This is a genomic window from Polaribacter septentrionalilitoris (assembly GCF_009832745.1).
Taxonomy (GTDB): domain Bacteria; phylum Bacteroidota; class Bacteroidia; order Flavobacteriales; family Flavobacteriaceae; genus Polaribacter; species Polaribacter septentrionalilitoris.
Window position 1 is genome coordinate 1 of the sequence record NZ_VRMJ01000033.1, and the last position, 57,671, is coordinate 57,671.

Annotated in this window: 47 protein-coding genes (1 of these 47 running past the window's edge); 7 read left to right on the forward strand and 40 right to left on the reverse strand. The window is 29.6% G+C overall.

What is annotated here, in order from left to right:
* Nucleotides 1-303: 303 nt before the first annotated feature.
* The 18 genes from FP421_RS07345 to FP421_RS07430 form a co-directional block, all read right to left on the reverse strand.
* On the reverse strand, nt 304-2,268 hold the full coding sequence (locus FP421_RS07345; protein WP_236548070.1) for a DUF3857 domain-containing protein: 1,965 nt from the start codon (nt 2,266-2,268) through the stop codon (nt 304-306).
* A gap of 6 nt (nt 2,269-2,274) precedes the next feature.
* Nucleotides 2,275-4,221 (reverse strand): DUF3857 domain-containing protein, encoded by a 1,947-nt coding sequence (locus tag FP421_RS07350; RefSeq protein WP_159949149.1) that lies wholly within the window; start codon nt 4,219-4,221, stop codon nt 2,275-2,277.
* Entirely contained in the window at nt 4,190-7,471 is a 3,282-nt protein-coding gene (locus FP421_RS07355; protein ID WP_159949151.1) for a tetratricopeptide repeat protein, read from the reverse strand. Before FP421_RS07355 ends, FP421_RS07350 begins: the two co-directional genes overlap by 32 nt.
* Before the next feature lie 51 nt (nt 7,472-7,522).
* The gene (locus FP421_RS07360; RefSeq protein WP_236548071.1) at nt 7,523-7,792 is read right to left on the reverse strand and encodes a heavy-metal-associated domain-containing protein; all 270 of its coding nucleotides are present in this window, start codon (nt 7,790-7,792) and stop codon (nt 7,523-7,525) included.
* Nucleotides 7,793-7,794: 2 nt separating this feature from the next.
* Nucleotides 7,795-8,160 (reverse strand): rhodanese-like domain-containing protein, encoded by a 366-nt coding sequence (locus tag FP421_RS07365; RefSeq protein ID WP_159949153.1) that lies wholly within the window; start codon nt 8,158-8,160, stop codon nt 7,795-7,797.
* Between the two features lie 4 nt (nt 8,161-8,164).
* Nucleotides 8,165-9,571: an MBL fold metallo-hydrolase gene (locus FP421_RS07370; protein ID WP_159949155.1), complete on the reverse strand. Its 1,407-nt coding sequence runs from the start codon at nt 9,569-9,571 to the stop codon at nt 8,165-8,167.
* 68 nt (nt 9,572-9,639) lie between these two features.
* The gene (locus FP421_RS07375; RefSeq protein ID WP_159949157.1) at nt 9,640-11,367 is read right to left on the reverse strand and encodes a SulP family inorganic anion transporter; all 1,728 of its coding nucleotides are present in this window, start codon (nt 11,365-11,367) and stop codon (nt 9,640-9,642) included.
* Between the two features lie 44 nt (nt 11,368-11,411).
* Complete coding sequence (gene ruvB, locus FP421_RS07380) at nt 11,412-12,434, reverse strand: Holliday junction branch migration DNA helicase RuvB (RefSeq protein WP_159949159.1); 1,023 nt, start codon at nt 12,432-12,434, stop codon at nt 11,412-11,414.
* 65 nt (nt 12,435-12,499) lie between these two features.
* Nucleotides 12,500-13,366, reverse strand: coding sequence for a mechanosensitive ion channel family protein (locus FP421_RS07385; protein ID WP_159949161.1), 867 nt, complete (start codon nt 13,364-13,366; stop codon nt 12,500-12,502).
* A gap of 1 nt (nt 13,367) precedes the next feature.
* Nucleotides 13,368-14,552 carry a hypothetical protein gene (locus tag FP421_RS07390; RefSeq protein ID WP_159949163.1) on the reverse strand — a complete coding sequence of 395 codons (1,185 nt, stop codon included), beginning with the start codon at nt 14,550-14,552 and terminating at the stop codon, nt 13,368-13,370.
* Between the two features lie 102 nt (nt 14,553-14,654).
* On the reverse strand, nt 14,655-16,436 hold the full coding sequence (locus FP421_RS07395; RefSeq protein WP_159949165.1) for a cytochrome c oxidase subunit I: 1,782 nt from the start codon (nt 16,434-16,436) through the stop codon (nt 14,655-14,657).
* A gap of 36 nt (nt 16,437-16,472) precedes the next feature.
* Nucleotides 16,473-17,477: a cytochrome c oxidase subunit II gene (locus FP421_RS07400; protein ID WP_159949167.1), complete on the reverse strand. Its 1,005-nt coding sequence runs from the start codon at nt 17,475-17,477 to the stop codon at nt 16,473-16,475.
* Nucleotides 17,478-17,513: 36 nt separating this feature from the next.
* Entirely contained in the window at nt 17,514-18,971 is a 1,458-nt protein-coding gene (locus tag FP421_RS07405; protein WP_159949169.1) for a quinol:cytochrome C oxidoreductase, read from the reverse strand.
* 26 nt (nt 18,972-18,997) lie between these two features.
* Entirely contained in the window at nt 18,998-19,549 is a 552-nt protein-coding gene (locus tag FP421_RS07410; protein WP_201288811.1) for a c-type cytochrome, read from the reverse strand.
* A gap of 10 nt (nt 19,550-19,559) precedes the next feature.
* Nucleotides 19,560-20,087 (reverse strand): DUF3341 domain-containing protein, encoded by a 528-nt coding sequence (locus FP421_RS07415; protein WP_159949171.1) that lies wholly within the window; start codon nt 20,085-20,087, stop codon nt 19,560-19,562.
* Between the two features lie 2 nt (nt 20,088-20,089).
* On the reverse strand, nt 20,090-21,544 hold the full coding sequence (gene nrfD / locus FP421_RS07420; RefSeq protein WP_159949173.1) for an NrfD/PsrC family molybdoenzyme membrane anchor subunit: 1,455 nt from the start codon (nt 21,542-21,544) through the stop codon (nt 20,090-20,092).
* Between the two features lie 21 nt (nt 21,545-21,565).
* The gene (locus FP421_RS07425; protein WP_159949183.1) at nt 21,566-24,631 is read right to left on the reverse strand and encodes a TAT-variant-translocated molybdopterin oxidoreductase; all 3,066 of its coding nucleotides are present in this window, start codon (nt 24,629-24,631) and stop codon (nt 21,566-21,568) included.
* A gap of 63 nt (nt 24,632-24,694) precedes the next feature.
* Nucleotides 24,695-26,002 (reverse strand): cytochrome c3 family protein, encoded by a 1,308-nt coding sequence (locus FP421_RS07430; protein ID WP_159949185.1) that lies wholly within the window; start codon nt 26,000-26,002, stop codon nt 24,695-24,697.
* A gap of 192 nt (nt 26,003-26,194) precedes the next feature.
* On the opposite strand from FP421_RS07430, the gene FP421_RS07435 reads away from it, so the two are divergent.
* The gene (locus FP421_RS07435) at nt 26,195-26,563 is read left to right on the forward strand and encodes an SPOR domain-containing protein (RefSeq protein ID WP_159949187.1); all 369 of its coding nucleotides are present in this window, start codon (nt 26,195-26,197) and stop codon (nt 26,561-26,563) included.
* Here the strand turns inward: FP421_RS07435 and FP421_RS07440 are convergent, their stop codons facing one another.
* The 4 genes from FP421_RS07440 to FP421_RS07455 all read right to left on the reverse strand — a co-directional run bounded on the left by FP421_RS07440 (nt 26,564) and on the right by FP421_RS07455 (nt 30,442).
* Nucleotides 26,564-27,130 carry a DUF2911 domain-containing protein gene (locus FP421_RS07440; RefSeq protein ID WP_159949189.1) on the reverse strand — a complete coding sequence of 189 codons (567 nt, stop codon included), beginning with the start codon at nt 27,128-27,130 and terminating at the stop codon, nt 26,564-26,566.
* 238 nt (nt 27,131-27,368) lie between these two features.
* A complete protein-coding gene (gene feoB / locus FP421_RS07445) occupies nt 27,369-29,480 on the reverse strand; it encodes a ferrous iron transport protein B (protein ID WP_159949191.1) in 2,112 nt (703 codons plus the stop codon).
* Complete coding sequence (locus tag FP421_RS07450; RefSeq protein ID WP_159949193.1) at nt 29,480-29,710, reverse strand: FeoA family protein; 231 nt, start codon at nt 29,708-29,710, stop codon at nt 29,480-29,482. The genes feoB and FP421_RS07450 overlap by 1 nt, the downstream gene beginning before the upstream one ends.
* Before the next feature lie 51 nt (nt 29,711-29,761).
* A complete protein-coding gene (locus FP421_RS07455) occupies nt 29,762-30,442 on the reverse strand; it encodes an SCO family protein (protein ID WP_159949195.1) in 681 nt (226 codons plus the stop codon).
* Nucleotides 30,443-30,613: 171 nt separating this feature from the next.
* Here FP421_RS07455 and rseP point away from each other — a divergent pair, with 171 nt between their 5' ends.
* The gene (rseP, locus tag FP421_RS07460) at nt 30,614-31,960 is read left to right on the forward strand and encodes an RIP metalloprotease RseP (protein WP_159949197.1); all 1,347 of its coding nucleotides are present in this window, start codon (nt 30,614-30,616) and stop codon (nt 31,958-31,960) included.
* A 72-nt stretch (nt 31,961-32,032) separates the two neighbouring features.
* Here rseP and FP421_RS07465 read toward each other — a convergent pair whose 3' ends face one another.
* Complete coding sequence (locus tag FP421_RS07465) at nt 32,033-34,039, reverse strand: lamin tail domain-containing protein (RefSeq protein WP_159949199.1); 2,007 nt, start codon at nt 34,037-34,039, stop codon at nt 32,033-32,035.
* Between the two features lie 224 nt (nt 34,040-34,263).
* Here FP421_RS07465 and FP421_RS07470 point away from each other — a divergent pair, with 224 nt between their 5' ends.
* Entirely contained in the window at nt 34,264-34,962 is a 699-nt protein-coding gene (locus FP421_RS07470; RefSeq protein ID WP_159949201.1) for a response regulator transcription factor, read from the forward strand.
* A gap of 10 nt (nt 34,963-34,972) precedes the next feature.
* Nucleotides 34,973-36,013, forward strand: a complete 1,041-nt coding sequence (locus FP421_RS07475) for a sensor histidine kinase (protein WP_159949203.1) — start codon at nt 34,973-34,975, stop codon at nt 36,011-36,013.
* Here FP421_RS07475 and FP421_RS07480 read toward each other — a convergent pair.
* From FP421_RS07480 to FP421_RS07500, 5 genes are all read right to left on the reverse strand, one after another.
* A complete protein-coding gene (locus FP421_RS07480; RefSeq protein ID WP_159949205.1) occupies nt 35,978-37,036 on the reverse strand; it encodes a glycosyltransferase in 1,059 nt (352 codons plus the stop codon). The two genes, FP421_RS07475 and FP421_RS07480, sit on opposite strands and share 36 nt — an antisense overlap.
* A gap of 66 nt (nt 37,037-37,102) precedes the next feature.
* Nucleotides 37,103-38,377: a phosphoribosylamine--glycine ligase gene (gene purD / locus FP421_RS07485; RefSeq protein WP_159949207.1), complete on the reverse strand. Its 1,275-nt coding sequence runs from the start codon at nt 38,375-38,377 to the stop codon at nt 37,103-37,105.
* Nucleotides 38,378-38,441: 64 nt separating this feature from the next.
* On the reverse strand, nt 38,442-39,179 hold the full coding sequence (locus tag FP421_RS07490; protein ID WP_236548073.1) for a glycosyltransferase family 2 protein: 738 nt from the start codon (nt 39,177-39,179) through the stop codon (nt 38,442-38,444).
* Nucleotide 39,180: 1 nt separating this feature from the next.
* The gene (locus tag FP421_RS07495) at nt 39,181-40,536 is read right to left on the reverse strand and encodes an undecaprenyl-phosphate glucose phosphotransferase (RefSeq protein WP_159949211.1); all 1,356 of its coding nucleotides are present in this window, start codon (nt 40,534-40,536) and stop codon (nt 39,181-39,183) included.
* On the reverse strand, nt 40,533-41,657 hold the full coding sequence (locus tag FP421_RS07500; protein ID WP_159949213.1) for a glycosyltransferase: 1,125 nt from the start codon (nt 41,655-41,657) through the stop codon (nt 40,533-40,535). The genes FP421_RS07495 and FP421_RS07500 overlap by 4 nt, the downstream gene beginning before the upstream one ends.
* Nucleotides 41,658-41,766: 109 nt before the next feature.
* On the opposite strand from FP421_RS07500, the gene FP421_RS07505 reads away from it, so the two are divergent.
* Nucleotides 41,767-42,810: a glycosyltransferase family 4 protein gene (locus FP421_RS07505; protein ID WP_159949215.1), complete on the forward strand. Its 1,044-nt coding sequence runs from the start codon at nt 41,767-41,769 to the stop codon at nt 42,808-42,810.
* Here the strand turns inward: FP421_RS07505 and FP421_RS07510 are convergent.
* The 12 genes from FP421_RS07510 to rnpA are packed head-to-tail and all read right to left on the reverse strand — an operon-like array spanning nt 42,803 to nt 55,907.
* Nucleotides 42,803-44,098: an O-antigen ligase family protein gene (locus FP421_RS07510; RefSeq protein ID WP_159949217.1), complete on the reverse strand. Its 1,296-nt coding sequence runs from the start codon at nt 44,096-44,098 to the stop codon at nt 42,803-42,805. The genes FP421_RS07505 and FP421_RS07510 overlap by 8 nt on opposite strands.
* Nucleotides 44,095-45,267, reverse strand: a complete 1,173-nt coding sequence (locus FP421_RS07515) for a hypothetical protein (protein WP_159949219.1) — start codon at nt 45,265-45,267, stop codon at nt 44,095-44,097. Before FP421_RS07515 ends, FP421_RS07510 begins: the two co-directional genes overlap by 4 nt.
* The gene (locus FP421_RS07520) at nt 45,264-46,436 is read right to left on the reverse strand and encodes a glycosyltransferase family 4 protein (RefSeq protein ID WP_159949221.1); all 1,173 of its coding nucleotides are present in this window, start codon (nt 46,434-46,436) and stop codon (nt 45,264-45,266) included. The genes FP421_RS07515 and FP421_RS07520 overlap by 4 nt, the downstream gene beginning before the upstream one ends.
* Nucleotides 46,436-47,386 carry a glycosyltransferase family 2 protein gene (locus FP421_RS07525; RefSeq protein WP_159949223.1) on the reverse strand — a complete coding sequence of 317 codons (951 nt, stop codon included), beginning with the start codon at nt 47,384-47,386 and terminating at the stop codon, nt 46,436-46,438. The genes FP421_RS07520 and FP421_RS07525 overlap by 1 nt, the downstream gene beginning before the upstream one ends.
* A 20-nt stretch (nt 47,387-47,406) precedes the next feature.
* On the reverse strand, nt 47,407-48,684 hold the full coding sequence (locus FP421_RS07530; RefSeq protein WP_159949225.1) for an oligosaccharide flippase family protein: 1,278 nt from the start codon (nt 48,682-48,684) through the stop codon (nt 47,407-47,409).
* Between the two features lie 19 nt (nt 48,685-48,703).
* On the reverse strand, nt 48,704-49,258 hold the full coding sequence (rfbC, locus tag FP421_RS07535) for a dTDP-4-dehydrorhamnose 3,5-epimerase (protein WP_159949227.1): 555 nt from the start codon (nt 49,256-49,258) through the stop codon (nt 48,704-48,706).
* Nucleotides 49,258-50,112 (reverse strand): glucose-1-phosphate thymidylyltransferase RfbA, encoded by an 855-nt coding sequence (rfbA, locus tag FP421_RS07540; RefSeq protein WP_159949229.1) that lies wholly within the window; start codon nt 50,110-50,112, stop codon nt 49,258-49,260. Before rfbA ends, rfbC begins: the two co-directional genes overlap by 1 nt.
* A gap of 1 nt (nt 50,113) precedes the next feature.
* Nucleotides 50,114-51,121 carry a dTDP-glucose 4,6-dehydratase gene (gene rfbB / locus FP421_RS07545; protein ID WP_159949231.1) on the reverse strand — a complete coding sequence of 336 codons (1,008 nt, stop codon included), beginning with the start codon at nt 51,119-51,121 and terminating at the stop codon, nt 50,114-50,116.
* A gap of 2 nt (nt 51,122-51,123) precedes the next feature.
* Complete coding sequence (locus FP421_RS07550) at nt 51,124-52,161, reverse strand: hypothetical protein (RefSeq protein ID WP_159949233.1); 1,038 nt, start codon at nt 52,159-52,161, stop codon at nt 51,124-51,126.
* A 31-nt stretch (nt 52,162-52,192) separates the two neighbouring features.
* On the reverse strand, nt 52,193-53,872 hold the full coding sequence (locus FP421_RS07555; RefSeq protein WP_159949235.1) for a DUF6909 family protein: 1,680 nt from the start codon (nt 53,870-53,872) through the stop codon (nt 52,193-52,195).
* A 27-nt stretch (nt 53,873-53,899) separates the two neighbouring features.
* Complete coding sequence (locus FP421_RS07560; protein ID WP_159949237.1) at nt 53,900-55,528, reverse strand: S41 family peptidase; 1,629 nt, start codon at nt 55,526-55,528, stop codon at nt 53,900-53,902.
* Complete coding sequence (gene rnpA, locus FP421_RS07565; protein ID WP_159949239.1) at nt 55,518-55,907, reverse strand: ribonuclease P protein component; 390 nt, start codon at nt 55,905-55,907, stop codon at nt 55,518-55,520. Before rnpA ends, FP421_RS07560 begins: the two co-directional genes overlap by 11 nt.
* 139 nt (nt 55,908-56,046) lie before the next feature.
* Between rnpA and FP421_RS07570 the strand changes: the two genes are divergently transcribed.
* Together FP421_RS07570 and FP421_RS07575 are read left to right on the forward strand one after the other, a co-directional pair.
* The gene (locus FP421_RS07570; protein WP_159949241.1) at nt 56,047-57,225 is read left to right on the forward strand and encodes an acyl-CoA dehydrogenase family protein; all 1,179 of its coding nucleotides are present in this window, start codon (nt 56,047-56,049) and stop codon (nt 57,223-57,225) included.
* 40 nt (nt 57,226-57,265) lie between these two features.
* Nucleotides 57,266-57,671, forward strand: partial view of an SGNH/GDSL hydrolase family protein gene (locus tag FP421_RS07575; RefSeq protein ID WP_236548074.1) — the 5' portion only. The gene runs 266 nt beyond the window's last position; 406 of the gene's 672 nt are visible here — the first part of the coding sequence; its start codon is at nt 57,266-57,268; the stop codon falls past the right edge of the window.

The window sequence follows — 57,671 nt, forward strand, 5'->3', positions numbered from 1 at the left end:
AGAACATCTTTTTACCATGAAGTACTTTGGCATAATAATCTACTTTAGTAGTTACTGATAAGTTGGATAAAAGAGCTTCTGGTATAACTCTCAATAATTGATTTACTGAAATTTTATGATCTTTAAAAACTGACATAAATAGCTGATTATCAGATAAAAAGATACGTAAATATTATCAAATAAACAAGCTAAATAGTTGATTTTTAGTTTCTTAAATAGTAATTTATAAAACAAAAAAGTCGGAAGAAAAATCTTCCGACCATGACTAGCAATATGCTCCCTTTTTACTTTTTATAAGATGACCTATTTTGGTTCTAACAACAACACAATTTTATTAAAATCGGCAGCACTATTAATTACGGTTCTGTATTCTTCATATACAGGAACTTCTATAATATTTTCTCTGTAATGTTCATCTGCAGTTACAATAAGTTTGTTTCCTTCTAATTTGTAATACGATTTAAAAGAGAACAACTCTTTACCATCTTTAGCAAACGAATTGTCTATATTAATATCATCTAAATTGGTAATTTTATAGCCTTCTGGAATGTTAATGGTTAAGGTTCTGTAATAACTTCTATGAAACTGTTCTTCTAGAGGTAATACTCTTTCTTTTTCTTGATACAATTGTACTTGTGGACCAATCAAATCGCCTAATTTAAATAAGTACTTTCTTCCTGCTTTTTCTACAAAAGCCTCTGTCGTAAAATCTACTATAAATTGCAATGGTTTTACACCAAACAATTCAGATTCTCCATTTACTAATTTTCTTTCTTTAATCTCTAAATCTTTGGTGATGTTTTCGATAAAATCATCTATCAACTCATCTCTTTTTTCACCTTGAATTAAGTGCATAAATGGCTGAATGTTCATGGCATAATAGCCATTAAAAGATCTATCAAAATGAACATTGTTTTCATTTAAATTCTCTTTGTTAAAATCTACAGTTATATTCATGGTATCTACTGTATTTTTAACTTCTACAGGTTTGATGTATTTAATTTTACTCACTGCAGATTTATAATCACCAATTACTACTTCTTTGATAAACAAACCATAATTATCCATCAAATAAGGCATTGGAAAACCATATCTTGTGCCAGAAGCATTTGGTGATAAGTATTTTTGAGATGATGTAAAATATAGTAAGAAATCAGTTAAAAAATTAGTTGCTTCAAAATCTGTATCGAACTTTATTTTCTTTCTATCACTGGTTAAAACTAACTCATGTTTAATGTTAAGTGTTCTTAAAACAGCAATGTATAGTTTAATAATTCCTGTTTCATTTGCTACTTTGTTTGTTAATATTTGTTCTAAATCTTGTAATTCTGCATTGTAAACATCTTGACTATATACGTTAGTTTTAATGTAAAAATCAACCTGTCTTATTATCGCTTCTTCATCTGCGTCTTCTGCTAATTTTAACTCTTTTATAAAGTCATTGATTAAAGTTTGGGTCTTTTTTGAATATTCTGGGTAATAAGAACCATATAAATTTTGTGCAATAGTATTGTAAGCAATAATTCCTGTGGCATTTGTTGCTGTATTTCCATCTAATTTATATACCAAGAATTTTTTTGAAGCTTCATAGGCTGCTTGGTATTCGCTTTCTAATTTTTCCATGTTTGTCACATGAAGTTTCCAATGTAATTTATCTGAAGTTACCGTATCTTTTTGAACTTCAGATAAACCATTAAAACTTTTAAAAGCAAACACTAAATTACTTGGTGAGAATAGATCAAACTCTATTGTATTTTTGTTAAATGCAGCTTGTAAATTAACTCTTTTCCCTGTATAGGATGGTGGTCTTTTTACCACATACATATACTCAATAAAACTTCCTTTTGTGATTCCTTCTAAAGCAAAATATTTATAAGTTCTACCTGATTCTTCATCTTTAGCCGTAAGTATTTTAGACTTATCTAGATTTACTAATTTTCCTTCTGTGGTAATTACTCTAGCTTTGTTTACTTGCAGTTCTGCTCTCGATGAAAAAGGCAAATAAATTTTGTTATATTCTTCTATAGCATCATCTGAGTTTAACCATAAAATTTTGTGTTCTAAGAAATACTCTACTAAATTGCGTTGTTCGAAAGCAAATTCTGTTACTGTTTTTTCTTTTAAAGCAATTAAATCTTCTGTTGTTCCTTCTTTTACTTTATAATTTGGAGCTGCTTCCCAATCATAACTCTTAAAAAATAATTCTTGAGAAATTGCAAATTGTGATATAAACAATAGGGCAATTAGTATTCTATTTTTGATGTTCATGTGTGTTTACTCTTTAATTAAGACTACAATTTCTTTATAGTTACGTTCTATTTTTTTAATCAACTTGTTTACTTCTTTTTGTTCTTCTACACTCAAGATCAAGAAATTTAGAATGATTTCATGGGTGTAAATTACTTTATTTTCTTCTTTTTTATAGGTGATGTTACTTTCTAAAAACTCATTAGAAACAGACACATTTTCTGGCACATAATCTACTTTATAACCTTCAGGAATTTCTAATGTAGTAGTGTATTTATGGTATCTTTTGTAATCGTATTCAATTGCATATTCACGTTTCTTATCCGTTTTAAAATAGGATAAATCTTTGTTTAGATTTAGGTTGATGTAGATTTCATTTCCTAATTTTTTTGAGTAATTTTTAATTTCAAAATCGTAATCAACTATAAAATCTTTATCATAATCATACTTATTGATTTCTTTAAAATTACCAATTAAAAACTTATTGTTTCCTTTGTTTAATTTTGCATTGTACAATTCTTGTAGTTTGATTTTTGTGTTTTCGTTTTCTAAATCATGAAACAAATCAATTTTTGGATAGCCATCAATAGCTGTTGTTGATTTACCAATAACACTCCCACTTTTAATTTTAATAAGGGTATTATCTATAATCGAATTTACTTTCGCATCAACAACAGGTACTTTTTTAATCTTAAAGTCTTTACCATAAGAAACCAAAGCTTCTTTTCCTTGAATAAAAGAAGTTGGAATTCCGAATTTTATATACCGCCCAGTAGCATCTAAATAATACGTTCTTCCGTTTTTATCTTCGTAAGTAAGAATCATGTGATTGTCTACAACCGGAGTTGGAACTTCCTCATAAGTATAAGGTATTTTTCTGGTACCAATCCAAGTTAAATTTCCTTTAACTCCCGCAATTTCTAACATTCTATACAAAATGCTCGAATTATCTTTACAATCTCCATATTTTTTTCTAAAAACTTCATTTGATTCTCTTGGAATAAATCCGCCCAAAGCATATTCAAACGCAATATATTTTATGTTTTGTTGGGTCCAATAATATATAGCTTTTACTTTTTCTAAATCCGTTTTTTTATCTGCAGTAATTTTGTTGGTTAAAGCAATTAATTCTGGACTTGCAGGTTCTGTATTTACATTTTCTACTAAAGAATAATACCAATCATACAAATTGGAAACTTTACCCAATAACTTTACTTCCTTTCTTTTTATTTTATATGAAGTGATGATTGGAACAATGTGAGGTAAAAAAGTTTTAAAACTTGGTGTGTTTGCTTCAAAATCATATTCTTCTTGATTATTTAACTCCCAAGAATAAATAATTTTACCTCGTTTTTTGTCTTGTGAAAACTGAATTTTATCATCAGAAATGTTAAATTTTCTGAACTCTAAATTCACACCTTTATCGGCAATTATGGTTACTTTATTTTTTAAGACAGGAAAATAATCACCAAAATAAAAAGGACTTAAAAATCTAGGGTTTTTAATATTTTGAGAATATTCTAACTTAGATTTTGAACCTTTTTGAAGATTAGGGTATACAAAGTTTAACGATTTTGAATCGTCATAAAAAGAATCATTGAGTTCATCTTTTTCTGTATACTTTTCGACCGCTGTTGATTCATATTTTTCACCATTATAGGAAAGTGATTCTGCTGAAATTTTATCCAACTCAAAAAATGCAGAGAAATTCAATCTAGTTTTAGAATTATAGGTTGCAGATTCGTTCAAATACAAATCTTCTTCTATAAACTTTTGGTTAATTTCTAACCCATCTTTATTAGCTTCTATAGTGATAATTGTTTCTTGATACAATCTTACTCTTGATGCTTCTGGGTATAATTTATTGTACTTTAAAAACTCAGGAGAATACTGAGCATTCAAGCTTGTAATTACTAATAAAAAAATGGCAATTAAACTATATCTATAAATTTTCTGTGTTGTATACATCTCCATTAAAATACTCCTTTTTCTTAATTAGTTTTCCTTCTTCATTGTAAAAATATGATATTCCATGTTTTAAATTATTCGAAAACATAATTTCTTCCTTTCTATTACCATTTTTATAATAAAAAACTTCTTTTCCTTGTTTTTCTCCATGATAATATGTGACCTCTCTCTTTAGGGTACCGTCTTCGAAATATTCTTTTTTAGCCCCATGATAATTGCCGTTTACATAATTCATTTCTTCTTGTAAATTACCATTATAAAAATACGATTTGTATTGATTTACCAAATCTCCGTATTTAAACTCCATGGTTTTAGACGGCTTTCCATTATCAAAAAAACTCTCAATTTTACCACTTTCTCTATTTAAAGGTAACATAGCAATTTCTGTTCCATTTTTATCTAAATAGCTATACCCTATTAATTCTCCATGGTTATAAAAACGAACCAACTGTAATTTTCCAGAAATGTCATAAAATTCTTTACGTCCATGGTTTTTACCTTGATTGTATTCTGTTTCAGTTTCTTTGATACCATTTTCATAATACCTTACACTTTTTCCTACTTGTAAGTCATTTTCATAAGTAAACTCTCCTTCAATTATCCCATCCTTGTAATAGTTAATAGTTTTTCCTTGGGTTTTTCCACTATTATAGGTTGATGTACTTTCTACTTTTCCATTTTCATAATACCAGGTCCAAAGTCCGTGCTGTTCACCATTTAGATAATTTCCCGTTATTTTTTTATTCCCATTAAAATAGAAAACTTGGTATTTACCGTGTTTTACACCATTTACATAAGAAATTTTAGTGTTTATTTTTGTATTAAAATGTTTAGATGTAACAATGTATTCATTTTTTTGTGAGGTATATTTTATTTTCTCAAATACTTTTTCATCTTTTTGATAAATGGTTTCTAAAATTAAATCTCCAAATTTATATAAGTATAAAGATTCTAATTTACCATCTACACCATAATTTTTTTGTTGCCCATTAAGCTGTCCTTTATGAAAGAAATTAATTGCTTTAAGTGTTCCGTCTAAATAGTAATACCTCCACTCTCCATGCTGATTATCTTCTTTATACCAACCTTGAGTACTCATTTGTTTATTGGGATGATACGCTACATAATACCCTTCTGCTACTCCGTCTTTGTATTGAGTTTTGTATTCTATATTTCCGTTTTTATAGTAGGAAAAATGCTCTCCAATAATGTTATTTTCTTTATAGTTTCCTTTATTTATTAATACTCCATTATTGGAGTAAAATTTCCATTCTCCAACTTTTCCTCCTGAGATATCGTATAAACCTTCTGCGGTTTTATTTCCTTTGGGAGAAAAGCCTTGATAATAAAACTCACCACCTTTCTTTTTACCTTCTTTTAAAATAGAGCCATTTTTATTATAAAATTTATACGCTACAATTTCTCCTCTTTTGTACACATATTCATAGAATAATTTCCCATCTGTATCGAAGTATCTATACAAATCATCTAACTTACCTTTTTTGTAAGAGTATTCTGCTTGAAGTTTTCCGTTAGTATAATACATTTTCCAATCTCCTTCATAAGATCCCTCTAAACTCTGGCCAATTTCACTTGGTTTACCATTTGAATGATACTGTTTAAAGCTTCCATGTACTTCTCCATTAACATACTCTATTTCTGATGATATGGACTTATTATAGTGATATACGGTTTCAAGACCTTCTTTTTTCCCTGATATATAAGTTGATTTTGCATAGAGATTTCCGTTGGCATAATATTCGAAAACATCACCATCAATTTCTCCTTTCTTATATGGTATTTCAAACTCAATTAACTGTTCTCCAACTTTAAAAAAAGATTTATAATCACCATCTAAGAGTCCGGACTTGAAATATTTTCTCTCAATTAATGCTCCTTTGTTATTGAAGTACTCATATAAATCATTTAGTGAGTCATTTTTATAAATAGAATTTATATGTTTTTTTCCATTGCTGTAAAACATAAAGTTTTTTCCGTTAAGCAATCCTTCTTTGTACTCTGCAGTTTCTTTTATGTTGTTTTTATTATCAAGCCAAGTCCATTTTCCAATTCTTTTTCCATTTTTATCAAAATTTCCTTTCGCAAATTTTTGACCCGACTCATTATAAAATTCCCATATACCAACTGGTTTTTCATCTTCTAATTTTCCTATTGCATTAACATAAGAATCACTATATTGAAAAGTAACATCTTGCTCTTTACCATTAAACTGAATGGTGTTTTTTGCCACTATGCTTTTCCATTTGGTTTTTAAATCATCTAAAAATGCAATAATATTGTCTGTTTTTTTTTGAATTACTTTTTTATACTTTTGATTTTCTATAGCATAGGTTAAAGTATAAATGAAATCATCAAACTTATTATTTTTAATTATCCATTGATAAAACGAAACATAGGTTTTATCCCAAAAACCTCCATTTCCTTTAAAATCTTTTAACTGCGTTATCATTGCATGATTTTGTTTTGTTAATGGAACTTTTATAGGGTTTTTAATTTTGTAATTGGTGTTAAGAGCAATTTTGCTGGTTAGGATTAAATCTATTTCCTCAAAACTATCATCTGCATCTTCTAATTGTAATTTAGGATTTCTTTTGTTAGGGTTCTTAACTCTTACAACATTGTTTAAAGATTTTAGAGTTTCAAAAACTCCAGCAGCATCTGGCTCTAGAAGAATAAACATATTAAAGCACATTAATGCTTGTGCAAACCTTTCTTGCTTGTAAAAAATATTACCAATTCGTAAATGAGGATTTCTATAGGTAGGATTATAGGTTATTGCTTTTTTATATGCATTAATTGCTTCGTTCAATTTCCCTTTTGTTTCTAAAAGATAACCTTTATTGTACCATAGTAAATAGTTTTTAGGATATAACTTTATCCCCTCGTTATAGTTTTCTAATGCTTCATCATCTCTCTTTAAGTTTGTTAGCGCAACACCTTTATTGGTATAGAAAAATGCTTTGGAATGGTTATGATTCCCTTGAATTCCTTGATTTGTAATTTCTAATGCTTCTTTGTACTTTTTTAATTGTAATAAATAATAAGATTTTGATGTTAATAGAGAAAAGTACGCAGAATCATTCTTATTGATTTTGTTGATAATCTTTAAGATTTTTTCTGGTTGGCTTTCTTTTTTAACTTTTTCTGTTATTTCAGTATAATCTACAAACGGTATTTTTTCTTGTGAGTAGCAAAAATTTGCCACAAAGAGCATAGCAATAATTATTTTTTTCATAAAATCTAAAATAAAAAAAGAGAGAAAGATGCTCTCTTTTTTGAACATTTTTTAAGCGTCTATTCTTCCTACAGCACAACTTACAAAAGATTTTGCTTTGTGTACTAGAGTGTTTTCATCTCCTACTTCTGGGTATCCTAATTTAGACAACTTTATCTTAACAGCATCTAAAGTTGAGGTTTCTGAAGAAATAGTAACTATTGAATTTTCTACATCAATTGCTACATCTTCTACACCTTGTATAGAAGAGATTCCTTTTTTTATAGTTGCAGCACAACCACCACATTTTAAATTTTCTATTTTAATATTTGTTTTCATCATATTTAGTTTTCTGTTTTCCACTTTGTATAACCTCCTAAAACATTATACACTATAAATCCTTTTTCTTTTAATATTACAGCAGCTTTGCCACTTCTATTTCCACTTCTACAAAACAAATACACTGGTTTTGTTTTGTCTAACTTGTTGGTTGCTTTCATTGCAAAATCTGTGTCAAAATAATTTACAAAAAGTGCAGACTCGATACTTCCTTGTTCTATTTCTATTGGAGTTCTTACATCTAGAAGTTGTATTTTATCTTTACTGAGCAACTCTTTTAATTCTTGTGTTGTTATAGTATTTATATCTTGTTTTTTAGTACAATTTATAAACAAACAGCCTGAAAAAAATAAATAAATTAAATGTTTCATAAAGTTATTTTAATGTTGATGGACAAACAGCATCTGTTCTCTCAATAGTAGTATTTCTTATTGCTGCGTAACCACCAGCAACATCAATTACATTATGAAATCCACGCGCTTTTAAAATAGAAGCTGCAATTACTGAACGATATCCACCTGCACAATGCACATAAAAATTTTCTTTTTTAGGAAATTCTGAAATATGATCATTTAAGAAATCTAATGGAGTACTTTCTGCTACTTTAATATGTTCGCTTGCATATTCTCCTGGTTTTCTTACGTCAAAAACAGGATTTTTCTCTTTAATTTTTTGTTCTAAAATATCTGCTGATACTGAGGTTAGAGTATCTATTTCTTTATCTGATTTTTTCCATGATTCAAAACTTCCGCCTAAATACCCTAAAACATTATCAAATCCAACTCTAGACAAACGTGTAATGGTATCTTCTTCTTTTCCTTGAGGAGCCACTAATAAAATAGGTTGCTTAATGTCTTTGATCAAAGCACCCACCCAAGGTGCAAATCCTCCATCAATACCGATAAAAATAGATTGAGGGATGAATCCTTTTACAAATTCCGTTTGATGACGAACATCTAAAATTACAGCACCTGTTTCATTCGCAATAATTTCAAAATCGTTAACAGATAAGGGTTTTGCACTGTTTTTAATAACATCATCTACATTTTTGTATCCCTCTTTATTCAATTTTACATTTAGAGGAAAATATGCTGGTGGAGGTAATAAACCATCTGTAACTTCATTTACAAATTCTTCTTTGGTCATATCTGCTCTTAGCGCATAGTTGGTTTTCTTCTGCTCACCAATTGTACCAACAGTTTCTTTACTTAAATTTTTTCCGCAAGCAGATCCTGCTCCATGAGCTGGATATACAATTACATCATCTGTTAAGGTCATGACTTTGTTTCGTAAACTATCATATAAAAAACCTGCTAAATCTTTTTCTGTAATATCTCCTTTTTGTGCTAAATCTGGACGACCAACATCACCTAAAAATAAAGTGTCTCCACTAAACAAAGCATGGTCTTTTCCGTTTTCATCTTTTAAAAGAAAACATGAACTTTCCATGGTATGCCCTGGAGTGTGTAATACTGTAATGGTAATATCTCCAACATTAAAAACCTGATTATTTTCTGCTATAATGGCATCGAAATTTGTTTTTGCTGAGGGTCCGTATACTATTTTAGCTCCTGTTTTTTCAGCTAAAGTTACATGTCCGCTAACAAAATCTGCATGAAAATGAGTTTCAAAAATATATTTAATTTTAGCATTATCTTTTACTGCCTTGTCTATATAATCTTGTACTTCTCTTAATGGATCTACAATTGCTACTTCTCCATTACTTTCTATGTAATACGCTCCTTGTGCTAAACACCCTGTGTAAATTTGTTCTATTATCATGATCTCTTACTTATTTAACGAGTTAAAATAACATTGAAAATACATGATTATCAATGATATTTATCATCTTAATGGTATGCTTGATGAATATATTTTGCATACTTTTCTTGTTCTTCTCTATCTCCTGTTTTATAAAATTTTACTGCGTCATTGGCACGCATAAAAAAGTGATTGATATCTATAATAGATAACACACCACATTTAAATAAATCGTCTCTTACAGGTCCTTTTACACCTGCAAAATAGAAGGTAACCCCTCTTTTTTTATAATATTTAATTCGTTCTTTTAAAATTTCTAAACCTGTACTATCTACTCTATTGATACTTTCTGCGTCTAATACAATGAGTTTTAATTGATTTCCTTTTTTTGATGCCATTTCATCTAACTTATCTCTAAAATATCCTGAATTGGCATAAAATAATTGTGCGTCAAATCTAAAAATTAGAATATCATTTTCTATAATTACTTCTTCAAAACGACTTTTATTTCTGTAAAAATTTGAGTTGGGTACCTTCCCTAACTCTGCCACATAAGGCCTTGATGTTCTAAAAATTAAAACGATTAATGATAAACCTACACCAACAATTATTCCATATTCTATGCCAAAAATTAAAGTGGCTATAAAAGTGGCTAACATTAACCAGAAGTCTAATTTATTTGCTTTCCATAAAAATCGAGCTTCTTTAAAATTCACCAATCCAAAAACAGCAACAATAATAATGGCCGCTAAAACTGATTTGGGCAAATGGTAAAATAACGGAGTTAAAAACAACAGTGTAAAAACAACCATTACCACTGAAACTAAAGCTGCCATTCCTGTTTTTGCTCCACTTTCTTGATTGATTGCAGAACGTGAAAAACTTGATGTGCTTGGATAAGCTTTAAACAAAGAACCCACCATATTTGCCAAACCTAACGCAATTAATTCTTGGTTAGGTCTAATTCTATATTCATCTTGTTTTGCTTCTAACGATTTTCCAATAGAAATAGTTTCTAAATACCCAACCATTACTAAAGTTAGCGCAATTGGTAATAATTCTTTGAATAAATCAATATCAAATTCTGGTATTCCAAAAGTTGGTAAACCTGATGGAATATCTTTTACGATATCTACATCCCCAAAAGATTTTCCAAAATATTTCATGATTACAATACCGATAATTACTACAATTAGTGCATTCGGAATCTTTTTATTGATTCTTCTAAAAACGATAATTACAATGACAGAAATCATTCCAATAACTGTTGTATGATAATTAAAATCTGTAATTTGAAGCCAAATATCTTCTAAAACATACTGAATTTGATCACTCTGAATAAAATCGACACCTAATAAGTTCCGAAATTGATTGACGCCAATAATTAATGCAACTGCAGATGTAAAACCGGTAATTACAGGTTTTGATAAAAAGTTTACAATGAAACCTAAACTAAAAACCCCCATAACAAATTGAATAGTACCTACCATCATTGCTAAAATAATTGCAATGGCAATATAACTGTCTGAACCTGCTAAAGCTAAAGTAGAAACTCCAGTGGCTACAATTAAAGAGTCCATTGCAACAGGACCAATAGCTACTTGTCTTGATGAACCAAAAACAGCATACATTATTTGTGGAACTAAAGCGCAATACAAACCATAAATTGGTGGCAAACCAGCAATTAGTGCGTAGGCAATTCCTTGTGGAATTAAAATAATACCAACTGTAATACCTGCTACTAAATCACCTTTAAACAAAGATGTATTATAGTTGGGTAACCACTCTAAAATTGGTATAATTTTTTTAATATTCATTTTTCAGCAATAGCTTTACACTTAAATTTTAATGTTTATAGTTTTTAAAACAATTCTCCTTGATTTCTTCCTTTTATTCTTCCTAAATGTTTGTATGCCAAATCTGTAACTTCTCTTCCTCTTGGAGTTCTCATAATAAACCCTTGTTGAATTAAAAACGGTTCGTAAACTTCTTCAATAGTTTCTGTATTTTCCGATACTGCTGTAGCTATGGTTCCTAAACCAACTGGTCCACCTTTAAATTTATCGATGATAGTTGCTAAAATTTTATTATCCATTTCATCTAAACCATGGGCATCTACATTTAAGGCTTTTAACGCATATTTAGAAATCTCTATGGTAATTGTTCCATCTCCTTTTATTTGAGCAAAATCACGAACTCTTCTTAACAATGCATTTGCAATTCTAGGTGTTCCTCTACTTCTTCCTGCAATTTCAATGGCAGCTTCCATAGAAATTGGTACATTTAAAATATGTGCACTTCTTTGAATAATTGTAGTTAACAATTCCGTTGAGTAATAATGCAAACGACTACTGATACCAAATCTTGCTCTCATAGGAGCTGTTAGTAATCCTGAACGTGTAGTTGCACCAATTAAAGTAAATGGTTCTAAATTGATTTGAACTGTTCTGGCATTTGGACCAGATTCAATCATAATATCAATTTTGTAATCTTCCATTGCAGAGTAGAGATACTCTTCTACAATTGGACTTAATCGATGAATTTCATCAATAAACAGCACATCACGTTCGTCTAAATTGGTTAATAAACCAGCTAAATCACCTGGTTTATCTAATACAGGTCCTGATGTAACTTTAATACCAACTTGCAATTCATTTGCCAAAATATGTGCCAAGGTTGTCTTACCTAAACCAGGAGGTCCATGGAAAAGTGTATGATCCAAAGCTTCTCCCCTTTGGTTTGCAGCCTCAACAAAAACTTTTAAGTTTTCTATAGCTTGGTCTTGTCCTGTAAAATCATCAAAAGATAATGGTCTTAGTTTTCTTTCTACATCTAATTCTTCTGATGAAAAATTGGTGTTTTCAGGATTTAGATTTTCGTTCATAACTACAAAGATAAGAGATTTTGAATGAGATTAAGTGTACTCTTTGTTACAGAAAATTATAGAATCTAGCTATATATTCCTACTTCTATAAATGCTTTTTTAGAGGCTTCTGTTACATCGCCTTCAAACAGTTTTTCATAGCGCGCATCTAGCACATAAGCTTTTACCAACACTTTTGTAGCTGCATGATCATCAAAGTGATCGAAAAATAAAATAGTTACAGGTTTATCTATGTTTAAATACCTTGAGGTAATGGCAGCTTCTTCGACAATTTTTCGAATCTGTGTAACATCTACATTAATAGGCAACCATAAATTAACAACTACCATACAGTCTAAAGCACCAGAATTTGCATTAGATATACTATCAGAAATAATTGCTGAATTAGGAATGGTCACTGTATTATCATCCAAGGTATTTACAATGGTATTTCGTAAACCAATATTAACCACTTCTCCATAATTTCCTTTGATATTAATTCTGTCTCCAATTTGAAAAGGTCTATCTAAAATGATGAGTAAACCACCAAAAATATTTTTAACAATATCTTGCAGCGCAAATCCTAATGCCAATGCAGATGATCCCATTAGTGCATAAATGGCTTCTGCAGATGGATTAAAAAGGGTAATAATTAGCGTATAAATGGCCAAAGTCCACACTAAAATCTTAACAATTGGCTGTAATCTTAAAATTTTTAAACGGTGTCTGTTAAAGTTTTTTACCAAGTTTTTAAAAAACCAATCTAACAGTTTCATTAAGCCCCAAGTAAGGATAATTACAACTACAATGGTTAAAATTTTAGTAATAGAAATAACTTCTGTTGCGTTAGAAATGGTATTTTCTACATTATTTTTTACATCGTTTACAGTTTTTTCTTGAGAAAAAATAGAGAAGGATGCTAAGAAAAACAATAAGTTTATCATTTTTTTCATATTATCTAAATTTTCTATTTAATCGTTCTCTTAACAAATCTTTTAAAATATCTAAATACATTAAATTGACTCTATATTGTGTTTTACCATTTACGGTTGATGTTGGTCTAATTAGCTCACGTTCTAACAGCTTTTCTATACTTAACCTACTTTGTCTGTCTGAATTTCTTAAAACAATATTCAATTCTTTAATAGACAATGATCTATGCTGAAAAATAGCTTCTAAAATAAAGAGTTCATTTAATGATAAATCATCGACTCTTTTGATGTGAATTGGTTTTATAAATACAGTTTTTAATTTAACATTATACGCTGAATTTCTTGCATATAAAATAGCCTTGGAGATGTTTCCTTTTGCAAAAGCGGACATGTTTTTAAAGAATAGATCTTCTAAAATATTTTGTCTTTCTTCTGTAGAAGCTTTTTTTAATTGTTTTTCAATCTTTTTAGAAATCTTATTAGGCTTTAAATACACCATTTGATAACCTTGATTTCTATCTAAAATTTCTACTTTTAATTGCTTTTTTGAAATGGGTTCTAAATGGATGATTGATGGGAAATGTGAAGCAAAAAACTTAACTCTATTTAAATAATAAAATGAGTATTTATTGATAGATATAATCCAGTAGATTTTATTTTTTGTAGCGTGTAAAAACAACAAAAAATCTTCTAATAAATCAAAGCCTTTTATCCTTCTGATAAACAATCTCTCTATATTCTCTAAAATAATTACTTCATCTTCTAGAGATGCATTGATGAACTTTTCTAAATCTTTTAGGTTTTTAAATTCTTCTGATATTCTTAAAACATTGGTTAATAAACCTATAAGTTTTTTATATGAATCTATGGATTGATTGGTTTCTAAAATTTTAGCATTAGGGTAAATATAGGTACTAGCGTGTAATAAAGAGGTTCCTCCTTCTCCTGGTTCATCTACTACTAAGAGTGGAGACTTTACAATTTTCCAATTCTCATACGCTTTTTCTAAGCTTTTAAACTCTTCTTCACGATTTTTAAGAAATTCTTTATTTTGAATTGGATATAATGTAAAACGCTCCAGATACTCTTCTGGTAACTGAATTTTTTCTTCTGCTTCTTCAATTACAGAAACTTGTTTCTTTTCTTCAATATCAAAAAGTTTGTACAAAAAACTTTTACTGTATTGAATCTTTTCTAAAAGAGCCATTTTTGATATTTTGTTAGTAAGCTAATATAACAAATCAAAATGACTCTTTTAAACTAAAAGACCTTTCCAAATTGGAAAGGTCTTTTTAATAAGTTTTTTTACTTATGATGGTTCTTCGCCATCTAATAAAGGTGTTGTTTGCAACACAAAATCATCTCCATGTAGATAGTCACTTTCATCATCATTAGAATCAACTTTTTTACTGTAGTCGTATGCCCATCTATGAACTTCAGGAATTTTTCCTGGCCAGTTTCCATGGATATGCTCTACTGGAGTTGTCCATTCTAATGTATTCGATTTCCAAGGGTTTTGCGATGATTTTTCTCCTCTGTAAATAGAGATAAAGAAGTTAGCAATAAATATTATTTGTGCAAGACCTCCAGCAATCGCAAATAAGGTAATTACAACGTTAATATCGGCTAAATCATCAAACATTGGAAAGTTTGTATTTGTATAGTATCTTCTTGGTAAACCTGCTAAACCTATAAAGTGCATTGGCCAAAACACACCGTATGCACAAATAATTGTAATCCAGAAGTGCCAATATCCTAAGGTTTTATTCATTAATTTACCGTACATTTTAGGAAACCAGTGGTAAATACCAGCAAACATTCCAAATAGAGCAGAAACTCCCATTACTAAGTGAAAGTGTGCTACAACAAAGTATGTATCATGAACATTAATATCTAAAGCAGAGTCTCCTAAAACCAATCCTGTTAAACCTCCTGTTACGAATGTAGAAACTAATCCGATAGAGAATAACATTGCAGGATTTAATTGTAGATTTCCTTTCCAAAGTGTGGTTACATAATTAAATGCTTTAACCGCAGAAGGAATCGCAATTAATAATGTTGTGAATGTAAATACTGATCCTAAGAATGGATTCATACCAGATATAAACATGTGGTGACCCCAAACAATTGTAGATAAAAATGCAATTGCCATAATAGAACCAATCATTGCTCTATAACCAAAAATTGGTTTTCTTGAGTTTGTAGAGATTACTTCTGAAGTGATCCCTAAAGCTGGTAATAAAATAATATATACCTCTGGGTGACCTAAGAACCAGAATAAGTGTTCAAATAATACTGGTGACCCACCTTGATAATGTAATACTTCACCAGAAATAAATATATCTGATAGATAAAATGAAGTTCCGAAACTTCTATCAAATATTAATAATAATGCTGCTGATAATAATACTGGAAATGAAATTACACCAATAATTGCTGTAATAAAGAATGCCCACATTGTTAATGGCAATCTTGTCATTTTCATTCCTTTTGTTCTTAAATTGAAAATAGTAACGATATAGTTTAACGAACCAATTAAAGAAGAAGCAATAAAGATAGCCATAGAAACTAACCAAAGTGTCATACCTGCTCCTGAACCAGGAATTGCTTGTGGTAAAGCACTTAAGGGTGGATAAATTGTCCATCCTGCAGATGCTGGTCCTGCCTCAACAAATAATGAAATTACCATTATTATTGAAGATAAGAAGAACAACCAATAAGAAACCATGTTCAAGAAACCTGATGCCATATCTCTTGCCCCAATCTGTAAAGGAATTAGTAAGTTAGAAAATGTACCACTCAACCCTGCTGTTAGTACAAAAAACACCATGATGGTTCCGTGGATTGTTACTAATGCTAAATACATATCAGGATTCATTACTCCATCTGTTTGGTGTGGTCCTAAAAATGCTTCAATAATAGAAAACGACTTTTCTGGCCATGCCAATTGCAAACGGAATAACATTGACATGAATACTCCAATGATTCCCATAATCATACCAGTTATTAAAAACTGTTTAGAAATCATTTTATGATCTTGACTAAAAATATATTTTGTTACAAATGTTTCTTTATGATGATGTTCTGACATAATCTTATATTATTTGTAGTTTTTTCTTTAAAATTATTATTTAATAACTGATGCTAATGTTGGTTGCTCTGCAATCCATTTTTCATACTCATCTGGTTCTACAACAGTGATTTTCATTTGCATGTTGTAATGGGATGCTCCACAGATTTTGTTACAAAGCAATAAATAATCAAACACATAAGGATCTTCTCCTTTGGCTTTTCTTATTTTATTAATTCCTATGGTTTTTTCAATTACTTCTGGTTGTTGTCTCATTTCTTCAGTAGTATACTTTGGTGTAAAGCCAAACTCAGTTACCATACCTGGAACGCAATTCATCTGTGCTCTAAAGTGAGGCATATATGCAGAGTGCAATACATCTTGAGAACGGAATTTAAAATGTATTTTCCTACCTTTTGGTAAGTACAATTCTGTAACTTGCTTATCATCTTGAGAGTTTCTATCAGTCATGTCAACTCCCATAGTGTTAATTCCTTTAATGTAATTTACATTACCTAGACCTAACGTGTTATCTTCACCAGCATAACGTGCATCCCATCTAAATTGTTGAGAATAAACTTCAATGACAATAGCATCATCATCAGATAAATCCATAATGTTATTCCACTGCCATAACCCGTAACCTATCAAAAGTACTAAAACAATTGCTGGAGTAACTGTCCAGATAAACTCTAATTTATGACTATCTGCATAAAATTTTGCTTTATTTTCTTTGTTTCCTCTATACTTAAATGTAAAATAGAAAATCAAAAATTGCATGATAAATTGAACAACACCAATTAACCAAAAAGTGATGTTAAAAAGGTTATCATCATGTTCACCTTCAATAGATGCAGATTCTGGTAACATAATAACATTCATTGCAATTAAGCAATATACCATCATTATGTATAAAAAAACCAAAAAGAGTAGGGCATTTTTACCTTGTTTTTTGTTGTCTTTGTCTGTGGCAATAGAACCTCTAAAATTTAGAATTCTAGTTACTTGCCAAAAACTTACACCGATTGCAACACCTATAAAAATATAAAATAGAGCTAGCATATTTATCTCGTCTTAATTATTTAATTCAATTATTTATTAATGATGACCTGATGATTCACCTCTGTGTTCGATATTGTAATAATGGAAATGTTCGCTTTCTTCTAAGTATGGATTTCCTTTAGGAATTGGATTAGCTTTTGCAAATGAGCTGAATGTTGCATATATAAAAATTCCTATGAAGAACAACAAACCTCCTAATTCAGGAATTCCAAATCCCCATTGAGCACCTACAGTTCCAGGCATTACCATTACAAAAATATCTATATAATGACCTGCAAGAATTACTAAACCTCCTATGATAACAAACCAAGGAATACTTTTGAAATCACTATTTAACAACAATAATACTGGAAAAGCAAAATTCATTACTACCATAGCTAAAAAAGGTAGTTTGTATTCGTTAAACCTTGCTACGAAATATGTTGTTTCTTCAGGAATATCAGCATACCATATTAACATGAACTGAGCAAACCATAAGTATGTCCAGAATACTGAAAAACCGAACATGAATTTAGCTAAATCGTGAATATGACTATCGTTTACAGATGGTAAAACTCCTTTAGAACGCAAATAAATTGTTACAAATGCTATAACAGTTAAAGCACTAACTAATAAACTTGCTAAAACATACCAACCAAATAATGTTGAAAACCAGTGTGGGTCAATTCCCATTATCCAATCCCAAGACATCATAGATTCAGTAATCATAAATATAAAAATAAAAACTACTGAAGTATTATAGTTGAATTTAAACATTTTTCCACCGTCATTAGCAGTGTCTTCTTTTATTGAATTTTTTCTAATCAACCATCTATAGGCATTCCAAAGTATCAAATAAATAACACTTCTTATAGCCCAACCTGGTACATTTATCCACCATGATTTACCATCTACAATTGGATCATAATTTTCATGACCTGGTGTAAAAACTCCTTCTGCCATCCATGGGAACATATGGTTCCAATGCATTACAGCCGCAACAACAACCAATAACATAATAATAGAGGTTGGTACTAAGTTTGCTGTAATTGCTTCCATTACTCTAAATAAAACAATTGACCAACCTGATTGTGCTACTCTTTGAGCTGCATAAAATGCCAATACTAATAAAGATATTCCTAAGAAGAAAAATAAAGCGACATACACAGCAGACCAAGGTCTATTTTGCATTTGATGGAAAACATGTTCTGCATGTTCATCTCCATGATGATCTCCATGAGCATCTTCAGTATCTGCATGATGTTCGTCAGAATTATGATGTTCATTTCCTTCTTGTGCGTGTGTATCTTTAACGGCTCCCTTATGGTGGTCATTGGATTTTACATCATCATGAGAAGCACCATGAGCATCTCCATGAGACGCTTGATGAGCCATTATTTCTTTTGCTTCTTCTACAGTTTTTGGTGCTGATAAAAAGCCGTAAGCAATTCCTAATGCACCTATCAAAATAAGTGCGAAAGAGAACATTTTTAATTTACCTGAGAATTGATACATATCTTTAGTATTCTATCTTTTTGTAATTATTTTAATAAGTCAACACGTAATTGTTGTACATACTGTACTACTTGCCAACGTTCTTTGTAAGTTAATTGAGATGAATGAGAGCCCATTAAGTTTTTTCCATGCATTAATACGTGGTAAATACTTCCTTCTGTTAAATCTCTATCTTTATAATTAGGTATTCCTAAGAATTTTTCAGCTTCAACTAGATATCCATTTCCTGCTCCTTTTTTACCGTGACAAGAAATACAATAAATGTCGTACATTTTTTTTCCATTCTCTAAATTCTGTTCAGATACTTCTAAAGGATTTTTTAAAGTGGCTTTAGCCAATTCATAACCATCATTAGTATCAGGAATATCGTAAGCTGGATGACCTCCTCTTGGAATTGTACCAGCAACTGGTTTAATATTGGCACGAGTACCTGGCTCAATACCACTTTCCGCATTAGGATTGTAAGGTACAGACTCATACATATCTGGCATATATTGAACCTGAGGTGTTCTTTTGTTATTACAAGAAATGATACTTGCAAAAACTACTAAAGCAATAATTAATTTAAAATTCTTCATTATCTATATATTAGTGCTTGTCTACTACATTAATTTCTACAGCGCCTGTCTTTGTTAATAATGATGTTAACTCTTTAACATCACCATGAACAGGAATTTCCATTAAAAAATGATCATCTGTAGTTCTTGGGTCTGGATTTTCTGCTTCTTTAAACGGCCAAATTCTACTTCTCATGTAAAACGTAATAACCATTAAATGGGCTGCAAAAAATACAGTTAATTCAAACATAATTGGCACAAATGCTGGCATATTATCGAACCAAGAAAAACTTGGTTTACCACCAATATCTTGTGGCCAATCTTGAATCATCATATAATTCGTCATCCAAATAGCAACAGACAAACCTGTAATTCCATACATAAATGCAGTAATTGCTAATCGTGTTGGTGCTAATCCCATGGCTTTATCTAATCCATGAACTGGAAATGGACAAAATACTTCTTCTATGTGATGACCTTCTGCTTTAACAGCCTTAACTGCATCTAATACAATTTCGTCATCGTTATAAAATGCGTGAATAACTTTTGATGATTCCATAATTATTCTTTATCTTTTTTATCTGATGTACCTTCTGTTGCAACTACATTAATAGCTGGTTTAGTTGGTATACCTTGTTCTCTTCTCTTCTTGTAAAATTCACCAGAAGATTTTAATATTGTTTTCACTTCCGCTTGTGCAATAACAGGGAAAGTTCTTGCGTATAATAAGAATAATACGAAAAAGAATCCTATTGTTCCTATAAAGATACCAACATCTACAAATGTAGGTTCAAAACGCCACCATGTTGATGGTAAGTGACCTTTACTTAATACAATTGCAATAATATCAAAGCGCTCAAACCACATACCAATATTAATAAATATTGAAATGATGAATGACCATATAAAACTTCTTCTAATTTTCTTAAACCATAACAACTGAGGCGTTAAAATATTAAAGAATAATAACGAATAGAATGCCCAAGCATAAGGACCTGTTGCAGCACCAACTGATAAGTAGGTGTAATTTTCATAAGGTGATCCTGTATACCAAGCAATAAAGAATTCAGTTGCATAAGCTACTGCTACAATACCACCAGTTAAGATGATTACAATGTTCATATATTCTACGTGTAAACGTGTAATATACTCTTCCATGTTAGTCACTTTTCTCATAATACCTAATAACGTTTGTACCATTGCAAATCCTGAAAAGATTGCTCCAGCAACGAAATAAGGTGGAAAAATTGTTGAGTGCCATCCTGGATTGATAGATGTAGCAAAGTCCATAGATACAATTGTGTGTACAGAAAGTACTAATGGAGTTGCTAAACCTGCAAGTACCAAAGAAACTTCTTCAAAACGTTGCCAATCTTTAGCTCTACCAGACCAACCAAAACTTAATAATGCATAAATTTTCTTTTGGAAAGGTTTTACAGCTCTGTCACGAATCATTGCAAAATCTGGTAATAAACCTGTCCACCAGAATACTAATGACACAGATAAATAAGTAGAGATTGCAAATACATCCCATAATAAAGGTGAGTTAAAGTTTACCCACAAAGATCCAAACTGGTTAGGTATTGGTAATACCCAATATCCATTCCAAGGACGTCCCATGTGAATAATTGGAAACAATCCTGCTTGAAAAACGGCAAAAATTGTCATGGCTTCTGCAGAACGGTTAATTGCCATTCTCCATTTTTGACGGAATAATAAAAGTACTGCAGAAATTAATGTTCCTGCGTGACCAATACCTACCCACCAAACAAAGTTTGTGATATCCCAAGCCCATCCAATGTTCTTGCTTAATCCCCAAACTCCAATACCAGTTCCAACTGTGTAAAAGATACATCCAAATCCCCAAAGCATTGCTGCTAAAGAAATATAAAATGCCATGTACCAATTCTTATTTGCCTTACCTTCTATAGGTTTTGCAATGTCTTCGGTAATATCGTGATAACTTTTATCACCTAATACTAAAGGTTCCCTTATGGGTGCTTCGTAATGAGACATATTCTATATCTTAATTTTTAATTACGCTTCGTTTGTGTTTTTTATTTTCACTTGGTAGATTACATTTGGTTTTGTCTGTAAGTAATCTAACACGTTGTAAGCTCTTTTATCTTCTGCTAAAGCAGCTACTTCATCTTTCTTGTTATTCACATCACCAAACACCATAGCTCCTGTTGTACATGCTGATGAACAAGCTGTTTCAAACTCATCTGTATTTACAGCTCTACCTTCTTTCTTCGCTTTTAGAATTGTTGCTTGTGTCATTTGAATACACATAGAACATTTCTCCATAACTCCTCTAGAACGAACAACTACGTCTGGGTTTAACACCATTTTACCGTATTCGTTATTCATATTAAAGTCAAACTCGTTATTATTTGCATAATTAAACCAGTTAAAACGACGAACTCTATATGGACAGTTGTTTGCACAATATCTTGTACCCACACATCTATTATATGCCATTTGATTTTGCCCTTGACGACCATGAGATGTTGCTGCAACTGGACAAACCGTTTCACATGGAGCATGGTTACAGTGCTGACACATCATTGGTTGAAAAGTTACTTCAGGATTTTCTGCTTCAGTTTCTAAAGCTTCATAAGTTTCTCCTCTGCTTAATCCTAATTCTTTTGCTTCTTCTCTTGTTTCTACTTCAGAAGAATAATACCTATCAATACGCAACCAGTGCATATCTCTACCAACTCTTACTTCATTTTTACCTACAACTGGCACATTGTTTTCTGCATGACAAGCTACAACACAAGCACCACAACCAGTACATGAAGTTAAATCTATAGACAAATTAAAGTGATGCCCAACTTCTCTGTTGTGCTCATCCCATAAATCGATAGTATTTGCTTCTACTTCATTATGATCATAAGATACATAAGCTGGCTTGTTCCAACCATGATGATGATCTTTAGGATCTACAGTTTTGTATTCTTTTAAAGAAGCTACCTTTAATATATCATGACGCCCAGCAATTGTTTTTTGTACTTGTGTACAAGCAAATTTATGGGTTCCAGACGCTTTTTCTATAGTGACTCCGTATTGAATATTATTAGAGTTAGTGTATAATGGATAAGCATTTACACCTACTTGCATTTCTTCTTTTAAACCAAAAGTTCTTCCATATCCTAAAGATAAACCTACAGAACCTTTAGCTTGTCCTGGTTGCACCATTACAGGAACAGTAACAGAAACTCCGTTCACAGAAACCTTAGCGTAATCACCATCAATGGCACCATTATCTTTTACAGGATTTGAGAAACCTAATGCCTTAGCATCTGCCATAGACATTGTTAAATAGTTATCCCATGAAGCTCTTGTAATTGGATCAGGGAATTCTTGTAACCAAGGGTTGTTTGCTTGCTTACCATCACCTAGACCTGTTTTGGTATATAAATTCAGTTCGAAATCTGATGGATTTACTGATCTCTTTAACAATAATGCTACATCTGATATAGAAATATCTCTTGGTGTAACAACATTATCTACTACAGTATCTACTGAAGCAGTGTAAAATCCATTATGTAAAGCAGTATTCCAAGAAGCATCTTTTAATATTTCTGAAGACCAAAATGCTTTTATATAATTGTAATATTTTGTATCGTTTCCAGACCATTTTAACAATACATCTTGAAGTTGTCGTGTATTGAACAATGGTTGAATAGTTGGCTGCATTAAACCATAATTTCCTTGAGTAAAGTGTGTATCACCCCAAGACTCTAAGAAATGTGATGCTGGCAAAGCATAAGTTGATGCATTGACAGTTTCATTATTCTCTGTTGAAATTGCCACACTTAATGCTAAAGATTTTATTGCTTCTGCAAAAACAGAAGAATTAGCATGCGTGTAAATAGGATCTACATTATATGTAATTAGTCCTGAAACATTTCCTGATTTTAAATCTGAAACTAATTTCTCTACTTGCTCATCACTTCCTTGACGGATATTTAAAGAGTTGTTTATTCCTAAAATTTCACTTCCTAAAGCTCTATTGATTGCTAAAGATATTAATTGAGCATTAATATCATTAACACCAGTCATAACAACACCTTTAGAACCAGATTTTTTTAGTTCTTTAGCTAGTTGTTTGATTTCAGCGTCTATTGGTGTAGCATTAGAAGGAACACTTACTCCTGTAATTTCTTTGTATAAATTGATTAAAGCAAATACTACATCAGAAGGTTTTGCAACAATACGTTTGTCTGCATTTGCTCCTGTAAGAGACATGTTACTTTCTACCTGAACATGGTAAGACATGTGTCCTGTTTCTGGTTTTCTACCATCAATATACTGCTTTTCAAAACCACCATGAAAATCTCCAAGAAAGTCAGCTCCAAAAGAAACAATAGTTTTGGCTTTATCTAAATGGTAATTTGGCAATGCACGTTGGCCATACATTGCTTCAAATGCGTCTGCAGCACCAGATTCTGAAACTGCATCATACACAACATGTTTTACATTTGGATATGTTGCTAGAAACTCATCTACAATTTTACTTGTTGATGGACTTGCCATAGTTCCTGTTAATAATACAACAGGCTGATCCGCTTCTTTAAGCTCATTTAATTTTGCTCCAATCTCTTTATCTGCATCTGCCCAAGAGATTTCTTCTCCTCCTTTAGTAGGATTCTGTAAACGTAATTTCTCATCATATAAAGAAAGAACAGCTGCTTGCACTCTTGCACTAGTTGTTCCGTTTGCTTCTTTATTCGGCATAATTTGTATTGGACGACCTTCGCGTGTTTTAACCAACACATTTGCAAAATCATAACCATCTGCCATAGATGTTGCATACCAATCTGCAACCCCTGGAATTACATCATTTGGCTTTACAACATAAGGAATAGATTTTCTTACTGGTCCTTCACAAGCAGCTAAAGAAGCTGCCGCTGTTGTGAATCCTACATATTTCAAGAAATCTCTACGGGAAGTAGAGGTATTCTCTAACGTTTCTTTATCACCTAAAAACTGATCTGTTGGAATTTCTTCTACAAACTCGTTTTTACTCAACGTTTCAACAATAGAACTATCTTTTAGTTCCTCAACACTTTTCCAGTATTTTTTGTTTGAAGCCATTTATTTATAGTTATTAGTTTTTAGTTTTTAGCTGTACTGTTACTTAAAACTATTTTCTTTTTATTAATAGTGACACTTACCACACTCTAATCCACCTAACTGAGCTGCTGTAACTTTCTCTACACCATACTTCTTTGCTAATTGTTCGTGAATTTTTGCGTAATATTCGTTTCCTTTTAAATCTACTTTTGTCTCTCTGTGACAATCTATACACCAACCCATTGTTAGTGGTGAATGCTGATACAATTCTTCCATCTCCTCTACTGGACCATGACATTTCTGACATTTTACACCTTGAACTGTTACATGTTGAGAGTGATTGAAGTATACAAAATCTGGTAAATTATGAATTCTAACCCACTTTATAGGTTTTGTATCACCTGTATACTCTAAGTTATCTGCATCCCAACCAGCTGCTTTGTATATTTTAGCAATTTCTAAATCTAATTCTTCCTTTCCTAAAACATAACCATCACCCATATCCACAACTGTAGTTTCGGCTACTTCTGAAATATTTTTGTGACAGTTCATACAGATATTTACTGTAGGAATCCCTGAATGCTTACTGTGTTTTGCTGAAGAGTGACAATATTGACAATCAATCTTGTTGTCACCAGCATGAATTTTGTGTGAAAAAGCAATAGGCTGAATTGGTTGATAACCTTGATCAACACCTACTTGAAATATTGTTCCGAACACAACATAAGCACCAATCAACAATAATAATATCGTAGACATCACTTTTAAGAATGTGTTGTTTTTAACACCAACCCATAATTCTTGTAAGTCTCTTCTAATGTTAGATTGTGTTTCTGGCGTAGTATTTCCTTTTAGCTCACTTACTTGTTTTAATAAACTTGCAATCATTAAGAAAGCAACTACTATTGCAGCAGCTAAAATATAAATTAACCATTCTGGTGCAGTTCCTTGAGCACTTCCCCCTCCTGTTGTTGTATTATCAGCAACAACTTCTTTTTTGATTTCTCCAACAGTAGTATAATATAAAATATCATTTATATTTTGATCCGTTAACTGAGGGAAAGCAGTCATGTTAGAACCATTATACTCTTCGAAAATAGCAATTGCATCTTTATCTCCAGAAGCTCTTAGCTCTGCATTATTACGAATCCATGCAATTAACCAATCGTTTTCTCTACGCTCTTCGACACCACCTAAAGCAGGACCTACTAATTTCTTATCAAGTTTGTGACAAGAAGCACATAAAGATTTAAATAATTTCTTTCCTTCTTTTTGACGAGCTTCGTCTATATCTTGAGAAAAAGATGATAAGCTGAACCCAAAAAATAAAAGAATCGTAAAGCCTCTAAGAAGAATTCTGGTTAGTCTATTGTGCAGTGCTACACTTTTCATATTTAAACTTTGTTTAAAAATATCTAATATAAAATGATAAAAGTCATTTTTTTTCGTTCAGCAAAAGTAACACATATTGCCATATTCTAAAATAGTAAAAGAATCTTAAATACTAATTTATAATTATTCTAAATAAATAATTGAGTCAATTTTTTACTAAACTACTCGTTATTTTTGTAGAAAATTATACTCATGAGAAATTACTTTAAAATAGTATTGATATTTTGCTTTTTTTTGGCTTTTTCGTTCAATTCATTTTCACAAAATGAAACCAATGAATCAAAAAAAATAAAGAATTTAATTACCAAAAAAAGAGCTTTTAATAAAAAGTATGGTTTTGGGTACAGAATTCAGTTGTACAATGGTAACGAACAACAAGCTAGGAAACTACGTGAACGTTTTAGAATTGAATTTCCAGGAAATTCTATAAAACTAGTATATAGAGCTCCTGAGTGGAAAGTACAAGTAGGTAATTATAAAACAAAACTAGAAGCAGATAGAGATTTGATAAAATTTAGAGAAGAATTCTCTGGTATTATTGTAATCCCTATGGGTAAATAATTACTCTTTTTTTGATGTAATTTCTTTGATTGGAAGAGAAGCAACAGTGTTTCCCCAACCTAAATACATCATAATTGAATCTTTTTCATCTTCAAAAGTAATAGAAAATGCTTCAATAGTTTTATCAGTCGATGAAACTTGACCATCTACTCTTAAAACATCGTCTTTTTTATCATATGTATAATGCCCCCAAACGTTTCTTACAGTACTTAGTACAAAAGTCCATTTCTCATCACTAGGAATTGTAAACATTGTATACGTACCAGCTTTTACTTTTTTACCTCCAAACAGCACATCTTTAAAAAACGTTATTTCTGGTGCTTCGTTAGCTCCAGTTCTCCAAACCCCTTTATTAGATACTTTTGCTAATGTTGTTAACTCCCTTCCTTTAAGTTGTGGTCTTCCATAAATAATTTTTACCAATTTATCTGAATTTCTCCAATTTTTAGGATACACAGCAGCATCCATAGGACTAACATCTAGTCTTGAAAATTTTTGTGCTAAACCGTCTGATGATGTTATTAAAGTAATTGTAAAAATTACGAGTGATAAAATTGATTTTTTCATTTTTAGTAAAGTTTTATTAAGGATCTGTAAAGTAAGACTCCAAAAATAGAAAACCTTACCTTTTTATGGTGCTAATTTTCTGTTAAAGAAATATGAATCTAGAATTTAGCTTTACGCTTTAGTTAATGACAACCACAATCTGTACTGCAATTTTTATCTTTTTTTGATGAGAAAAAATATTTTTTCACTAAAAAAAGTATTGCTAAAAAAACTAAAGAGTATGTAATAAATTCTTGCATTAACTTAGAATTTGATAAGTAATAAAAGATGAAACATAGGCTAATAACCCCATGCCAAACAATTGAATTAATGGCCATTTCCAAGATTTTGTTTCACGTTTCACGATGGCTAAGGTTGCCATACATTGCATTGCAAATGCATAGAAAATCATTAAAGACATTCCTACCGCAAAATTGAATCTTTTCTGACCTGTATCTGGGTTTATTTCTGATGACATTTTTTGTTTTATAGTAGTTGCGTCTTCATCATCAGCTTCGACGCTATATATAGTTGCTAGAGTACCTACAAAAACTTCTCTTGCCGCAAAGGAAGTGATTAATGCAATACCAATTTTCCAATCATACCCTAGAGGCTTTATGGTTGGTTCTATGGTTTTTCCTAAAATACCAATATAAGAATTCTGTAATTGAGCAGAAGCAATTTTTTGTTGCAACTCATCATCAGATAAATTTTTATTTGCAACATTTTCTATGGTATTTTTTTCTGCATTATCAAAAGAAGCTGGTCCATTTGAAGCCAAAAACCATAACACTATTGACAAGGCTAAAATAATTTTACCTGCCTCTAGTACAAAAGACTTTGTTTTTCCTACAACTTCAAAGAATACATTTTTAAGAGAAGGCAATTTATAGTTTGGCATTTCTACTACAAAAAATGATTTCGAATTAATATGCAAGGTTTTATGTAAGATAAAAGCTGCTAATACTGCTGTTGCAAAACCAAGTGCATATAAAGAAAGTAATACCAAACCTTGTAAGTTTAAAAATCCGAAGACTTTTTTACTTGGAATAATCAGTGCAATTAAAATGGCATAAATTGGCAAACGAGCTGAACAAGTAGTAAATGGTGTTACCAAAATGGTAATTAATCGTTCTTTCCAACTCGAAATAGTTCTTGTTGCCATAATTGCAGGAATAGCACAAGCTGTACCAGAAATTAATGGAATTACACTTTTACCATTCATTCCGAAACGTCGCATAATTCTATCCATTAAAAAGACAACTCGACTCATATAACCTGTTTCTTCTAGAATGGCAATAAACATAAAAAGAATGGCAATCTGAGGAATAAAAATAATGACACCACCAACTCCTGGAATGATTCCTTCTGTAATTAAATCTGATAAAACCCCTGCTGGCAATTGTTGTTTAGCGTAACTAGAAATATCTGCAAAAGTGGCATCAATAAAATCCATTGGCACTGAAGCCCAATCAAAAATAGATTGAAAAATCAACAACAATAAAAACACAAAAATTGCATATCCAAAGATTTTATGCGTAAAAATTTTATCTAATCTACTTCTTAAATCTGTGGCCTTATTTTTATCAACCAAATAGGTTTTCTTTAAGATTTTATTAATCTCTTGATAGCGGTAAATAGTCTCTTTATGTTGGTATTTTTTAAGTTTTGAAATGTCTCGTTGAAAGCCTAATAATTTTTCTTTTTCTTCAGCAGAAATAGTATCAGGAAAACTATTTTGCGTAATCATCAACCACAACTCATACATTGAATAGTTTGGAGTGATTTCTTTAAGTTTTGCAAAATAATCGGCATCAATTTTACTATCAATATTACACAATGGTGATGCTTTTGCAGCAACATGACAACGAATAATAGCTTCTTTTACATCTTTAATTCCTTCATTTTTTCTGGCACTAACTAGAACGACTTCTGTATTTAGTTCTTTTCTTAATACTGATAAATCGATTGTAATGCCCTTTTTTGTCATTTGATCAACCATATTGATTGCCAAAACTGTAGGAATTTCTAAATCTTTTATTTGAGAAAAAAGCAATAGATTTCGTTTAAGATTTTCGATATCTGCAACCACCAAAATAACATCTGGAGATGCTGCAATATCTTTATTTAACAGAGTTTTTAAAACAATGCTTTCGTCTATTGATGTTGGATTTATACTGTAAGTCCCAGGTAAATCTGTAATAATTGCGTTTTGAGTAGCAGACAATTTACTAACCCCTAGTTTTTTATCTACTGTAACCCCTGGATAGTTACCAACTTTTTGATTTAGACCTGTAAGTTGATTAAAAAGTGAGGTTTTTCCTGTATTAGGATTCCCAATTAAAGCAACTTTGATATCGTTTTTAGACATTAATTATTGCTTTTTAAAATTTTTATTTGAGCTGCCGTTTCTTTACGAATTGCCAAATGACTTCCGTTTACACAGATATAAATTGGGTCTTTTAAAGGCGCAATTTGAATCAATTCTATTTCTGCTCCTGGCAAGCAACCCATTTCTAATAATTTTAGCGGAATAAAATCTAACGCTTCTTCTGAAATATAACCTATTTCTCCAATATGTAAAGATGCAATTGTGCTCAACGAATTTATTTTGGTGAGCAAAGATAGGAATTTAGAATGATTCTAAACAACTTATTTAGACGCATATTCTTCTTTTAACAAAACAATATCTTTTTTTAGTTTTTCCATATCATTTTTGTCTGTTCCATCATAATAACCACGAATGCGTCTTTCTTTATCAACTAAAACAAATTGTTCTGTATGAATAAAATCTTGTTCTCCTCCATCACCTTCATCTAAAACTGCAAAATAACTTTTACGCGCTAATTCGTAAATATGTTTTTTAGGACCCGTTGTTACATTCCATTTACCATCTATAACTCCTTTTCTATTTGCATATCTTTTTAAGACAGAGACACTATCTATAACTGGTGTTACAGAATGAGAGAGAAACATAATATCATCATCATTTTTATAAAACTCTTGCAGCTCATTCATATTGTAAGCCATTGCAATACAAATAGTTTGACATCTTGTAAAAAAGAAATCTGCTATATAAATTTTGTCTTTATAATTACTATTGGTAATCGTTTCTCCATTTTGATTGATGAGTTTAAAATCTGCAATGGTATGATTCTTTTGAATATGAAACATACTTTCATCAACTAAACGTGGATTTACATCAACAGGATTGTAAATTTTAAGACGATTGTCTTTCTTTACTAAATAATAAAATACGGTGATTCCTATTGCTGAAAAAACTGCTAAAAAAATAAGAGTAGGTATCGATTTTTTAAAGAATTTAGCTTCCATTTTTATCATTTAGAAATGCAAATTTACAACTTCTCAAACAGCTAAGAAATCATCAAAACCAAATACTTTGTAAAATCTATGTTAAAATAAAAATCTACTTCTAAATAGTTCTTTTACAACTCTCTTTAAAAACGTACATTTGTGCGTTTTTTAATTATGATTTAACGCTGAATGGAAATATTAATAAAAGCATCGCAATTTATTTTAAGTTTATCTTTATTGATTGTCTTGCACGAATTAGGGCACTTTATCCCTGCAAAATTGTTTAAAACAAAAGTAGAGAAATTCTACTTATTTTTTGATTATAAATTCTCTCTTGTAAAGAAAAAAATTGGTGAAACTGTTTATGGTATTGGTTGGATTCCGTTAGGAGGGTATGTAAAAATATCTGGAATGATAGATGAAAGCATGGATACAGAACAAATGAAACAACCTGCACAACCTTGGGAGTTTCGTTCTAAACCTGCATGGCAACGTCTTATAATTATGTTGGGGGGTGTTTTTGTAAACTTTGTACTGGGTATTTTTATCTATATTATGTTAATGTATGCTTATGGTGAAAAGTTTCTACCTAATGAAAATGTTACTGATGGTGTTTGGGTTCAAGATTCTTTAGCAATGGATTTAGGAGTACAAACTGGAGATAAAATCTTAACTATTGATGGTGAAAGCGTTAAAAAATTCTCTGAACTAACACTTGGTTTTGTAAATGGAAACAATTTTCAAATTGAGCGTAATGGACAAATAATTGATATGGAAGTACCTGAGAACTTTATTTCTAAATTGGTTGATAGAGGTAAGGATGCAGGAGCTGTTTTATTACCAAGATATCCATTTGCTATTGCTGGTATTTCTGAGGGGTCTCCTAATGAAAATGCAGACTTAAAAAAGAAAGATATTGTTATTGGTATTAATGGAAATTCTATAAAATATTTTGATGAAGCTCAAACCGAGTTAGACAAGTATAAAAACCAAGAAATTACTGTTACTGTTAAAAGAGGTTCAGAAACAAAAGTGATTCCTGTAAAAGTAACTAGTGATGGTAAATTAGGTGTTGGCTTAGGACAACTATCTTTTAAAGATTTAGAAAAATTAGGTTATTACCAATTGGCTAATATTGAATATTCTTTTGCTGAAGCAATACCTGCTGGTTGGAATAAATCTTGGAAAACATTAACTGATTACGTAAAACAATTAAAGAAAATTTTTAACCCAAGTACAGGAGCTTATAAAGGTTTAGGAGGTTTTATTTCTATAGGAAGTATCTTCCCTGCTGAATGGAGCGCTCAATCTTTCTGGAACATTACCGCATTTTTATCTATCATGTTAGGGTTTATGAACTTGTTGCCAATTCCTGCTTTAGATGGTGGACATGTTGTATTTACCTTATGGGAAATGATTACTGGTAAAAAACCTGGAGATAAGTTCTTAGAATACGCTCAAGTAACAGGATTTATCTTGTTAATTGCTTTATTACTTTTTGCAAACGGAAATGATATATTTAGACTGTTTAAATAGCAGAACAATAAAATAATAAAAAAAAAGCTCTGATTTCTCAGAGCTTTTTTTTAGTTTGAAATAGTAAGTAGTTTATCTTATTACTAATTTCTTAGTCGCTGTTTTACCTGCTTCTGTTACTTTTAAAATGTAAACTCCAGCGTTAATTGAAGAAACATCGATATCTTTCTTTACCCCAGAAAAACTTGTCGCAAATACTTTCTTACCAATTACATTAAAGATTGATATTTCTTTAAGGTCTGAGCTACTACTTGATATTGTAAAACTTTTGCTTGTAATAGGGTTTGGATAAGTTGCAAATCCTAAAATAGAATTTCTATCTAAACTCAATACAAAATCGTTTGCTTTACCAGGAGTTCCTAAATCACCTCCAGAAACAATTTCAGACGTAGCTTCTGCCCAATTAGCACCATTATCGTTGTCTGATGCAGAGTACTTATTTGTTGCTAACTCCATACTTTTTCCATTTGGATCTGGAAAGGTTGTACCATTATCATAAGAAACACTATCGAAAATAGATGCGCTACATTCAATAGTTACTGTTGCATCACCATTACCAAGAAATAAACCAGAATCGTATTGATAATCAACATTAACCCCACCATTAGTTGAGATATCTGAATTTTCACCTAACACAAAATAACCATTAGCAGGAACTTCTACTGAAGTTGTAATGGTTCTTACAACTGGATTTCCTGTTCCTGAAGAAGTTTTTAAAACCCAACCTAATAAATTTATTGGCTCTGATGTTGTGTTATAAACTTCAAAATATTCTCCATTATTATCACTTACTTTATTTGGATTTTGCATAATCTCAGTAATTATTATTGATCCAGCTGCAGGACATGTAGGGGCTGGTAAACATGTAGGACTAAAAATATTCCTAGTAAAATTACAACTACTACCTTGTCCACCTACTACTTTTAAAGTAAAATTAGTTCCTTCAGGTATGCCAGAAATAGTTATTTGTCCTGTAGCCACATTACTTGGATCATCACCTGAAATTGTTCCGACATCAGCATCATTTTCATCTTTAGCTGTAATTGTATAAGTTGTCCCTGTGTTACCATCTGTAAAATCAATTATTGCTTGGTAAGTATCTGTTCCTGTTGTCAAATTATCACAAGTAGTATCTATTGTTGTTAACTGAATACTACATGGAAACTTTACAGAAAACGTAACAGATTGAACAATAGGAGAACCAAGTGAAGCCCCACTATTATCTACCAATTCTAAAGTTAAAGTATATGTATTTCCAGGTGTAACAGTTAAATCTGGTAAATCAGATGTAAAAAAAGATGCAGTCTCAGTAGAGCCACCTTGTGTTTCAAAGATAGATTTTATAAAACCATCACCAGAATTATCGCCTAAATCTGAACCGTTGTTTGCTGATAATGTGAAATTCTCTAGTGTAATATTAACATCTATTGTTGTTGTTGCATTTTTTTCACCAGAGGTAGGAGATGTTATTGCTAATGTAGGCTCTGTAGAAGCTACAGTTGTGTAAGTACCAATTGGCATAGGTGAGCTTGCAGTTGCATTGTTAGTTCCACCTTCTAGTCCATTTACGCCACTATAAGTCCAATCAGTATCAGCAAAAGTAGTGGTAATAGTTTTTCCATTTTTTCTATATGCCCATCCATCTAAATACTCCCAGGTTTCTCCATTACCATCAACATTTATATCTCCAAAAACATCTATAACAGCATCATTCATAAAAAGTTCTACTGCATCATCTCCGTTAATAGCCATTGCAGAACCAGCATCATAACTTGCAGCAAAGCCAAAGAAAGTATTAAATTCTGCTGTATTAGCTGTCACATAAATATAGCTACCAGCTGTAACTGCGTCTGCGGGAAATTCGTATTCTTCCCCATCAGTTCCTCCACCATTATTTGCTGAACCAATGCCATAAATACTTAAGTCAGCAATATCATTAAGAACATAAAGTTCAACCCCCTTTGGTGTTCCTCCAGAAAGTGAACCATCAAAAACTCCTGTAATTATTAAATCTTGACTAAAAATTAGTCCAGATATTAAAAAAGTTAATACTAAAGTAATAAAGTAATTTTTTTTCATAAGTGTAATATTTAATTTGAATTGATTGAGTAAATATAAGAATTTTTAAGGTACATTATCCTTATATATATCATTATCAAATTGTTAATTAGCTAATATTTTAATTGTTTTTTTTAAGTTATTTTAATGTTAACGAAACACCAATAGATTAAATGATTGTTAAGGAGTTGTTATTCTAATCAAATTATTAGTATTTTTGATATTCATGGAATTTCAATCAGTTTATGAATAAAAGTGATATTAAGATTCTCTTAGTAGATGATGAACCAGATATTTTAGAAATTGTAGGATACAATCTAAAAAATGAAGGTTATCAAATAACAACTGCTAATAACGGACAAGAAGCTATAAAATCTGCTAAAAAAAACAATCCTCATCTTATTTTGTTAGATATTATGATGCCAGAAATGGATGGTATTGAGGCTTGTGAAAAAATTAGAAAAATTAAATCTTTAGAAAATGTAATTATTGCATTTTTAACTGCTAGAGGAGAAGATTATTCTCAAGTTGCAGGTTTTGAAGCTGGTGCAGATGACTACATTACAAAACCAATAAAACCAAAAGTTTTAGTAAGCAAAGTTAAATCTCTTTTAAGAAGACTTAAAACCGAAAAAGAAGTAGATGATACTTTTAAAATAGGAGATATTGTTATCGATAGGGATGAATATGTTGTTTACAAAGCTGGCAAAAGAATTTCTTTGCCTAGAAAAGAATTTGAGTTGTTTTCTCTATTAACTTCAAAACCAGGAAAAGTATTTAAAAGAGAGGTTATTTTAGATACTGTTTGGGGCAATGAAGTTGTTGTAGGTGGTAGAACAATAGATGTTCACATCAGAAAACTTAGAGAGAAAATTGGTGACAATCATTTTAAAACTGTAAAAGGAGTAGGTTATAAATTTGTTTTAGAAGGAGCAGATAAATAAATTTGCCTTAATGAAATTCAAAAAAACATACTCTTATGCGCTTTGGTCTGCGGTTTATCTAACTATTCTTACAGCAATCATCGCTGCAGTTTCATACTTTTTTATTGTTGAACACCTAGGTTTTAGCACTATTTTAATTTCATTTGTAGTTCTTTTTGCTGTTTCATTTTTTATTATTCAATACAGAGCTGAACACTTTATCTACAGACGTTTAAAGAAAATTTATGAAGATGTTTCTATTCTTGATGTAAATGACTTAAGAAGAGATTCTGTAACAACAGATATCGAAAAACTCTCAAAACAAATGCAAAAATTTGTTGAAGGAAAAAGATTGGAAATAGAAAGTTTAACAGAGAGAGATTCTTTTAGAAGAGATTTTTTAGGCAATGTTGCTCACGAATTAAAAACACCATTATTTACAGTACAAGGTTATATTTTAACCTTAATTGAAGGTGCTGTAAACGACAAACAGATTAGAACAAAATACTTAGAGAGAGCAAATAAAGGTGTAGAGAGATTAGTTGCGGTAATTAAAGATTTAGACATGATTGCTAAATTAGAAAATGAAGGCACAAAATTAAACCTTGACGTTTTTAACATTTTAGAACTCATTCAAAATGTATTTGATTTGTTTGAAATGAAAGCCAAAAAGAGAAATATCTCTTTAAAGTTTGATAAAATTTATGAATTCCCAGTTTTTGTTAGAGGTGATGTAGAAAAGATCGAGCAAGTTCTTATCAATTTAATTGTTAACTCCATTAAATACGGAAAACCAAATGGAACTACAATAGTTGCTGTTGATAGTTACAATGAAGGTAAATTTATCATAAAAGTTATTGATAATGGAGAAGGAATCAAACAACAACATTTATCTCGTTTATTCGAAAGATTCTACAGAGTAGACCAAAGTAGATCTAGAGAACAAGGTGGTTCTGGTTTAGGGCTATCAATTGTAAAACACATTATTGAAGCTCACAATGAAACCATACTTCTAAAAAGTACTTTTGGTGAAGGCTCAGAGTTTTCTTTTACACTCGAAAAGGCCAAATAGACTAGTATCTATTTGTGTTTGATTAGCTTCCAAGCCTGTATAATTTTTAAGTTTTTCTAATTTTTCTTCTGAAAAACTTTCTATATAAGAAAAAGGAGCAGCTTTATTTAACTCTAAATATTGTGCTAAATACTCTTGTTCAGACTGATAATTTGTAGGAATAAAAAAAACATTTTTCTGTAAAACTGCTAAATCCATAATTGAGGAATATCCAGACCTACAAACTACAATTTCACTAGAATTAATGATTTTTTCTAATTTTTCAGACAATACATAATTGTAAAAAATACATTTTTTTTCTTTCCATTTTTTTTGATGTTTTTCAACTTTACCTAAAACAAAAACAATTGATCTTTCATCATTTTTAAAAGTTGATATCAATTTTTTTTCTAATAAAGTTCTGTTGGGTTCTGGTCCAGAAAGTAGCACTAAAACATCTATTTCTTTTTTAATTTCTTGTTTTTTAAACCGACTTAAAACACCAATATATTTTAGGTTGATAATTTTGTTTGTGATTGATAATTTTCCTGAAAACTCTGATTTTGAATTATCAGGAACCCAGCATTCATCAAATTTTTTGATTATTTTTTTATGAATAAAACTAGTTAAGAAAGTAGTAAATCCAGATAAGACATTAACTTGATGTGTTATATAGACACATGGAATTGTAGGATTAAAAACACCAAATCTATTATCAGAAATAATTCCAACAACATCATTATTGATATCTATATACTCTTTAATTACTTTTTTTTCACTTTTAAAAGTGTTCCAAATTTTAGGAAGTTGAAATACTAATTTTAGCTTTAAATTTTTGCTATAAGTAATTTGATACGAGGGCAATTCTAAACTTTCTAAGTGAGGAAATTCTTGTTGTAAAAACAACAAAGATTGACCATCTGAAGCAATTATTGGTGTAAAATTATTTGAAATTAAAGCATTAATAATTGGCACACATCGTGAAGCATGACCCAGTCCCCAGTTTAGTGGAGCAACAATTATTTTACTTTTTTTAGTAGTCATTGCGAGGAATTTATAACGTGGAAATCTTAAAAAACAGATTGCTTCACTTTGTTCGCAATGACGAATTTACAATAAATCGAAACCAATATCTTTTCTGTAATTCATTTTATCAAAATGAATTTTATCAATGCTTTTGTATGATTTTTCTAAAGCTTCTTCTATAGTTTCTCCAAAAGAACTAATTGCCATAACTCTACCTCCATTAGTTACAACTTTATCATCTTTAATGGTAGTTCCTGCATGAAAAACTATGGATTCATCAATAGTATCAAAACCTGAAATTTCCTTTCCTTTCTCATAGGCTTCAGGATAACCACCAGCAACCAACATGACAGTTGTAGCTGTTTTAGAAGTTACTGAAAATGACTTTTCATCTAAGGTTTGATTTGCAACACCTTCAAATAAATCGAACAAATCAGATTCTATTCTAGGTAACACAACCTCAGTCTCTGGATCTCCCATTCTTACATTATATTCCACCACAGAAGGATTACCATTATCATTCATTAAACCAATAAAAATAAAACCTCTGTAATCAATTCCATCTTTTCTTAAGCCTTCAATTGTTGGTTTTACCACCAATTCTTCTACTTTATTTAAAAAAGCATCATCTGCAAATGGCACAGGAGAAATAGCTCCCATTCCACCAGTATTTAAACCAGTATCACCTTCTCCAATTCTTTTGTAATCTTTTGCTGATGGTAAAATTTTATAATTCTTTCCATCAGTTAACACAAAAACCGAAAGTTCAATTCCTATTAAGAATTCTTCTATCACTACTGTTGATGAAGCTTCACCAAATTTCTGATTAGAAACCATTTCTTTTAATTCAGCTTTTGCTTCTTCTAATGAATTTAAAATTAAAACTCCTTTACCAGCTGCTAAACCATCTGCTTTTAGCACATAAGGTGGTTCTAAAGTTTCTAAAAAAGCAAAACCTTCTGCTAAATTTTCTTTTGTAAATGATTGATATTTTGCAGTTGGAACACCATGTTTTTGCATAAACTGTTTAGAAAAATCTTTTGATCCTTCTAAAGTTGCTCCATCTTTTTTAGGTCCGATTACAGGGATGTTTTTTAAGGCATCGTCAGCTAGGAAGAAATCGTGAACGCCAGCTACCAAAGGTGCTTCTGGCCCCACAACTACCATTTTAATATCGTTATCTAAAACTGTTTGTTTTACAGCATTAAAATCTGTTGGATTGATATGGACATTGTTTGCAATTTTAGCTGTTCCTGCATTTCCTGGAGCAACAAAAAGTTGGTTTATTTTTTTACTTTCAGAAAGTTTTAAAGTAAAAGCATGTTCTCTACCTCCAGAGCCTAAAATAAGTACGTTCATTGTGGTTTCTTGTTAAGACTGCAAATATATTTTAATTTCTTTGGATTATAAATTTCAAGCCAAACTAAAATCCCCATTTTAAAAAGTATTTTATTGCAGATGATGTATGTCTAAAAAATAGATTAAGGTTTTTTGCTGAACCTTTTTGATGTTGATGAATAATACTAACTTTTGGATAGTATAAAATTTTCTTTTCAACTTCTTGAATTTTTCTACAAATATCAGCATCTTCCATATATAAAAAATAACGCTCATCAAATCCTCTTAAACTGATAAAATCATCTGTTTTAAAAAGCATGAAGCACCCATGTATAAATTCTGGATTAAATGACTTATTCAAATCTTTATCAATATATTGATAGGAAATAAGTTTATTTTTTGAAATCTTTAGTTTTCTATTAATTAAATCAAAAAAAGTAGGGTGTTTTCTACAAACATATTGTAAATCATTATTAGGATAAATTACTTTAGGCGTCGTAAAAGCTATGTTAATGTTCGTTTCTAAGACTTTTATTAAGGTAGGAATTACATCAACATTAAAAACTACATCAGGGTTTAAAATTAAATGGTACTTAGATGATATTTTATTTAAAATCATGTTATGTGCAGCACCAAAACCTATATTTTTCCCAATAAAAATGTATTCTATTTCTGGTTGGTTAAAAAATTCTTGAAGTTTGTTTTCTGATGAATTATCAATCAAAAAAAGCTTCTTATTTATGGGTGTTTGTAAAAAAGAAGTGACCGTTTTTTTTAATGTTTTTAAATCTTGATTGAATAAAACAATTGAGGCAGTTATCATATTAATATGCTTTTTCCTCTCCTTTGAACACATTTAATATTGTTTGTATAATAATTTTTACATCCAAAAAAAAAGACCAGTTTTCTATGTAAAATATATCTAAACGTATTCTGTTTTTTATGTCAGACTTTCTTTTAATTTCACCTCTATAACCACTAACTTGAGCCAAACCTGTAATACCTGGTTTAACTATGTGTCTTTTTAGGTAATCTTCTACATCTTTTTGATATTCTAAAGATAGACTTTCTAAATGTGGTCGTGGACCAACTACACTCATGTCTCCAAACAAAACATTTATAAATTGAGGTAATTCATCCATGCTAGTTTTTCTAAGAAAAGCTCCAATTTTAGTAACTCTAGCGTCATTTTTTGTTGCATGGACTTTATCTGCAGCTGCATTAACTTTCATTGATCGAAACTTGTAACAAACAAATTCTTCTCCATTAATTCCTTCTCTTTTTTGCTTAAAAACTAAAGGTCCTTTTGATTCTAATTTAACTAAAATCCATAATATTGGTATTAACCATGAAAGTAAAAAAACACATATAAAAAGTGAAAAAAGTATATCAAATATTCTCTTTACATAAAAATTTTCTGCAAATTCAAATGGTAATTTTTTTACATTTAAAACAGTTATCGTATCATCATAAAATTCAATATTTTGATTTTTACTGTATAACTCATTAGAGTCTGGAATTAATTTTAAGTTTAAATTTTTATCAATCGCTAATTTATTTATTTTCTTTATTTGAGTTTTGTCTAAAGAAGATACTGAACAATATATTTCATCTACTTCGTTTTTGTAAACATAATTGAAGATCTCATTAAATTTTCCTAAATAAAAATCACTTTTATAGGTTTTATCAGAAAAAAAGCCCAAGTATTTATACCCCAAATTGGATTTACTTTTAAATAACTTAATGATTTTTTTTGCCGAATCATCATAACCAACAACTACTGTAGTTCTAAAATTGTTACCATATGATCTGTATTTTTTTAAAAGAAAAAACCACAAAAATTTAATACTTGTTATACTTATTAAAATTGAGCTTAAAATAACTAATTGGTTATTTACGACATCTCCTTCTCTAAAAATACCAAAATATGCAAAATATCCTAATATAAATATTGAAAACTGCTTACCTAATAGCGTAAATATTCTTAAAACTTTTGTGTGTCTGTAGACTTTATAAAAACCAAAAAAATAAGAAGTAATAAGCCAAAAAGCATTGATGTAAGAAAGAAAAGGTAGGTTCAAAAACTCCTTATCATATATTAAATAAACTGCAAAGTTTATTAATAGTATATCTATAAAAACCTGTATTGGTCTTATTAAGTAAGAGTATCTCTTTTTCAATTCGATTTCTGTAAATATGATTCAACTATTTCTTTAAAATTATGCAAAAAATTACACTCTTCAAACTTTTTTGCATGATTTCTAATCCATTCTGGGTTAAATTCTTTTTCTATAGTTTTAAAATATTCTACTGCTTCACATACTGATTTTTTACTTTGATTAGAAAAGAATACTCCTGATGATTGACCAACACGCTTTTTGTTTTCAACTACTGTTTCTAAAGCACCACCTTTGCCATAGGCTATTACTGGAACACCATAAGACATAACTTCTAAAGGTATCATACCAAAATCTTCTTCTCCTGGAAATAATAAAGCTCTAGATTTTTCTATATACTCACCTAATTCAGAATCTTTTAAAAAACCTTTAAAAATAATATTTTCTTTTGCCTTTTTTTGCAGTTTTTCTTTCTCTGATCCGTTTCCAATTATTACTAGCTTTTCTCCATTTTTATTAAAACAATCAATTAATAAATCTATCCTTTTATATGGAGTAATAGCACCAAAACTTAAAAAATGATTTTTAGAGTTTACCTTTTTATTTAGTGGTTCAATAAATAATTCAGGCGATATCGGAGGATAAACAATTAAAGATTTTTTATTGTAATACTTCTTTACTCTTTTTGCTACATTATCTGAGTTTGCAATGTATAAATCTACATTATCTTTTGTTTGATAATCCCATTTTTGTAATTTTTTAAATAAGTATTTTACTAAAGATCTTATGACCGGATGTAAAGCTCTAAGATACTCGTTAGTGTAACCCCAACAGTATCTCATCGGACTGTGAATGTAACAGATGTGCTTTGCATTATTTTTTATTTTTATACCTTTTACTGGACCAGATTCTGAAGAAATTATTAAATCATAGTTTTTTTGTAATTCTAAAGATTTTAATATTTTAGGATATAATGGAAATATTTTTTGATAATGTTTTCTATAGAAAGAAGTATTATATTTTGAAGTATATACTCTATGATTTTTTAGATAGTTACCATATTTTTCCTCATCATAAAACAATGTATAAACATCTGCCTCTGGATAAAGTTTTAAAATAGATTCTACAACTTTTTCCCCACCTCTTCTTGTTAAAAACCAGTAATGTATTATTGCTACTTTCAATTACTTTTAATGAACTTCTATTTTAATTAGTAATAATTTGGTAATTATTATGTTTATATGGTATGTAAAATATATTTTTGAAAAGTCAAAAATACCAAATCTCCCGTAAATGATTGTCGTAAACACACGATTTCTAACTCAAAAAACTACAGGTGTTCAAAGATATGCTATTGAAATTTGTAAAAGACTTCCAAAAACTATAAATAATCAAAAAATAGTTTTTGTAGCTCCTAAAAAATCACTTATTGAAATTGAAAGTCTAAACAATTTAAAAATTGAGCAATTTGGGAATTTTACAGGAAATTTATGGGAACAAGTTGATTTAGCTAATTATTTAAAAAAAAATGACTCTCCATTGTTAATTAATTTTGGTGGTATTGGCCCTATATATTATAAAAATAAAATAACGTATTTACATGATTTAGCTTTTAAGTACTACCCAAAAACATTTTCTTATTTATTTCAAAAAATGTATAATATTTTTATACCAATTAGTATTAAAAATGCTAAAAAGGTTATAACAGTAAGCAAATATGTGAAACAAGATATTATAAAAAATTATGGTACAGATAATATTGAAGTAGTTTATGGATCTTATTCTAAGGTGTTTAAAAACCTAAATTTAGAAAGAGAAAAAATAATACTAGCTGTATCATCTTTAGATCCAAGAAAAAATTTTAATAGAATTATTAAAGCGTATCAAAAACTAGATACAGATTATAAATTAGTCTTTGTAGGATCTAAATCTAAAGCTTTTTCAAAATTAATAATTGACAATAACTACGATGATAAAAATATAATCTTTACAGGATATCTAACTGATAAAGATCTGGTTGAAATGTACAATAAAGCAAGTATTTTTATTTATGCTTCTCTTTTTGAAGGATTTGGAATACCACCTCTTGAGGCTCAATCCTGTGGTTGTCCATGTATTGTTTCTAACCTTACTTCTATTCCAGAAATATGCAACAACTCTGTTGTATACTGTGATCCTTTTTCTATTGAAGACATCTCAAATAAAATAAAATATCTTATAAATGATGAGAAAAAAAGAGAAGAACTCGTAGGAAAGGGGTTTGAGAATATAAAAAAATACAGCTGGGATGCATCTGCAAATAAATTATTAGCAATTATTAAAAAAGAAATTATGTAGCTTTTAGGTCTTTATTGTAATATAATAATGCAATAAAGAAAAAGAAAAATACAACTCCATCTGATCTTTCTAAAAGGTTTTCTGAAATAAAAACTATAGATGATGAGCAAATTACATAAAACAGCCTAATATTTACAGTGCGAATAGATTTTATAAAAATATTTACAATAAAACCTATAAAACCGATAAAACCGATAAACCCAGCACTAATCCAAAAAAAAGCATATTGGTTATGCGAGTTATAATCACGCCAAGTATATACTTTAGCTCCAATTTTATTTGAGTAACAATTATTTAGTTCATCTTGAATATCTCCAACACCCACTCCCATAAAAAAGTTTTCTTTAATAATTTGAAAATCACAAAAATAGACACCATTTCTAACATTTGAGGAGTTAAAACGATCTGATTCAAATTTTTGATGTGGAATAGATAAACCATTAGTATAATATTCTTTAACCCTAGTAGAAATAGGGTTTTTAAACAAAAGCAAAACACTAAAAGCTAACGGAATTGACAATAATAATAAAGTTTTCTTTTTCTTTGGTAATTTAGAAAAAATAAAAACAGCTAAGCTTATGGTAACTAAAAAAGCCATTAAAGGCATTCTAGCAGATATCAAATAGAACCAAACTACTAGTACTATAATAGAAATCATTGCGAATAACTTAAAGCTATTTTTTTTAAAATTTTTAATATTTAAACCTAAAATAAATAGTGAAAATGAAATCCATAAACCTTGATATGTAGTATGGGTATTAGATTTTTCTATAATAAAATTTCTAAATCTTCTAAGTTTTATTTGATCTAACTTTGTTTTACTTATTTCTTCTATCGATTTAAATCCGTTAGATTTAATTTCACTTGGAGTGATGTTTTGAAATAATGTATCGAAATTTATGAAAACAGAAATTGCTTGATAAAAAATAAGAATTAAAACAGAAAATATAAAAGTGTAAATAACATACGATATTAATTTTTTACTAAATGAATTTCTATTCAAATAAAATACTAGAGGAAAAATTAAAAAAGACACCATCTTTACGAGTAAAGAAATACCATAATTCAAATTTTTAGAGTAAAATAAAGTTATACATAGAATTAAAAAAGGAAATATTAATAATAAAACATCTTTTCCAAGTCTATTATTTTTATGGTTTACAAATAAATAGATTCCTAAAATTGCCCATAAAAAAGTAAGTACACTTCTAGTTCCGAATGTTAAAATTGGAAAGGCAGCTATTAACAAAGTTAATGCAATAAAGATTTTTCTTAACTTCTTATTCATTCTTTTGTATTATCTAATACAATTAAATCTTCTTTTATTTTTACAAAAAATAGTGGAAACAGACTTAAAAAAACCAAACTTTGGGTAAGGCTCACAAAAAAACCTGCAATAAAAAATGAAATTAAAATAAATATAGATTTATTGGTTTTTAAGCTTTTATCAAAAATAAAAAATAGAGTAAGTAAAACACCTATAATACCCGAGGAGAATAAAAGAAAAAGCCAGTAACTATCTATGGTTGCTATAAAACCTTGTCCTCTAGCACCTCCTCCTACTCTACCTATTTCACCACCAAAGAGAAAACTATAATCAACATTAGTATTATTTGACCAAAGATGAAACCTATCATATAAAGAAGCTGTAGAAAGTATGTTATATTCTGAAAGCATAATTATTGATACTATTAAAATTGGAATTCCAATTTTAAATATCAATACTAATATTTTTAAATTTTTCTTTTGGGTGAAAAACTTTAAAAATTCATATAAGAAAAAAACAAGGTATGCACTTCTAACAAAAGAAAAAAACAAAGGAAATAAGGCTATATACTTGGTTTTATTAAAGTTTTTGTCTTGATCCATTAGCAAATAACTTATGATACTAAAATAACCAACTGAAGCAGCATCTCCAATTAATGCAGGAGATCTCCAGAATTTGTAAAAGTTAGATATCTTAAATTTATATTCTGGATCTATACCCCATTTGTATCTATCCGTAATCATAATCATAAATTTTTCTGGCCCTAAATAATTGGTTAAAAAAATAAAAAAAGAGTTTAACAAAAGTAAAACTAGCATTAAATTCAACACTTTTCTAAAGTGTTTCCTTTCTATTTTTATTTGACTGAAAATAAAAATTAGAATAAAAAGAAAATAAACTTCTCTAAAAACAATATACCCAGTTTCTAAACCATCAACGTTAAATATCATTATTAAAAAAAGGACAAAAAAGTATATAAAAAATGTGATATCTAAGGTAGATATTTTGATTTTCTTTATGGCTTTAAGAATAAAAAAAGTAACCACTAAAATAAAGGAAATAGGATGTAATATTTTTTTTAATTCCCAATTGCCCAAATATTTAAAAATGATAAAAAATAAAACTCCTTGAGTTGATAAAATTTGAAAAATAATAGACCAATAAAATAATTTTTCTATTTTTATTTTCATTGGTTTTGATTTATAACTTTATTAAAAACGTTACTATAAGATTCTATAGTATTAGATATATTAAACTTGTAAAGAAATTCTTCATCAAATTTAAACTTCTCTAAAAAACTTTTATTAGAAATTATTTTTTTTATGAGAATATTTAATTCACTTTCTATAGGTTTGAATAAAAACTCTTTGTTGTTAGATAACAACTCAGAGATTCCACCTCTACGACTTCCTAAAACAGGTTTTTTATTAAAAATACTTTCTATTACCACTCTCCCAAATGGTTCATTCCATAAAGAAGGAGTTATCAATACATCTATTTTTTTAAAAAAAACAGTACTATTAACATAGCCTAAATACTCAATATTTTTAGAGTTATTGATAGATCTTAAATGTTCTAAATAATTGGCATCAACTTTTCCTGCTATTAATAGTTTCCAATTAGTTTCTTTTAAATTTAAAAAGCTTTTTAGGAGTAACTCAATACCTTTAGTTTTATTTATTTGACCAATAAATCCAAAAACTATTCCATTTGTTTTATGAATTGGATTACTTTTCTCAATATCAAATCCGTTATAAATTACTTGACTAGGGGTGTCTTTGAAATAATTATTTTTAAGATGGTCTTTCAATATATATTCACTTATACCAACTACAAAATCTACTTTTACTGTGTTTTTCTTTTTTAAAACTGATAAAACATTACAGTCAAAACATAATTTTTCGCAATTTTTATTTTCACGAAATTTTACTGTTTTTGGGCATTGTAAATAATAATCTCTTAAAGTATGTACTATTTTTATATTTAATGTTTTTGCAATAGACCAAACTCTAGTAGAAAACCCTGCTAAGTTATTTGTAAAAAGAATATCTGGTTTAAATGAAATTAAAATATTTTTTATTTTTAAATCGTATTTTTTGTTTGACACATCTCTAATATGCCATTCTAATTTATCAAATTTAGTACTAGTATTAAAACCAAAAGGCCAGTACTTATTTTCTAACTTAAGAACGTTTACAGAAACACCATTTAATTCAAAAAAACTATTCTCCTTACCTAATGTGATAACTAAAACTTCATTTTCTAAATTACTAAAACCTTCTGCAAGGGTTTGAACAGATTTTTCTGCTCCACCAATAGCATATGGCGCATAAAGAGTGTTAACTATAATTATTCTCATTAATAATTTTCTAAGTTATTATTATTTGCATCATTAAGAGCTCTTATAAAAACTTTAAAATTATTACTTCTAAATGAGAATAGAAATAAAATTATACTAAAGAAATTTTTATTAAGGTTATATATAAATTTGTTATTTATTAAATATTTTTTCTCAAAAATCATTCTATTTCTTATAGTATAATATACTCTAAATGACGGAGCATTTTTTATTTTGGTGAAAATTGTTTTTTCTTTGTTTTTAATGGCCCATGAGGTATCTATATCATCTATAACACTATCTAAAACTATAAATATCTTATTGCCCTGATTAGTTATCCTGTATGTCCAATCATGATCATCTGAATACAAATAAAACTTCTCATCTGGATAGCCAATTTCGTTTAGTAATTTTTTATGAAACAAAAGACCTCCATAAGGTGCATAAGCTATTTCTCCAAATGATTTATTTACACTTTTTTTTTGTTTTGAGAATAACTTTAAAATTTTACATTTAAAATGAAATCCAGAAAAACTATTTTTCTTACTTAAAACAATATTAGGATCTTGATAAATAACAGCATCTCTATACTGATATCTGTCTGGTCTATAAGATAGAACTGCTGAAACATTTTTTGGTTTATTATTCCAAAAATCTTTAAGAATACTTAAAGCGTTTTGTCTTGGTTTATTGTCATCATCTAATAGCCAAATATATTCGTTATCTATCTGATTCGCTCTTTTTAGACCTTGCTTGTAAGCTTTTGCAGAACCCAAATTAGTTTTATTTGATATTAATACTAAATTTTCATTCTTACTTATAAAATTATTTATTTTAACTCTACTATTTTCATCAGAATTATTGTCAACTACAACAATATTATTTACACCAGACTCCAAACATGATTCTAACACCTGTTTTAATAAGTGAAACCTATTAGCATACGTTACTATGACTACTGTAACTTTCATTTAGTTTGTTATTTATTATGTTAAAATGGAAGCGTTAAAATACCTGTTCTTTTTTTTACAATAATTACTCTTAAAATATTTTCACCAGCAATGGTTAAACTAGTTGCTATAGCAGCTCCAAGGATTCCATAAAGCTGAATAAATATAAAATTTAATACAATATTTATCAATAAAAAAACACCAGAAATATAACTAAATACTTTCTCATTTCCACTCATAATCAGTAAAACTCCAGAACAACCAGTAGAAATATTAATAAATTGACCAAAACAAAGAATTATCAGGGAATAATAGGCTTCTATAAACTCTTCTCCCCAAAAAGTTAAAATATATTTACCAAAAATCAAAAAGAATAACGTTGATAAGACACCAATAATTATTAACCAAAAAGTAACTTTCTTTACTATATTTGAGACTTCATCAATTTTTTTATTGGCATACAAAGCTGCAATTTTTGGTGAAAGAACAGAATTTGTAATTTGTAAAAAAAAAGCAACAAATAAAACTAACCTCGTTGACACTGTATACAAACCTACATTTTTAGAGCTACTTAACCAACCAAGCATAATTATATCTACAGATGATAAAAGCAGTGTAGTTGCAGAGACAAAAAGTAAAGGTTTAGCCATTTTTATCATTGATTTATCTATTGAACCTAATAAAAATATAGGTTTATATAATTTTCTAAGGTATATTAGAGATATTAAAAAGGTTATACACCTACTTATTGTATAAATTATTATAACATTTAATAAATTAATTTGAACATCAAAAAAATTACATAATAAAAGACCCAACAATACAAATATAGAAGTTAAAAAATCTTTAAGAAGTCTACTTTGCCAAACCTTACTAAACCCATTTATTGCTGAAGCAAATACATTACTCATTGTTTGTGGTATTATAACCAAACTAGAAATAATTAAAGGTGTATTTAGTTCTTTAGATGAAAAAAAAATAGAAATTTGTTCAACACTAAAAAAAAGAAGTAATGATAAAGAAAAAGCTATAATTGTTGTGATATATATAGCAGTAAAAATTGTTCTTCCAATTGATTTAAATTCTTTTCTAAATAAATAAATTGAAATATTTTTCACCAAAACATGGTCCATACCAAACATTGTGAAAACTAAAATAATTGTTATAATTTGATTAATTAGGTTGACATCTCCGAGCCCTGACGCTCCTAATTCTCTTCCCAAAAAAATACTTGTAATCAATCTTGAAGAAATGCCAACAACTTGTATAATTGTTGCTTTTGACGATTTTAAAAAAATATCTTTTATGTACTTATCCAAAGTAAAACTTATTTATCTGCTAGTTAAAAAAACTAATAGTTTTGTCTAAACAAGCCAGTTTTCTATCTTTTTCAGACAAAATAATCTCACTTTCATTCAATTTCCAATCAATACCTAAAGTTTCATCGTTAAAAATAACACCTAATTCTGAGCCTGTTTGGTAATAATTATCACATTTATAATTAAAAATAGTATCATCTTCTAAGGTTGAAAAACCATGTAGAAAATTTCTAGGAATAAAAAGTTGTTTTCCATTTTCTCTAGATAATTCAATAGAAAAATGCTGACCAAAAGTTGGCGAGTCTTTTCTATAATCGACAGCCACATCCAGAACTCTTCCTTTTACTACGCGTACTAATTTTGCTTGAGAATAAGGTGCTTTCTGCATATGTAATGCACGAACAACGCCTTTTTTTGAAACTGATTCATTATCCTGAACAAAATTAACTTTAGCTCCTAAAGCTTCTTCAAATTTTTGATGATTAAAGCTCTCCATAAAAGTTCCTCTTTCATCTTTATAAACAGTTGGTTCTATTACAAAACAACCTTTTAAATGTGTTTCTATTACTTTCATTATATCTTATATAAATTATTGGCATATCCGCTTTTTAATAAAGGTTTAGAAATAGAAATCATTTCTTCTTTGTTTATAAAACCTGCTCTAAAAGCTGCTTCTTCTATAGATCCTACTTTTAAACCTTGCCTTTCTTCTATTACTTGTACAAATTGACCAGCTTGCATTAAAGAGTTAAAAGTACCTGTATCTAACCATGCTGTACCTCTATCTAAAATTTCTACAGAAAGTTTTCCTTTTTTTAGATATACATTATTTACTTCTGTAATTTCTAATTCGCCTCTTTTGCTTGGTTGTATATTTTTTGCAATTTCTATAACTTCATTATCATAAAAATAAATGCCAGGAACTGCATAATTAGATTTTGGTTTGTCTGGTTTTTCTTCAATAGAAATGGCTTTATTATGTTCATCAAATTCTACAACACCATATCTTTCTGGATCATTTACATGATACGCATATACAATACCTCCATCTGGATTGTTATTTGATTTTAAAAGATTTGCTAAACCAGATCCATAAAAAATATTATCACCCAATATTAAGGCAACTTTATCTTTACCAATAAACTTTTCACCAATAATAAAAGCTTCTGCCAAACCATTTGGGTTTTCTTGAATCTCGTATTGAAAACTACAACCTATTTTAGTTCCATCTCCTAATAGTTTTTGAAACAATGGTAAATCTTGTGGTGTAGAAATGATTAATATTTCTCTAATTCCTGCAGAAATTAAAGTAGAAATTGGGTAATAAATCATAGGTTTATCATACACTGGCATTAACTGTTTGCTCACAGCTAAAGTTAATGGATGTAACCTTGTTCCAGATCCTCCTGCTAAAACTATCCCTTTCATATTAATTGTATTTTTTTAAATACCACTGAATGGTTTTTAAAATTCCAGATTCGAAGTTTTCTGCGGCTTTCCATCCCAATTCATTTTCTAATTTAGATGCATCTATAGCATATCTAAAATCATGGCCTGGTCTGTCTTTTACAAAACTAATTTGATTTTTGTAAGAGTTTTTCTTTGGATGAATATTATCTAAAATCTCACAAATTTTTTTGGCTATGTACAAGTTATTACGCTCGTTTTTGCCACCAATATTATAAGTTTCTCCAGATTTTCCATTTTTGTAAACCAACTCAATCCCAATACAATGATCTAAGACGTATAACCAATCTCTAATATTTTTTCCATCACCATAAATAGGAATATTATCCCCAGAAATTGCTTTTCTAATAATGGTTGGAATCAACTTTTCATCATGCTGCTTTGGGCCATAATTGTTTGAACAATTAGTGGTTACCACATTCATTCCATAAGTATGAAAATAACTTCTAACCAAAAAATCTGAAGATGCTTTTGAAGCACTATAAGGGCTATTGGGCGCATAAGGTGTGGTTTCTGTAAACAACCCTTCTGATCCTAATGTACCATAAACCTCATCTGTAGAAATATGATGGAACCTTGCTTTTTCGAAACCTTTTTTATATTTATTGGGCGAATTCATCCAATAATTTTTTGCAACATCTAACAACGTAAAAGTGCCAAAAACATTTGTTTTTACAAACGCATCTGGATTTTTTATAGAATTGTCTACATGAGATTCTGCTGCAAAATGAATTACTCCAGAGAAATTATATTCGTTAAATAAATTTTCAACTAAATCTCTATTGCAGATATCTCCTTCAAAAAAAGTATATCTTGGGTGATTATCTAACTCTTTTAAGTTCTCTAAATCGCCTGCATAGGTAAGCAAATCTAAATTTACTACATGAATTTCTTTATTATTCTCAATAAAGTAAGGAATAAAATTGGACCCAATAAAACCTGCTCCTCCAGTAATTAAAATTGTTAGCATTCTTACTTTTTATAATTATTTAAATAAGAATTTACTTTAAATAATAACAGGATAAAAATCATTATTAATCCTCCTAAAATTGCCAGCTGAAAAGCTTTGTTTTTAGTTACTCCTTTTATTTCTGAGCCAATAGGTTGAAAATTAGAAATCACATTAATGACTTCATATTTTTCTGATTTATCTTCTGCAATGTCTTTTAATCGTGAATTTATTTTTCTATTAGATTCGAATAACTCTAACTCTTTTGTAGTTCTTTTTTCGCCACCTAAATCTATACTTGTTCCTGTGGTTTGCTTTTTAGCTTCCTCTATCATTACCTGCATGTACACTTTTCGCAAAGAATCTAACTGAGCTAAGTTTTGGCGATAAATTGAATCTGTTCTATTTAAATTTTCGTTGGTTAGTTCTTTTACTCTTTTAAAGTATTTGTTATTAACAACCGAAGAAATAATAACTTCATCAAGTTTAGAGAATACATTGTTTTTTTCAGCAACAACTTTAATTTTATGGATTTTATAGTCTAAATCTTTAAAAGATGTTTTAAACTCATCAAACGTGTAACTTTTTACAGTGGTTGTATCTACTTCTAAAATAAAATCGTTGTAAGAATTTATAATATCATTTTCATTTACAATGGGTTCTATTGTAAATTTTTTAAGTGATGCTGCTTCTAATTTACTTAATTTAAATGTATTTTGAATCCCTGAAGTGTCTTTTTGTTTTACCAAATCGTTATAATAATTGATATTATTATACAACTGATTGGCACTTTTAAAGTTTGGTTTTACCAACATTTCAGATTCATATTTATCTGTTGATTTTACTTGGATAAACACACCAATTGCAAAACCAATAATAGCAGCAATTCCTATTTTAACAATATTGTCTTTTAGAAAAATTAGAGCAAGTATAAAGGCATGAAAAATACCTTTAAAGATATTACTAATAAAATTAAAAAGGTTTTGGAAACCTCTACCTATAATTTTGAATAAAGATCCTAAATCTACTTCTTCTTCGTTGTTATTATGATTTGTTGACATATGAGTTTGATTATAATAGCTGTCTTATTTATTAAAAAATTTGTTCTAATATTTTTTGAGTTATAGCATATGTTGGTATAACTCCTGTCATACCTAATCCTCCTGATGCTAATGTAGCTCCTGTTTCTAATGGATTATCTGATGCATAATATGCATATCTTACTTTTACATCTTCAGAAATATTTCCTCTAATTCTTGATGCGGATTGTATTGCTTTTTGATAATGTGCTCCTTCCATTTCTAAACCTATAACATTCCAAGTAGAATCGTGGAAAAACTTTAACAAATCTCTATTTTGTAAAGAAGTTCCAAGAACAGAAATCATAGCACCATCAAAAACATCAACACCAAAACCTTCTAAATCTTTTTTAGATAACTCATTTTTAAACGGATAATTGTCTGCTGTACCTTCAAAAATATGCGCAGAAGGAATCATAATGTCTCCTTTACCGCCCTCTAAAATACCTGCCTTACCCATTATTGAAACCGATTTCACATCTAAATGATTCTTTTTCTTACTATTTTTATAGGGTTTGAGTAACTCATCCATTGTTTCATAAGCTTGTTCTCCAAAGGCATAATCCATCACTATTATGACAGGATTTTCATCTGTAGAGTTTACTTTTTGAAACGTAGAGTTATCAAAATTTATTTTATCTGTATCTATTATTTGAACATTAATGTTTGTCCCAGAAGTGTCTTTAATGTAAATCAACCCATTTTCTGATGCATATTCTTTTACCTTTTTTTGTAAAGGTTTACTATTAGAATTACTTAGCAACTCGAACAACTCAAATCCTTTATGGTTTGCAGTTTCTTCTGGCAATGCATTTTTGGCATAAATAGAATTTAGAACACTATGCATGTTTGCACTAATAATATGAATTGGTCTTTTTAATAGTTTGTTTTGTTTTAAGATTTTTTTGATGTTATTCGCCCAAATCTCTCCATAAATATGATGCCCAATTTCTTCAATTAATTTTGTACTAAATGTAATAGTTCTTTTCTTTTGTTCTAAAACCTCATTGATTGCCAATTTACCCAACCAATACATCAGTTGAAAAAAACGATCTGGATTATCATCGGTTGTAAAATTTTGATGAATTTTAGAAACCTCATCAAAGGTTCTTCCTAAAATATTTCCTAAATGCACAAGAGCAACTTCTCGTTCTTTTGCAGATATTTCTTTATTATGAATTACAATTTCTTCTAAATTTTTCCACTCTCGAGTAAAATCTTCTCCATCCTTTAGAGTAACTCTTCGTTGAATTTTATGAGATTCTATAAATAAGAACGTTAAATGCGTAAGAATATCATAGATTTCAGAACGTCCTCTTGTTATCTCAATATTCATTTGATCTTTATCAATTCTATAACAATTTCTTCTTCTTTTTGGAGGAATTATTGCCTCAAAAGTTGAGTTTCCATAACCTTCATCAGTAGTTAAATTGATAAACTGACATTCTTCTATACCTTTAGGAAGCCTGTCAATAACATACTCTAAACCATTTAATTCTATTCTTTCTCCAGCAATGGAACCATAGATTTCAGGACAAAGTAGTAACAAAGAATTTCGTAAAGTTTCTCCAGAAACACCCATAGGTTTATAAAAACCTCTACTAAATAGATGTCGCATAGAAATGTATAATTTTTCTATTGCATTTCTAGATTCTTGCGCTCGAGTTCTATCTTTTTTTCTAAGTTTTGACATAGTTAATTTAGAGGTTCAAATATAAAATTATTTAGCAGATAACAATTGCTTGTATTTTTTTTGATCTTTCAACAACTTAATTGCTTCTTTAATTACATGATCATGCTTTAAATTATACTTGTAAACACCTTCTTTGTAAAAATATCTTTGAAGTATTTCTTCTTTAATTTCTCTTTTAACAATATCTTTATTTTTAGCTACTTCATCAATTTTATAGTCTACTAATTTGTCTTGTATTTTACTGTATTCTTTAGCAATATTATCTACTAATGATGCTTTGTAGGCTTCTTTGAAAAGTCTTTCTTGTTTAGTTACAAAAGAAGTATCAATTTTTAGATAGTTAGTAAATTGTTTAAAATCTGCGTCTTTAAACTCAAAACTATCTTCATTTTCTATATTTGGATTTTTATAAAAATAATCTGTCGCAAAATTAAAAATTGCTCTCGATTGTAAAAGTGATTTTGTAGCCTCTGTTCTTTTAGATTCTTCAATTATTACATCTGGTAAAACACCTCCACCATCATAAACTGTTCTTCCATTAGCGGTTTTAAATTTGTTAATTCCTGAATCTGAAAACTTAGGTACCGAACCGTCTTTTTTTCGATTTGCATAATCTAATTCTTGAATACATCTTCCGCTTGGAGTGTAATATTTAGAAATCGTCACTTTTAATTGAGTTCCATAGGTCAACTCACGATAACGTTGCACCAAACCTTTACCAAAAGAACGTTGTCCCATAATTACAGCTCTATCATAATCTTGCAAAGAACCACTTACAATTTCTGACGCAGATGCAGAACGTCCATTTACTAAAACCACAATAGGAATATCTAAATCCAAGGCCTTATTTGTGGTTTTATACGTATTACTCCACTTTTTAATTTTTGCTTTAGTACTTACTATTTTTTTCCCTTTAGGTATAAAAAAATTAGAAATATTAATAGACTCTAATAAAGATCCTCCAGGGTTAGAACGTAGGTCAAAAACCAACTTTTTCATGCCTTGTTTCTTTAATTTTTTAAATGCTTTTTTTACTTCGGATGAAGCTTTATTACTAAAACGTGTTAAAATAATATATCCTGTTTCTGCATCAATCATTTCTGAAAACGGAACAGGATTTACCACAACTTTATCTCTGGTAATTTCTTTTGTAATAATTTGTCCTTGACGCTCAACATCAATAGTAAATTTGCTATTGGGTGTTCCTTTTAAAAACATAGACATTTGGTCTCTGTTCATATTTTGGAGAGGTTGGTTATTTACAGAAGTAATAACATCTCCAACTTTTAAATCTGCTTTATCAGCAGAAAAACCTTTGTAAACCTCTCTAATCTGAATTCCTTTTTTGGTATAATAAACAGAAACTCCAATACCTCCATATTCACCTTCTCTTCGAATTCTTGCATCTTCTACATCTTGTTCATTGTAAAAATTAGTGTAAGGGTCTAAATCTTTTAGGGTGTTTTTTATCGCTTTATCTGTAATTTCTGCAGGATTAATTTCATCAACATAATACATATTCAATTCTTTGAATAATGTGTTATAAATCTCTATCTGTTTTGCAACTTCAAAGAATTTAGATTTAAAAGAAAACGATAAAAATAATGTTCCTACCAAAAGAACAAGAATCGTTTTTTTAGACATTTTAATGTTCATCTTTTGTATTTTTAGTTTCATTAACAAACAAAGTCAATAATTTTTCCATTTTAGAGAACAGTTCTTCATATTTCCATTCTTCTTTCCCAATATACGAAATCATAAAAATATAGGGTTGATCAATGGTATCGTAAACAATATGTTTCTGTAAACGATACGTTTCTCGAAGTAATCTTTTTATTCGATTTCTGTCTACTGCTAACTTAAAATTCCTTTTTGGAACAGAAACACCAGCTTGTGCAGGATAATTTGAAGTGTGTTGGGTTTGCAAAAATATCATTCTTAACGGAAAAGCTTTTACAGAATTCCCTTCTTGATATAATTTCTCAATGAGTTTTCTACTCTTTAAACGTTCTTCTTTTCCTAAAGTATACTTCATTACTACAAACTTAATAGAAAAGGATAACTTTTTAACGTTTTCTAAAGTAGAACTTTAAAAAAGTTCCTTATTTTTAATATTCATTATTGTTTAATAATTAACAATTATATTTATTTTTGTTTAAAATAAAACTAAATCGATGAAGCAAGACCTATTTCAAGCACCAGATTATTATAATTTAGATGATTTATTAACAGATGAGCATAAGTTAGTGAGAGATGCTGCTAGAGATTGGGTAAAACGTGATGTTTCTCCAATCATTGAAGAGTATGCTCAAAAAGCCGAATTCCCAACACAGATTATTAACGGTTTGGCAGAAATTGGTGCATTTGGCCCTTATATTCCTGAGGAATATGGTGGAGCAGGTTTAGATCAAATTTCTTACGGTTTGATTATGCAAGAAATAGAACGAGGAGATTCTGGTGTGCGTTCTACTGCATCAGTACAATCTTCATTAGTAATGTATCCTATTTTTAAATATGGAACAGAAGAACAACGTAAAAAATACTTACCCAAATTAGCTTCAGGAGAATGGATGGGTTGTTTTGGATTAACAGAACCCAACCATGGTTCAAATCCTGCAGGGATGGAAACCAAATATAAAGATATGGGAGACCATTATTTATTAAATGGTGCAAAAATGTGGATTTCTAATGCTCCGTTTGCACAAGTTGCTGTAGTTTGGGCTAAAAATGAAGAAGGTAGAATTCACGGACTAATTGTAGAACGTGGTATGGAGGGGTTTTCTACTCCAGAAACACATAACAAATGGTCTTTACGTGCTTCTGCTACAGGTGAATTAATTTTTGATAATGTAAAAGTGCCTAAAGAAAACTTACTACCAAATAAATCTGGTTTGGGGGCGCCTTTAGGTTGTTTAGACTCTGCAAGATATGGTATTGCTTGGGGTGCTATTGGTGCTGCAATGGACTGTTATGATACAGCTTTACGTTACGTAAAAGAACGTGAACAATTTGGAAAACCTATTGGTCAGTTTCAACTACAACAGAAAAAATTAGCTGAAATGATCACAGAAATTACAAAAGCACAATTATTGGCTTGGAGATTAGGTTCATTAAGAAACGAAGGAAAAGCAACTTCTGCTCAAATTTCTATGGCAAAACGAAACAATGTTGAAATGGCAATAAATATTGCTAGAGAAGCAAGACAAATGTTAGGTGGAATGGGAATTACTGGTGAATATTCCATCATGCGCCATATGATGAATTTAGAAAGTGTAATTACTTACGAAGGCACACATGATATTCATTTATTAATTACTGGTTTAGATGTTACTGGATTAAATGCTTTTAAATAGAAAATTAACATACAGTTTTTACTTTTTCATTTTACTTATCATGTTTTCTTGTGGAAGCAGTTCTGGAATTAGAAGTATGGAAAATGAAGGAGTTGAAGAACTGATAGAGGAAAAAATAAACATTCTGTCTTTAGGAGATAGTTATACTATTGGTGAAAATGTTTGCCAAAAATGTAGATTTCCTGAGCAACTTATAGATTCTCTAAGGCAAAGAAATACTGATTTAGACTTCGATTTAAAAGTAATTGCGACTACTGGATGGACGACAAGAAATCTCATAAACGCAATTGATAACCAAGAATTATCAACTAATTTTGACTTGGTTACATTATTAATTGGAGTTAATAATCAGTATCAAAGATTGCCTTTTTCAACTTTTGAGAAAGAATTCCCTTTACTTATTCAAAAAGCTATAACATCTGTAAATTCCGATAAATCAAAACTTA

Excerpts from the sequence above, each read along its gene's own strand:
- FP421_RS07345 (WP_236548070.1), bottom strand. The coding sequence starts at position 2,268 with ATGAACATCAAAAATAGAATACTAATTGCCCTATTGTTTATATCACAA.
- FP421_RS07350 (WP_159949149.1), bottom strand. The coding sequence starts at position 4,221 with ATGGAGATGTATACAACACAGAAAATTTATAGATATAGTTTAATTGCC.
- FP421_RS07355 (WP_159949151.1), bottom strand. The coding sequence starts at position 7,471 with ATGAAAAAAATAATTATTGCTATGCTCTTTGTGGCAAATTTTTGCTAC.
- FP421_RS07360 (WP_236548071.1), bottom strand. The coding sequence starts at position 7,792 with ATGATGAAAACAAATATTAAAATAGAAAATTTAAAATGTGGTGGTTGT.
- FP421_RS07365 (WP_159949153.1), bottom strand. The coding sequence starts at position 8,160 with ATGAAACATTTAATTTATTTATTTTTTTCAGGCTGTTTGTTTATAAAT.
- FP421_RS07370 (WP_159949155.1), bottom strand. The coding sequence starts at position 9,571 with ATGATAATAGAACAAATTTACACAGGGTGTTTAGCACAAGGAGCGTAT.
- FP421_RS07375 (WP_159949157.1), bottom strand. The coding sequence starts at position 11,367 with ATGAATATTAAAAAAATTATACCAATTTTAGAGTGGTTACCCAACTAT.
- ruvB (WP_159949159.1), bottom strand. The coding sequence starts at position 12,434 with ATGAACGAAAATCTAAATCCTGAAAACACCAATTTTTCATCAGAAGAA.
- FP421_RS07385 (WP_159949161.1), bottom strand. The coding sequence starts at position 13,366 with ATGAAAAAAATGATAAACTTATTGTTTTTCTTAGCATCCTTCTCTATT.
- FP421_RS07390 (WP_159949163.1), bottom strand. The coding sequence starts at position 14,552 with ATGGCTCTTTTAGAAAAGATTCAATACAGTAAAAGTTTTTTGTACAAA.
- FP421_RS07395 (WP_159949165.1), bottom strand. The coding sequence starts at position 16,436 with ATGTCAGAACATCATCATAAAGAAACATTTGTAACAAAATATATTTTT.
- FP421_RS07400 (WP_159949167.1), bottom strand. The coding sequence starts at position 17,477 with ATGCTAGCTCTATTTTATATTTTTATAGGTGTTGCAATCGGTGTAAGT.
- FP421_RS07405 (WP_159949169.1), bottom strand. The coding sequence starts at position 18,971 with ATGTATCAATTCTCAGGTAAATTAAAAATGTTCTCTTTCGCACTTATT.
- FP421_RS07410 (WP_201288811.1), bottom strand. The coding sequence starts at position 19,549 with ATGAAGAATTTTAAATTAATTATTGCTTTAGTAGTTTTTGCAAGTATC.
- FP421_RS07415 (WP_159949171.1), bottom strand. The coding sequence starts at position 20,087 with ATGGAATCATCAAAAGTTATTCACGCATTTTATAACGATGACGAAATT.
- nrfD (WP_159949173.1), bottom strand. The coding sequence starts at position 21,544 with ATGTCTCATTACGAAGCACCCATAAGGGAACCTTTAGTATTAGGTGAT.
- FP421_RS07425 (WP_159949183.1), bottom strand. The coding sequence starts at position 24,631 with ATGGCTTCAAACAAAAAATACTGGAAAAGTGTTGAGGAACTAAAAGAT.
- FP421_RS07430 (WP_159949185.1), bottom strand. The coding sequence starts at position 26,002 with ATGAAAAGTGTAGCACTGCACAATAGACTAACCAGAATTCTTCTTAGA.
- FP421_RS07435 (WP_159949187.1), top strand. The coding sequence starts at position 26,195 with ATGAGAAATTACTTTAAAATAGTATTGATATTTTGCTTTTTTTTGGCT.
- FP421_RS07440 (WP_159949189.1), bottom strand. The coding sequence starts at position 27,130 with ATGAAAAAATCAATTTTATCACTCGTAATTTTTACAATTACTTTAATA.
- feoB (WP_159949191.1), bottom strand. The coding sequence starts at position 29,480 with ATGTCTAAAAACGATATCAAAGTTGCTTTAATTGGGAATCCTAATACA.
- FP421_RS07455 (WP_159949195.1), bottom strand. The coding sequence starts at position 30,442 with ATGGAAGCTAAATTCTTTAAAAAATCGATACCTACTCTTATTTTTTTA.
- rseP (WP_159949197.1), top strand. The coding sequence starts at position 30,614 with ATGGAAATATTAATAAAAGCATCGCAATTTATTTTAAGTTTATCTTTA.
- FP421_RS07465 (WP_159949199.1), bottom strand. The coding sequence starts at position 34,039 with ATGAAAAAAAATTACTTTATTACTTTAGTATTAACTTTTTTAATATCT.
- FP421_RS07470 (WP_159949201.1), top strand. The coding sequence starts at position 34,264 with ATGAATAAAAGTGATATTAAGATTCTCTTAGTAGATGATGAACCAGAT.
- FP421_RS07475 (WP_159949203.1), top strand. The coding sequence starts at position 34,973 with ATGAAATTCAAAAAAACATACTCTTATGCGCTTTGGTCTGCGGTTTAT.
- FP421_RS07480 (WP_159949205.1), bottom strand. The coding sequence starts at position 37,036 with ATGACTACTAAAAAAAGTAAAATAATTGTTGCTCCACTAAACTGGGGA.
- purD (WP_159949207.1), bottom strand. The coding sequence starts at position 38,377 with ATGAACGTACTTATTTTAGGCTCTGGAGGTAGAGAACATGCTTTTACT.
- FP421_RS07490 (WP_236548073.1), bottom strand. The coding sequence starts at position 39,179 with ATGATAACTGCCTCAATTGTTTTATTCAATCAAGATTTAAAAACATTA.
- FP421_RS07505 (WP_159949215.1), top strand. The coding sequence starts at position 41,767 with ATGATTGTCGTAAACACACGATTTCTAACTCAAAAAACTACAGGTGTT.
- FP421_RS07510 (WP_159949217.1), bottom strand. The coding sequence starts at position 44,098 with ATGAATAAGAAGTTAAGAAAAATCTTTATTGCATTAACTTTGTTAATA.
- FP421_RS07515 (WP_159949219.1), bottom strand. The coding sequence starts at position 45,267 with ATGAAAATAAAAATAGAAAAATTATTTTATTGGTCTATTATTTTTCAA.
- FP421_RS07520 (WP_159949221.1), bottom strand. The coding sequence starts at position 46,436 with ATGAGAATAATTATAGTTAACACTCTTTATGCGCCATATGCTATTGGT.
- FP421_RS07525 (WP_159949223.1), bottom strand. The coding sequence starts at position 47,386 with ATGAAAGTTACAGTAGTCATAGTAACGTATGCTAATAGGTTTCACTTA.
- rfbC (WP_159949227.1), bottom strand. The coding sequence starts at position 49,258 with ATGAAAGTAATAGAAACACATTTAAAAGGTTGTTTTGTAATAGAACCA.
- rfbA (WP_159949229.1), bottom strand. The coding sequence starts at position 50,112 with ATGAAAGGGATAGTTTTAGCAGGAGGATCTGGAACAAGGTTACATCCA.
- rfbB (WP_159949231.1), bottom strand. The coding sequence starts at position 51,121 with ATGCTAACAATTTTAATTACTGGAGGAGCAGGTTTTATTGGGTCCAAT.
- FP421_RS07550 (WP_159949233.1), bottom strand. The coding sequence starts at position 52,161 with ATGTCAACAAATCATAATAACAACGAAGAAGAAGTAGATTTAGGATCT.
- FP421_RS07555 (WP_159949235.1), bottom strand. The coding sequence starts at position 53,872 with ATGTCAAAACTTAGAAAAAAAGATAGAACTCGAGCGCAAGAATCTAGA.
- FP421_RS07560 (WP_159949237.1), bottom strand. The coding sequence starts at position 55,528 with ATGAACATTAAAATGTCTAAAAAAACGATTCTTGTTCTTTTGGTAGGA.
- rnpA (WP_159949239.1), bottom strand. The coding sequence starts at position 55,907 with ATGAAGTATACTTTAGGAAAAGAAGAACGTTTAAAGAGTAGAAAACTC.
- FP421_RS07570 (WP_159949241.1), top strand. The coding sequence starts at position 56,047 with ATGAAGCAAGACCTATTTCAAGCACCAGATTATTATAATTTAGATGAT.